Consider the following 57,220-nt stretch of genomic DNA (forward strand, 5'->3'; position numbering starts at 1 on the left):
CCGCCCATGCGCTTCCGGATGAGCCAGTCAGGCTCCCGCAGGCGAATACTCTAGCAGACCGGATGGGCCGGCTCTGCAGAACCAACCGATGACCTGTCATGGGGCAGGATTGCAGGATGCTTCGGCGCTTGCGCGTTCCACGCACCGAAAGCACCCGGCTTTCAGGATGCGCAGCGACCGCCGGCCGATTATGGAAGCCTCCCGTTGTCTTGCCCGTGATGTGTCATATCCGCGGATAGATTGCCGCCCGCGCCACACTGGCTGCGGCGCGGCATCGCCGCACACGAAGGACAAAACATGTTCGATACCCACACAGTCGAAATTGAATGGGCAGGCCGCCCGCTCAAGCTCGAAACCGGCAAGATCGCCCGTCAGGCTGACGGCGCCGTTCTCGCGACCTACGGCGAAACCGTCGTTCTCGCCACCGTCGTTTCGGCCAAGGCTCCGAAGCCGGGCCAGGACTTCTTCCCGCTGACCGTCAACTACCAGGAAAAGACCTACGCCGCCGGCAAGATCCCGGGTGGCTATTTCAAGCGCGAAGGCCGTCCGTCGGAAAAGGAAACGCTGGTTTCCCGCCTGATCGACCGTCCGATCCGCCCGCTGTTCCCGGAAGGCTACAAGAACGACACGCAGGTCGTCGTCACCGTTGTCCAGCATGACCTCGAAAACGATCCGGACATCCTGTCGATGGTTGCCGCTTCGGCTGCGCTGACGATCTCCGGCGTTCCCTTCATGGGCCCGGTCGGTGCAGCGCGCGTCGGCTACATCAACGGCGAATACGTTCTCAACCCGCATCTCGACGAGATGGATGAGTCGGTTCTCGACCTCGTTGTCGCCGGCACCCAGGACGCCGTCCTGATGGTTGAATCGGAAGCCAAGGAACTCAACGAAGAAGTCATGCTCGGCGCCGTCATGTTCGGCCACAAGGGCTTCCAGCCGGTCATCGACGCGATCATCAAGCTCGCTGAAGTGGCTGCAAAGGAGCCGCGCGACTTCCAGCCGGAAGACCACTCGGAACTCGAAGCCGAAATGCTCGGCATCGCCGAAACCGAACTGCGCGCTGCCTACAAGATCACCCAGAAGGCTGACCGCTACGCCGCCGTCGACGCCGTCAAGGCCAAGGTGAAGGCACACTTCTTCCCGGAAGGCGCAGAGCCGAAGCACACTGCCGAAGTCATCGGCGCCGTCTTCAAGCACCTGCAGGCCAAGATCGTCCGCTGGAACATCCTCGACACCAAGAGCCGTATCGACGGCCGCGACCTCGAGACGGTCCGCAAGATCGTATCGGAAGTCGGCATCCTGCCGCGCACCCATGGTTCGGCGCTCTTCACCCGCGGCGAAACGCAGGCGATCGTCGTTGCCACGCTGGGCACCGGCGAAGACGAGCAGTATGTCGACAGCCTGACCGGCATGTACAAGGAACGCTTCCTGCTGCATTACAACTTCCCGCCCTACTCGGTCGGTGAAACCGGTCGTATGGGCTCCCCGGGCCGCCGCGAAATCGGTCATGGCAAGCTCGCCTGGCGCGCCATCCGTCCGATGCTGCCGTCGGCCGAACAGTTCCCCTACACGCTGCGCGTCGTCTCCGAGATCACCGAGTCGAACGGCTCGTCCTCGATGGCCACGGTTTGCGGCACCTCGCTCGCTCTGATGGACGCCGGCGTTCCGCTGGCAAAGCCGGTTGCCGGTATTGCCATGGGCCTGATCCTCGAAGGTGAACGCTTCGCCGTTCTGTCCGACATCCTCGGCGACGAAGACCACCTTGGCGACATGGACTTCAAGGTCGCCGGCACCGCCGACGGCATCACCTCGCTGCAGATGGACATCAAGATCGCCGGTATCACCGAAGAGATCATGAAGGTCGCTCTCAGCCAGGCACAGGGTGGCCGCAAGCACATCCTCGGCGAAATGGCCAATGCCATCACCGAAGGCCGCTCGCAGCTCGGCGAATTTGCTCCGCGCATCGAAGTCATGAACATTCCGGTCGACAAGATCCGTGAAGTCATCGGCTCGGGCGGCAAGGTCATCCGCGAAATCGTTGAAAAGACCGGCGCCAAGATCAACATCGAAGACGATGGCACGATCAAGATCGCGTCGTCCTCCGGCAAGGAAATCGAGGCGGCCCGCAAGTGGATCCACTCGATCGTTGCAGAGCCTGAAGTCGGCCAGATCTACGAAGGCACGGTCGTCAAGACCGCTGACTTCGGCGCTTTCGTCAACTTCTTCGGCCCGCGTGACGGTCTCGTCCACATCTCGCAGCTCGCTTCCGAGCGCGTTGCCAAGACCTCCGATGTCGTCAAGGAAGGCGACAAGGTCTGGGTCAAGCTGATGGGCTTCGATGAGCGCGGCAAGGTTCGCCTCTCCATGAAGGTTGTCGATCAGGCCACCGGCAAGGAACTCGCCAAGGGCGAAGGCGAAGCTGCTGAGTAAGCGCTCGGCCGTTTAACCGACTACGGGCGCGGAGCGGATCGTTCCGCGCCCTTTCTTATTTCCCGCTAGGACCACGACGATGAGCCGCGACACGCTGAAGACCCTGTTCCATCCTTTCGAAACCGGCGTGATCCCGGCTCCGGCCGAAGGCGAGCGCGTGCTGTTCCTTGGCGCCGAGGCTGGCTACAGGCTGCCGGCGGAGTTTCTGGGTTCCATTGCCGCCGTCCAGGCTGCAAGGCCGCTACACAAGGCTCTGGAGGCCGCCAAGGCCCCGGTATCACCCACAGTCGAAGGCGACGACTACGACGCGGCGCTGATCCTTTGCGGCAAGCATAAGGGCGAGAACGAGGACCGGATTGCCGAGGCGCTCAAGCGCGTCAAGATCGGCGGCCTGATCGTTGTCGCCGGTGGCAAGGACGACGGCATCCAGTCGCTGCGCAAGCGCGTCAACCAGCTTGGTTGGGGCGGCGACAGCATGCCGAAATATCACGGCATCGCATTCTGGTTCGGCCGACCGGAAGATGCGTCCGACGTGATCGCCAAATATTCGAAGAAGCCCGTTCGCGTCGAGGGCCGGTTCGACGCGGCACCCGGCATGTTCTCGCATGACCGGATCGATGCCGGTTCTGAACTGCTGGCCTCGCGCCTTCCCGACGATTTCAGCGGCCATGCCGCTGATTTTGGTGCCGGCTGGGGCTATCTGTCGGTGATGCTGGCCGAAAAGTCGCCGCGCCTGAAGGGTATCGATCTGTTCGAGGCAGACTATCACGCGCTTGAGGCCGCTCGTGGCAACCTCAAGGCCAATTGTCCCAATGTCCCGACCCGCTTCTTCTGGCAGGACCTGACATCGGAAGAAACCCGCGACAAATACGACCTGATCATCATGAACCCGCCGTTCCATGAAACGCAGGCTGCCGATCCGGCGCTGGGTGCTGCGATGATCAAGGCGGCGGCGAAGGCGTTGAAGATCGGCGGTCGCTTGATGCTCGTCGCCAATCGCGGCCTGCCCTATGAGCCGGTTATGACCGAGACCTTCAAGGAATGGGGCGAGACCTGCCGCAACGCCCGTTTCAAGGTGCTCTGGGGCAAGCGCTGAGCCGCTGCTTTTGCAATTGCTTTATCGGTGAAACAGGTACACGCTGAGGCTCTCGCAGCTGCGCGCCGTTGGGGGCGCGTCAATGGAGTGTGCCGATGGTTTCAAGCTCTGGACACCGCCCGCCCGTGACCGAGGACGTCGCCGAGGCGATGATCAAGGATATCAAGAGCAGTGAGGGCAAGACGCCGACGTCGGAAGTGCCTCTGGCCTTCCAGACCGGTGCCGGCCGTCCACCCGTCGATCCCGTAGCGATCAACAATACCCGCAAGCAGATGACCCTGTTCGGCACCTTTGCCGTTGGGGTGCTGCTGGTCCTGCTGGTGGTCTGGTGGGCTGCCTAGGGCGTTTCAGGCCGCTTCGATTTCCTTGCGGGCGCAACTGGCAAGAAAGGCGGAACGCGTCAGCCCGCGCTCACGCGCGGCCGTATCGATGGCGTCCAGCATGCCCTTTTCAAAGGTGACATTCGCTCGCACGATCCGGGTATCGTCCTCTATGAAGGGAACCCGCATCATGAAAGCACCATTCGCCAGTTCTTCGCGAACATCCGCGCGTTGCATGACGATGTCATGGGACGAGGGTACCGGCATGGGCCGGTCCTCAGCCCAGAGGCGTATGGCTTCGACCGCATTGGCGGTTAAATCCTCTTCGACATCCGCAGCCGAGAAGACATCGGGAAGATCGGGGAAAGTGACGCCGTAGGCGCTGTCGCTGTCCTTGTGAACGAGAGCGATGAAATGCTTCATGGTCAAATCCATCCTGCCTGCTTTGCAATAGCGCGTGCGGTTCCAGTCGGCAGATCCTTTTTCGGATGAGGCACGATGATTGTCTTTGTGCCCTTGCGCAGCTTGTGGTGAGAGCCACTGATCGAGACAATCTCAAAGCCTTACGTTTTGAGCCGCTTTATGATGGCCTTGCTATCCCGCTCCATAAAATTGCATCCATAACTAGAGCGTCCAGTGCGCAATATAATACGCATTTAGCGTTAGTGCAATCTCAGCGCAGAGACAGGTTTTAAGCGTTCAAAGCCCGCTCGAACAACCGCGACAGCCGGTCGGCAAAGGCGCGGGGATCCTCCGGCTTGTCGCCGTCGAGGACACGGGCCTGGTCGAGCAGGAGTTGGACGGCGTCCGTGCGGAAGGCTTCGTTGCCGCCGGCGGCCAGTGCCGCGATCAGACTATGGCCTGGATTGATCTCCAGCACCGGTTTTGCCACCATATCCAGCCGGCCGGAGCCCTGCAGCAGCTTTTCGAGCTGGCGATCGTAGCCGCGTTCCGGCGCCACCAGGCAGACGGCGCTTTCTGTCAGGCGGTCGGAGGCGCGCACGTCTGAGACGGTGTCGCCAAGCGTCGTCTTGGCAAAGGCAATGAAATCGCTGACGACCTGTGTGGTTTCCGGTGTCGCCGCGGTTTCGCCGTCGGTCTTTGGCACCTGGGCAAGGTCGGCAGCGCCTTGGGTGATCGACTTGAACGGCTTGCCTTCGAAGTCGGACGCGGCCGTCACCCAGAAACTGTCGACGGAATCCGTCAGCAACAGGACTTCAATCCCGCGCGCGCGAAAACCTTCGAGCTGCGGCGAGGCCTTCAGCCGATCGAGGTCGTCGCCGGCGAGATAGTAGATCGCCGCCTGCGCGTCCTTCATGTCCTTGACATAGTCGGCCAGCGTGCGGGTGGCTGTGTCGGATGCGGTCGTGCGGAAGCGCGACAGCGACATCAACTGCGACCGGCGCTCGACATCGTCGTAGATGCCTTCCTTCAGCACTGCGCCAAAGGCGTCCCAGAGCTTGGCGAATGCATCCGCGTCGCTGTCGGCGAGCTTCTCGATGGCAGTCAGGATGCGGTTGGTCAGGCCCTTGCGGATGGCGGCAAGGATCGGGCTTTCCTGGATCATCTCGCGCGAGACGTTGAGCGGCAGGTCGGATGTGTCGACGAGGCCGCGCACGAAGCGCAGGTAGCGCGGCAGAAGCTCGGCGTCATCGGTTATGAAGACGCGCTTCACATAGAGCTTCATACGACCCTTGCCGCTCGGGTCGAACATATCCAGCGGCTTCGATTCCGGCACGAAGGCGAGACCGGTATATTCATGTCGTCCTTCGGCGCGGAAATGCACCGTCACCGCCGGCTCGTCGTAATGACCGGAAACGCCACGGTAGAAATCGGCGTATTCATCCTTGGTGATCTCGTTGCGGGATTTGGTCCAGAGTGCCGTGCCGTCGCCGATGCGCTCAGGCTCCGCGCCGGGCTTCTCGATCAGGTCGATCGGCACGGGAACATGGCCGGACTGATCCTTGACGATGCGCGAGACGTCCCATTTAGACGTATAGTCCTTGGCATCCTCCATCAGGTGCAAGGTGATGCGGGTGCCGCGCGCCGGGGCATCAGTGAGATCGGCTTCCGAGACCGTGTAGCTTCCCTTGCCGTCCGACGACCAGGTCCAGGCCTCCTGGCTGCCGGCGCGACGCGAGACGACATCGACTGTCTCGGCCACCATGAAGGCGGAATAGAAGCCGACGCCGAACTGGCCGATCAACTGGGCGCCTTCGCCCGCCTTTGCCGCCTCGACGCGCTCCATGAAGGCGCGTGTGCCGGAGCGAGCGATCGTGCCGAGTGCCTCGACCATGTCCTCGCGGCTCATGCCCATACCGTTGTCGGCGATGACAAGCCGGTTCGCATCGGAGTCCAGCGTGACCGTGATCAACGGCGTCGGATCGTTGGCCAGAAGCTCAGGCGTCGCGATCGCCTCGTAGCGCAGCTTTTCGCAGGCATCGGCCGCGTTGGAGATCAGTTCGCGGAGAAACACATCCTTATCGGAATAGACCGAGTGCACCATGAGGTGCAGCAGCCGCGCGACATCGGCTTCGAAAACATGATTTTCGACGGGTTTTTCAGCGGCATTGCTCATACGGATCGGGCCTCAACGTGAATCTGGATGGTTTGCGCGCTCTGAACTGGCAAGCACAGATGCAAAATTCAAGAGGCACGAAAGGGCAGGCGGGTCGGAGCTTACTCCGAATCCGCCGAGCGCAGGGTGTCGAGTGCCGGCATCGAGGTGATATTGTAGCCGGAATCGACATAATGGATTTCGCCGGTGACGCCGCGCGACAGGCCGGAGAGCAGATAGAGTGCCGAGCTGCCGACGTCCTCGATTGTCACGGTGCGGCGCATCGGAGAATTCTTCTGCTGCCAGGACAGCATGGCGCGCGCATCGGAAATGCCGGCGCCGGCAAGCGTGCGGATCGGCCCGGCCGAGATCGCGTTGACGCGGATACCGCGCGAACCGTAGTCGGAAGCGAGATAGCGCACAGAAGCCTCGAGCGCTGCCTTGGCAACGCCCATGACATTGTAGTTCGGCATGACGCGCACGGAGCCGCCATAGGTCAGCGTCAGCATCGTGCCGCCGTCTGTCATCAGGTCGGCCGCCCGCTTGGCTATCTCCGTGAAGGAGAAGCAGGAAATGACCATGGTCCGGCTGAAATTGTCACGCGAGGTATCGGCGTAAAGACCCTTCAGCTCATTCTTGTCGGAAAAGCCGATGGCGTGAACGATGAAGTCGAGCTTGCCCCACTTTTCCTTGAGCGTGTCGATGACGGCATCGACGGAGGCGATATCCTCGACATCGCAGGGCAGAAGAATATCGGAGCCGACCTCTGCAGCCAGCGGCTTGACGCGCTTGCCGAGCGCCTCGCCCTGGTAGGTGAAGGCCAGTTCCGCACCCTGTGCCGCGACCGCCTGGGCGATGCCCCATGCGATCGAGTGGCTGTTGGCGACCCCCATGATGAGACCGCGTTTTCCGTTCATGATGCCGGTCATGGTATTATCCGTTGTAGCGCTGGAACACGAGCGTCGCGTTGGTGCCGCCGAAGCCGAACGAGTTGGAAAGCGCGGTATTGATCGTCGCATTGTCGATGCGCTTGCGAACGATCGGCACGCCGTCGAATTCCGGATCGAGTTCGGTGATATGGGCGCTTTCGCCGATGAAACCGGCCTGCATCATCAGGAGCGAGTAGATCGATTCCTGCACGCCGGCTGCCCCCAGCGAGTGACCGGTCAGCGACTTGGTCGACTGGATATGCGGGATCTTGTCGCCGAAGACTTCGCGGATGGCGCCGATTTCCTTCGAATCGCCAACCGGCGTCGATGTGCCGTGGGTGTTGACGTAGTCGACTTCGCCCTTCACCGTCGAGAGTGCCTGGCGCATGCAGCGGATGGCGCCTTCGCCCGAGGGAGCGACCATGTCGTAGCCATCGGAAGTCGCGCCATAGCCGGTGATTTCGGCGTAGATCTTGGCGCCGCGCGCCTTGGCGTGTTCCAGTTCTTCCAGAACCAGAACACCGGCGCCGCCGGCAATAACGAAACCGTCACGCGAAACGTCGTAGGCGCGCGAGGCGGTCGAGGGCGTGTCGTTGTACTTGGAGGACATGGCGCCCATGGCGTCGAACAGGTTCGACATGGTCCAGTCGAGGTCTTCATGGCCGCCGGCGAACATGACGTCCTGCTTGCCCCACTGGATCATTTCCATGGCATTGCCGATGCAGTGCGCCGACGTGGAGCAGGCTGACGAGATCGAATAGTTGACGCCGTGGATCTTGAACCAGGTGGCAAGCGTCGCCGATGCCGTCGAGGACATCGCCTTCGGTACGGCAAACGGGCCGATGCGCTTGGGCGAATTGTTCTTGATAGTGATCTCGGCCGCGTCGATCAGCGTGCGGGTGGACGGGCCGCCCGAACCCATGATGATGCCGGTGCGCTCGTTGCCGCCAACGTCCTTGTCCTCAAGACCGGAGTCGGCAATCGCCTGCTTCATCGCGACGTGGTTCCACATGCCGCCCTGCGACAGGAAGCGTGCGGCGCGGCGATCGACGAGTTCGGTCGTATCGATGTTGGGTGCGCCCCAGACCTGGCACTTGAAGCCGTGTTCGGCGAAATCGTTGGAAAACGAAATGCCGGACTTTGCCTCGCGCAGCGACGCCGTGACTTCCTGTGCGTCATTTCCGATGGAGGAAACGATACCCAGACCCGTGACAACAACCCGTCTCATGTCGATGACCTCTTCTTTTTTACTCTGAATACAGTTTCAAACTGCGGTTCAGGCTGTTTTTTCCTTCGACAAGCCGACGCGCAGGTCAGTTGCCTGGTAAATGGTCTCGCCGTCCGCCTTCAGCCAGCCGTCGGCCGTACCGAGAACGAGGCGTCCGCGCATGACGCGCTTGAAATCGATGCCATATTCGAGAAGCTTGGTTTCGGGGCGAACCATGCCCTTGAACTTCACTTCGCCGGTGGACAGCGCCATGCCGCGGCCCGGCTCGCCGAGCCAACCGAGGAAGAAGCCCGTCAGCTGCCACATGCCGTCGAGACCAAGGCAGCCCGGCATGATCGGGTTACCCTGGAAATGGCAGGGGAAATACCAGTCGTCCGGCTTCACGTCGTATTCGGCGCGGATATAGCCCTTGTCGAAGGCGCCGCCGGTTTCGGAAATGTCGGTGATGCGATGAACCATCAGCATCGGGGGCAGGGGAAGCTGGGCATTGCCCGGGCCAAACAGTTCGCCGCGACCACAGGTCAGGATCTCTTCATAGTTGAAGCTGGATTGTCTGGTCGTCATGGAACTGTCGTTTCCCCGCTACATCTGTTTTCGTTGTCTTGGTTTAGAGCAAGATTGGTGCAATTTGAAGCGCTGGGATGACGTTCCCGGTTCTTCGCACGTGTTGTTGTCTTGCCGTGACCAAGGTTAATTTCCGCCGTCGCATACATGATGGGCGCAGCAACAGCCAGTGATAATTGGTTTTTGCCCCAGGAATCGGACCGTTTTTCATGGCTTGGCCGCCCGAACCGGCTGCTTACTATTGAAAGCATTCCCAGCTAAAGTTATATCGGCACTGGAAAACTGTTCTGCAATAGCTTGAAAGCATGGATCCGTCCGCATGACGACAGCCATCGAGATTCGTTCAGAAGAACGCTTGCGCCGCTCCGGCCTTCGGCCGACGCGGCAGCGTATGGCGCTCGCCGACCTGATCTTCGCCAAGGGCGACCGCCATCTGACCGTGGAAGAACTGCACGAGGAAGCTGTCTCGGCCGGTGTCCCGGTCTCGCTTGCAACGGTCTACAATACGCTGCACCAGTTCACCGAAGCCGGAATGATCCGGGTTCTGGCTGTCGAAAGTGCCAAGACCTACTTCGATACGAACGTTTCCGATCATCATCACTTCTTCGTCGAAGGCCACAACGAAGTCCTCGATATTCCGATCAACAGCATCACGATCGGTAATCTGCCGGAACCACCGGACGGCATGGAAATCTCCCATGTCGATGTGGTAATCCGTCTGCGTCAGAAGCGGGACTGACGCTTCTTTTTCCCATTACATCACATCGTTGGGGTCACGGCCGGGGCGCGGATCGCCCGTCGGCAGCGTCCAGCCATATTTCAGCGCGCCGCCGCGCACGGCAAAGGCCGTCACGACGCCAAGGCTCGAAGCGATGAGCAGGGGGGCGCCGAAAGAGGTTGCTGCCGTGAAAACGCCGGCGCCGGCCAAGGCGGCTGTTACATAGATTTCCGGCCGTAGCAGTACCGATGGTTCGCCGGCGAGGATATCGCGCAGGATTCCGCCGAAGGTTGCTGTCAGCATGCCGGTGACCAGCGCCACGATCGGTGAGCCGGTTGCGGCAAGTCCCTTGGCAGCGCCCATGACGCTGTATGCAGAGAGCCCAACGGCATCCAGCCAGACCAGGAATTTGTAGCGCGATTCCATCAGATGGGCAGAGAAGAAGACGAGAAGGCCGGCGCAGCCGCAGACGACCAGATAGATCGGGTTGACCACCCAGAAGACAGGTGTTGCGCCAAGGATGACATCGCGCAGGGTACCGCCTCCAATGCCGGTGACGGAGGCGAGGAAGATATAACCGATGATGTCGAGCTGCTTACGTGAGGCGGACAAGGCACCGGTGGCCGCGAAGACTGCCACCCCGGCATAATCGAGAATTTCCAGGATCGGCATGTTGTCCCCTCCGCCAGAGACCTGAGAAGGATCATACACGTGCCGCCGCGTCAACGGTGCGGGTGAGGACGGCTATCGCGGAAACAGCGCGTGCGTCCGGCCGCTGATGTAATAGGTAGTCAGCCCGGCCCATTCGCGAAGCGCCGTGGTGGTCAGTTGCGCATTCAGCGACGGCTGGCTGAAATCCAGGCCAAGAGCCAGCTTGCCGCTGGTGCGGTAATCCACCGGCCAAGGGGTCACAGTAATTCCGAGTTTGCGGAACAGACCGACGGATCGCGGCATGTGGAAGGCGGATGTGACGAGAGCACAGTCGGAAAGTCCGTTCGCCTCGAGCAACTGCTTCGTATTGGTGGCGTTTTCGAATGTCGTGCGCGATTGATCCTCGCGGATCAGCCGATCCGGTGCAATGCCGAATGTCGAGAAGAAGACGGCCGAGCTTTGCGCGTCTCCATCATATCGACCGCTGAAAGAGCCATCGCCGCCGGATACGAGGAGGCGGGCCGCCGGATAGGCCTGCGCGAGTTTCAGTCCTTCGACGAACCTGTCGGCCGCCTGGTTGAATTCGATGCCGCCGCGCGATGCGATGACTTCGTTTTCGAAGGCGCCACCGAGGATGATGATGCAGGAGAGATCGGCGGGCAGGCTTGCCGGCCTCGCAATGCGATTTTCCAGACCCTGGAGCATGACCGCGCCGGTACTGGTGAAGAGGGTGAAGAAGAACAGGGTGACAGCGAGCCCGGAGAGGAAGCCATAGACCCGCTGAAAGCCCGAGGCACCGAAGATGAAGCTGACAATCAGAAGGATGAAGATCAGGGAAAGCGGCTGGGCCAATAGCCAGAACAGTTTTGACGCGAGAAACATGTGGTCCTGTTATCGAATCGTCCAGCGGTGACTGCGGGATGGTGCGCGGCGACCGTAACAGTCAAATGTGAAGGTGGCAAAGGGGCACCTGTCCTTCAGGGAACTGGCAGATGAAAGGCGCGCCGAAACCGCGCGCCTCTCTGGCGTCAGGCCGGCCGGCCGAGGTGTGGCTGGGTCTGAACTGCCGGCACCTTGCCGCGTCTGAGGTAGATGATCGCAGCCGCAATCAGGACGCCAATGGCGATGATGGCGATGGCGAGCACCGGCCTGTAGGCGATCCAGGCAATCGCCATTACCAGCGGCCCCAGCAGCAGGGTGAGGATGACGGCGATGACGGTGGTGCCGAAGCCGACGATCGAACCGACGAAGGGGATGACGTCGGCGATGATGCCGAGGATCGAGAGCAGCATCACGAAACCGATGAACATGCCGAACAGCCCGCCGAAGCGGATGAGCCAGGTGATCAACGTGTTTTCACTCTGCGCTGCGTCGAACATTTCCGCCGGGGTTTCACGACCGGCGCCGCTCAGGAGAATTTCGCGGCCGTTCGACGCCTTGTATGCGGTGATTGACGTGCCCTTTTGCGCGCCCACGAAGCTGGCCTCGGAGATATCGGCGCGGGTAAAGCTGATACGCAGGTCGCCGACCGCTGGGCTCTGACGGCTGTTGCCGACATAAAGCGTCGTTCCATCCGCCTTCACCGGCTTTGCGGTGCCGAGCGCCGATGCCACCCGTCCGGCGACATCCGGGGTGAGCTTGACCGGGCTGTCGGCGCCGAGATTGGCGACCGTCTCGCCATCGACCGTGAAAGCGCCGAGTGTTGCGGTTGCCACCGTGAAGCGATCCCCTTCAAGCGGCATGTCGGGGTTCTGGTGCTGGTCCGGCTGCTTGAAATCGGAGGAATCCACGCGACGCGGCCGCCACTCCTTCTTGTAGGTGTAGGTCGTGACAGTTTCTTCGCCGCCGCCGAGCGTCTTCTTGGTCTCGCTGCTCGAATCCTCCACCCACTGATACATCTCGACCTTGCGGCTGAGCCCCGCCGCACCTTCGGCGACAACGCCGAGTGCTGCATCCTCCGGCGTGCCGTCCGGTTTCACGGGTCCGGAAACATGGATGAGCTTGCCTTCATTGGCGGCGTCGATGCTGCCGCTATCGACGGAAACCACCAGGCCGGCGCCTTCGACCAGCGCACGATAGGTCTGCACGGAGCGGCCCTCGTTCCAGGACAGAAGCCAGATCATCCCAAGCACGAGCAGCGGGCCGATCACCAGGCCGACAAGGCCGCTTTTCAGTCGCGAAAACCACGATGTCGTTGTTGTTTCGGTAAAGCTCATGCCCCTCGTCCCTCTGCTGGTGCTTGCCGTCCTTGACGGTTGGTTCCGCACGCTTATTCGCCGATACAGGTGCTATCAGAAAATCAGCAAAATTAAATATACTCCTGCAGAGTTCGAGTGAACACTCTTTGGGGGCTTTTTGCCTTTTCGCTCTTCGACGCGATATGTCCCGTCAACGAAAACGGGGAAGCCGTTGGCTTCCCCGTCTAATATCTCAAATCTAAGCAGGCGGATCAGCGCGACCAGCGGCTCGGGTTGGCGGATGCAACGCTGACGAAGCGATAGCCGGTCTGGTTGCGCTTGACGATGGTCTTGCGCAGGTTGTCGAGGGCAAACTCGCCGGCGGACGTCTTGACGAGCAGGATGGCGTGGCTTTCGCCGCGCGGCGTGCGAACGACGGCAACGCGCAGGGCGCTCGTCGGGATGCCGGCCTTGATGAGGCGGCTGCGCTTGGTCATGACATAATCATCGCAATCGCCATAGAGCGGGTTGAGCGACCATACATCGACGCGCTCGTTCAGCGGACGGATGCTGCGGTTGACCGCGCGGTTGACCGAGGCGAGCAGGTTGCGTGTCTTTGCGGTGTAGGCGACTTCCGACTTGGCGCTCTTGGTGCATTCTTCGACATGATCGAGGCAATAGAGCGAAAATGCGATGGGCGCGACCTTGGTCTGGCCCTGAGCCTTGTAGGCGCCGCGCGCCGAGCCGAGATTGATGGCGTTTGCCGAAGAGATCGTGGTGGCGCCGAGAGCTGCGACGGTCGCAAGTGCGATGATGATTTTGTTAAACATGATCCGTGTCCCTGTTTCTATGGCCTTCTGTCCAAGGCCTTTTTGTTGACCGAATTCATTTCGGATCAGGTTGGGAGCATCATGCTGCGAAGCGGAACACATCCGTTTCATCCACCTGTATCATCACGATACACAGGGCGGTTTTCGAGCCGCTTAAATGGAAAGATACAATTTTACGCAATTCGCTTTTTTCTGCACTATCGCTTGTTGCGCAGTGCTTGCGCGGTTTCCGGGCATAAAAAAAGGAGGCCGGGGCCTCCTTTTCCAAAATCGATTCCCGGTCCGGTCATTCGGTATAGTAGCCGGAATAGCTGTAATTGCCCGACATCTTGGCCCGATCCTGCTGATTGAGCAGCGTGACGATACCGGCATCGGGGTTCTTGTTTTCCTTGAGGGCCGCAACGGCACGCTTGGCGCTGGATTGGGGCGTGCTGGCCCATTTGATGACGAAGACGATCATGTCGGCGTGACGGGCTAGGTAAAGGCCGTCGACGACCGGCTCCACCGGCGGCGTATCGAGAATGACGTAATCGAAATGTTTGCGGGCGCTGGACAGGATGCGGCCCATCTTCTCGCTCATCACCAGTTCGTCGGTGGCGATGTCGCTACGGCGTCCACCCAGCAATACCGTCAGGTTCGACAGCGGGTCCCGCATGATCAGCGATGTCAGCGTTGCCGAACTGCGATCCTGACGGAGATAGTCGATGAAGTCGTGGTTGGGTTCCAGGTTGAGTTGCTTGTTCACGCTTGGCTTGCGCAGGTCGCAGTCGATCAGCAGCGTTCGCTTGCCGGTCAAGGCATAGGCGCGGGCAAGCGACAGCGCCATCGTCGATTTGCCCTCGTTCGGCAGGGCCGAGGAAACCATGATGATGGCACCCTCGTCGGCGTCCTGGGACTTCACGCCGGTATGCTTGCGTTCCTGTTGGTCGAGTGTCAGCCGCAGCCGGCGCACGCTCTCGCTGAACAGGGACAGGGGAGCTGTCACCATGAGGTCGGCGAGACTGGATGTGGGGCTGGCAAGCTTGTGATGTTCGTCACCGGTCGCCTGGCGTGGCGCAATGGCCGATAGAGGAACCTTCAGAACCGCTTCGATCTGGTTTTCACTGACGAAGCCGCCGATGAAGTATTCCCGCAGGATCGCAAGACCGGTGCCGAAGCCAATCGCGAACAGCAGCGACATCCCGAGGATGACCTTGTTGTTGGGGAAGGATGGCGATGTCGGAACCAGTGCGGCGGAAACCACCCGGCTGTCGGGCAGCTGCAGCGAGGCTTGCGACTCCAGCTCGGTCTTGCGCGATAGAAGTGTCTGATATTGCTGGCGTGCGATTTCCGACGACTTCTGCATGCTGAACATCTGGGCCAACACTTCCATGGGCAGATTGCTGTCCAATACAGTGCTGCGGATCTTCTTGCGGACATCGTCGGCTTGCTTCTGATAATTTTCGACAGCTTTCTGCAGATTGTCGACTTCCTGCGTCGCGGCGCTTGAGAGCGAATTATCGACCTTGGCCAGTTCTGCGCGCAGGTTGATCGATTCTGGACTATCGGATGTCGTGGATGCAATGCGTTTGGCGAGGTCTTCGCGCTGGCTCTGCAATTCGGCGAGCGCTTGCGAGCCAAGTTCATTCACCAGGCTCGAAAAATCCTGCGACTGCAGAGAAGCTTGCAATGTCGTGATACGGCGAAGTTCCGATGTGCGATCATCGTTGATCTTGGACAGTTCGGCCTTCAGGTCGGTCAGGCCGACGGCGTTGGATTGTTTTTCGAGGCGCTCGATGTTCTCCGAAATGTAGGAATCGAAGTCGTTCTCGCTGGCGACCATGGCGGCATTGGCCGCTTCGACCTGCTTTTGGATGGTGTCGCGATTTGTCAGCGTCGATGCGACTTTCGCGTTGAGTTGTTCACTGATGTAGATTTCGCCGAGCGAGTTGGCGAGCGTCGCAGCCTTGACCGGATCGGTAGAGACCACGCCCACATTGATGACATAGGTCAGCCCTTCGCGGTTGACTCGAACGGCCGACTTGAACGCATCGAGGACGCGGGCAAGCGCTTCATCGCCAGTCGGTGCCGGCGGTAACGGTATGCGCAGCCAGGACAGGATCTTGTCCTTCAGGGACACCTTGATGCCAAATTCGCTGTCGGTAACCAGATTGTTCTCCCGAACAACGTTCAGAAGGACGCTGTCCGATTTCAATATGGCGACTTCGCTTTCAATTCGAGAATTGTCGGCATTCGGATTCGACATCCCGTTCACGGATGTCAGGAGATTCTTGACGCTCGTATCGACAAAGACGAGTGAATTGGCAGTATATCTTGGTGTCAGAGAGTAGGTGAATACAATAGTTAAAACTAATATTGTGGCTATAGTGGACAGGATCAACCAAAGCTGCCGGCGAATTAATCCAAGAATGCCTCGGAGGTCAATTTCTGCATCCATTAGTTTGTAACCATCATTGCACGACGTGTGTCGTTATTGTAAATATTTTATATAACTGATTGCTGCTGTGCAGCATGATGTCTCAAGTTCTACCAGATTAACGCCACTCGGCAATTGCGAAATTCAAACATCATTAACTGCATTGGATGATCTCTGGAGCATTGCGACCTGAAAGACGCACCGCCGACAGAACTCCGCTCATGAAAGCACCGGTGTCGAGGTTGATACGATCCGCTCCGATTTCGACATTGCTCACCGGCGTGTGTCCGTGAACTATAACGAAATCATTTGTAGCCACACGTTTTTCGTCGGCACCGGGGCGTAGCCACAACAGGTCGGCATCGTCTTGCTCGGCAAGCCGAACGCCGTCGCGTATTCCAGCATGGACAAAACAATATCCGGGGACGCTCACAAGGGAAGGCAATGTCTCCAGGAAGGTCAGATGCTCATCGGGAAAACGCGCCAACAGGGCATTTTTCAGCGCATGCCTGTTGGACGGAATCTTGTGAAGACCATAGGAATAGAGTGTTTCCAGACCTCCGAAATCCAGCCAGCGGTGATCGGCCGATGGATTGTGGAAGAAGTCGAGCATGACATCTTCATGGTTTCCGGCAAGGCAGATGCGCTTGATGTCGGCACGCGGGCGGCTTGTCAGCCGGTCCATTACCGAGGCGGATTTCGGTCCCCGGTCGACATAGTCACCGAGCATGATCAGCCACTTGGCTCCCTGCCGATTGCGGCTGTCTTCGAAAATGAGATCTTCCAGTCGCCCCAGCATGTCGTCACAACCGTGCACGTCGCCGATGGCGTAGATGTGGTCGGGAGCTTCATCGAAAAACAGTTTCCGTCGTTGTGACGCGACGGCAGGCGCGCTTTTCCCGCGCAGGAAATTAAGAAACTCGCCGATCATGCTGCCCCCTTCTCGCCGGCGTTGACGAGTTCGAAACGTCTGGCCCAGGCCGCTCCAGCGATGACGACGAATGCGAAAGTCACAGCCTCGATTTCAAGGCTGAAATCCACGAGGGAATGGACTGCGCCGATCAATATGACACTAATCCCGGATCTGAGCAGCATCTCCTGCCCAGGCGCTTTCACATAGGCCGCGCACAATTGAAACAGGATGATGGCGACCATGAGCATGGGGATCGTCCCGAAGATGACGCCATATTCCGCCCATAAGGCGAGATATGTGGAGTGCGCCCTGTCCCAGACGAGATCGAAGCTCACAGGAGCCTGATGGAACAGCGGATAGGCATATTCGAAACTGTTGCCGCCGAATCCGAGGAGGGGGCGCGTCTCGATCATTCCCAAGACCTGATGATACAGTTGCATCCGGATTTCGGATGCGTCGGCAACTTCTCCGACCCGTTCCACGAAGGCAGCGCCATAGCCGATCATGCCCGTGCCCACGATCACGGGGATGAGCAGGAGAAAGATCCAGATGGCGGCCCTGTTCGTCCCGACTGTTCGTTTGGCCAGCACCAGCAGAATCGACGTGATCATGCCGCAGCAGGCGGCGAACAGGCCCATGCGGGAATTGGTTGCAATGAGCGTGATAACGAGAATGAGCCAGCCAAGACCGATTATGATGACGCCACCCTTGCCGAGATAGCGCCCCAACACGGAATTATCACTCTTGCCAGGCAGGGTTTCAGTCAAGCGCTCGACCATCAGATTGATACCGAGGACGCTGCCGAAGGCGAGAAATGTCGCATAGGAGTTTCGGTTGGTGAAACCGCCTATGGCGGAGCCGAAATACTTCCATTTCGGGATACCGAGGATCGTATCGCCGAACTGCAGCAGAAACAGCAAGCCGACGACGGCATGGATGACGATGATCCAATACACCAGATTGATGAAGATGCGCGCGCGCTGCGGATTGCTGGTCACCTGCAGAACCAGAAAGAACAGCAGGCCATAGTTTGCCCAGCGCACAAGCGCGAGAATGGTGTCATGCGGTGTCAGGCTGATCGTGTTGAGGGTGATAGCGGTGGACGGATCTGCGATCGAGAAAACAGCGGGTGCGAGACCGCCGACCGGCAGGGCCTGAATCGCCATATAGAAGCCAAGGCAGGTGAAAAGCCCGAACAGCACGAGCAGGTTGCGTGGAGCGATCCGGAACCGGGCCCCCGACAAAGCCATGCGGGCAAACAACACAGCCCCGCAGAACGATATCAGCATTGACCACAGCAGCCAGAGCGACGGCTTGGTGCTGCCGAAGGCGAAGGGCGACAGAAAAATCACTGACAGGATTGGCCACATCAACTGATTGTTCAGCCGAAAGCGATCCGAATGGTAGCGTGTGGTTTTTCTCATTGGCTCAAGCCTGCCGTCCTGGCATCGGAGAGAGATAGCTGCGCCATATCGCGGCTGCAAATTCAAGAGCAGGCGCGGCCTTCAGCGTCGAAACTGGTGGGCGAACAGACCGGGTCATCCTTCGGGCAACGATTTCCGGACGGAGTTCAGAAATGCACGCTGCCGATCCTGTGGCATCTTCTCGACAATCGCCGTTATGCGGACACGGAAATCCGGGTCTGAAACATAGCGCTTGGCGATGAGCTGCACGCCTTTCCAGCTGCTGGCTAGAAGTGTCAGATCGGCGTTTTCGGCTCTGACCGATTCCGCGCTAAGTTTTGATAAGTGGGTTTCCGCAAGATTTGTCCGCAGGAGTGCGATCCACATTTCGTTCGGACCGGTCAGTTGCGATTTCTGCAAGGCGGCGTTGAACTCATCCTGCTGTTTCAGTCGAACCGACGCAGCCGCGCGTACCAGCCAGGCGAACGAATCTGTCGGGGTGACAGCAACGATCCGAGCGGCACGCTCGCCACATATCGCGATAACGTTGCGGACCGCGTCATCGACTAGATCAAAATCATGATAGCCGAGAACGATGCGGTAGCAATCCCGCATGACCAGCGTCTTGGAATAGGAGGACAACCCGAACCCGAACTCCTCGTCGGCGAAGTTATCCGCGACCAAGGCCTGTTCATAGGGTTTGGCGGTGAATGGTGCCAGCTCTCGCCACAGGCCATATCCGCTGGCAAGTGCCATGAGCAAGCAGCAGAACATGGCAATCCATTTTCGCTGCTTTACCATGGCGTGTGTGCTCTGACATTTTTTCCACGCCACGCAAACGCCGGTTGCGGTTCATGCAATATATTCAAAGTATTCATACCTGTCTCGGCTTCGGCGTGCGGGGAGAGCGGGGCGTCGTATCCCGAAAATTCGCGCCATCAGTTACCGCTCTGCATTCACGGGAAGCGAGAGTGCTGCTGACGAGGCGGACAGCTGCAAGGTATGAGGACATTTCCGAATCGGCTCCATGCGCTGCTGCGGCATTTCATAAATCGGCTTGGAGAATATCAAGCGYCCGTTAAATCAATCACAACAGCTTGGCCGGCGTGCGGATACGATTTGTCGCATCGAACAACGCAAACAAAAAAGCGCCCCGAAGGGCGCTTTTTCGAGGAAATCGTGAAAATCAGCCGCTGGCCGGTTCGCCGAAGTTCGGGTTGTCGATAGTCGCCGTTGCATCGCCAGGTGCATTTTGCGAGAGAGCAGCAACAACGTCCCGGACAAACGGAACTTGCGCTGCCGCAGCTTCGCTAAGGCCTGCCGCTGCACTTTCGGCAACGCTGGCAAGGGAGACGGAAAGTTCGGGATTGGCGATAGCAACCTTACCGATCGCCTTCACCAGAGCGATGAGCAGCTTGTCCTTCGCAGGGCCAGCCGGCATGGCCGCGATTTCTGCGGCGAGGCTCTGTGCTTGGTTGACGCAGTCGCTCGTGCAGCTTCCAAGAGCGTCAACTGTACGACCTGACGGTGCGGCAAACGAGGGTGTAAAGGAAAGTGATGCCCCGATCGTCAGGGCGGAAATCAACAAAGCCCGCTTAAACATAATATACCCCTTTGAAATTGGAGTGGACCCTGAAACCCTCTCCTCATTAAACTTATAATAACCACGTTAGAATTTAGGAATGGCGAATGTCAAGTCTGAATCCGGATAACAACCGGATTTGGCTGGTGAAACGCCTCTGAAATCCCGTATTTGGTGCATTGCAGCAACAGTTTTCACTGCAATGCACCGAAAGGTGGTATGGCAAGCAAATGCCATGAGTGTGTGACTGCGTCAAATAGAGATACAAGCTATGATTAGCGGATATACTTAAGACGGCTCCGCGAGGCCCTGGTTCAGGAGATCACCATCTCTGCGCGATACCAATCGACAAAACGTTTGACGCCTTCCTCGACGGAAATCGAGGGCTTGAAACCCGTCAAGGCATTCAGGAGATCGGGTGCCGCGAAGGTACGGGGCACGTCGCCCTGCTGCATCGGCAGCATCGTGCGGACCGCCGGCTTGCCGACGGCGGCTTCCACGGTTTCCACGAACTGCATCAGTTCCACCGGCTGGCCGCCGCCGACATTGACGATGCGGAACGGGGCATGGTGGGAGAGGGTGTCGATGTCGGCGACGCGGTTGGCCTCCGTCGGAACCGACACCATCAGTCGGACGATCCCTTCAACGAGGTCGTCGATATAGGTGAAGTCCCGGCTCATCTTGCCTTCGCCGTAAATCTCGATCGGCCGGTCATTGAGGATGCTGTCGACGAACTTGAACAGCGCCATGTCAGGCCGGCCCCACGGACCATAGACCGTGAAGAAGCGGAAGGCGGTGGTCGGAATGCCATAGAGATGGGCATAGCTGTGCGCCATCAGTTCGCCGGACTTCTTGGTGGCTGCATAGAGCGTCATGGGCTCGTCTGCGCGGTCTGTTTCGGCAAAGGGAATCTTCTCGTTGGCGCCGTAGATAGACGAGGTGGAGGCCAAAAGCAGGTGCTTCGGCTGCACGGCCTTTGCCAGTTCAAGAATGTTCCACGAGCCGATCAGGTTGGAATCGACATAGGCCTTGGGGTTTTCGAGGCTATAGCGGACGCCGGCCTGGGCGGCGAGATGGACGACCACGTCGGGTTCGCCGACTTCCGCCGCCTTGTCCAGCGCATTCCGATCCTCAAGCATGCCGACAACTGGCCGAAAACCGTTGGAGCGCGACAGGATGGAGTGGCGTCGCTCCTTCAGGCGGACATCGTAATAAGGCGTCATGCCATCGAAGCCGGTGACGAAATGGCCGTCGTCGAGCAGTCTCTTGGCGAGATGAAACCCGATGAAACCTGCCGTTCCCGTGATCAGATAGCGCATGCCCGCCCCCTCAGTCCGTCTACATTCGAAAGATGTCGTCCGTTATTGCGGTCGCCCGACGCTGGTGTAGCTGAACCCGTGCTTCGTGACCTCGCCGGCCTGATAGATATTGCGGAGATCGACCAGAACCGGCGTGTTCATCAGCGACTTCAGTCGCGGCAGGTTCAGCGCCCGGAACTCGTTCCATTCTGTGACGATCACTAGCACGTCTGCACCTTCGGCCGCTTTGTAGGGGCTGTCGGCATAGGCGATGCCGTCGATGACATGGCGTGCATTATCCATGCCCTCGGGATCATAGCCGGTGACGATGGCGCCGGCATCGGTCAAGGCCTGGATGACCGCGATCGCCGGGCTGTCACGCATGTCGTCGGTGTTGGGCTTGAAGGTGAGGCCGAGCACCGCGACCTTCTTGCCACGCACCTCGCCGCCGGCGGCGGCAATGACCTTGCGGCCCATGGCGCGCTTGCGGTTGTCATTGACGGAGACGACGGTCTCGATCAGCCGCACCGGGCTGTCGTGATCCTGGGCGGTCTTGACCAGTGCCAACGTGTCCTTGGGGAAGCAGGAGCCGCCATAACCCGGACCGGCATGCAGGAATTTTCCGCCGATGCGGCCATCGAGCCCGATACCGCGTGCCACTTCCTGCACGTTGGCGCCGACCTTTTCGCAGAGATCCGCCATTTCGTTGATGAAGGTGATCTTCATAGCAAGGAAGGCATTGCCGGCATATTTGATCAGTTCGGAGGTGCGCCGCGTGGTAAACAGGAGCGGCGACTGGTTGAGATAGAGCGGGCGGTAGACCTCGGTCATGACGGCGCGGGCGCGCTCGTCATCCAAGCCGATGACGATGCGGTCGGGCCGCTTGAAATCGTCGATCGCGGCACCTTCGCGCAAAAATTCAGGGTTCGAGACGACGGCGATATCCGCGTCCGGATTAGTCTCGCGCATGATCCGCTCGACCTCGTCACCGGTGCCGACCGGCACGGTCGACTTGGTGACGATGACAGTGAAGCCCGTTACGTGGGCGGCGATCTCGCGGGCGGCATCATAGACATAGGAGAGGTCGGCATGACCGTCGCCGCGCCGCGAGGGTGTTCCAACGGCGATGAAGATCACGTCGCTCTGGGAGACGCTTGATGCGAGGTCGGTCGAGAAGTTGAGACGGCCATCCTTGACATTGTCTGCCACCAGTTGCTCAAGTCCCGGTTCGAAGATCGGGATGCGGCCCGCCAGAAGCGCGTCGATCTTGGCCGCGTCCTTGTCCAGGCAGGTGACCTCGTGACCGAAATCGGCAAAGCAGACGCCGGAAACAAGCCCGACATACCCGGCACCGATCATCGTGATTTTCATGACAAACTCCAGAATAACATCGCGGACGCGCAGTCGGCCGGAAGGGGGCGTTGGCCACGCGTGGCGGCAATCCATAGTCAAACAGACGCGCCTTGCCAATGGCGCATGTGAACGCGCGCCTCGGGTAGGGGCTTGCCACCAGGCAAGCCGTGGCTAGATTCGCGGTTCGTTGAAGACCGAAAGGGTGAGGAGTTTCGCGTGGACAAGGCTTTTCGCTGGCACAACGAGCCCTCCCGGTGGAGCGATGAGGCGGCGTCGCTGACGCTGAAGACGGATGCCAAAACCGACTTCTGGCGCTCAACCTTTTACGGCTTCATCCGCGATAGTGGCCATGCCTATCTGCGCCCGGTCTCGGGCGATTTCACCGCCTCAGCGACGATTCTCGGACAATACGAGACCCTCTACGATCAGGCCGGGCTGATGCTGCGGCTGGATGAGAGCAACTGGATCAAGTGTGGCATCGAATATACCGATGGCCTGATGCATTTCAGCGTGGTGGTGACGCGCGAGGTTTCCGATTGGTCGGTCATTCCGCTGCACGGGATCGCTCCATCCGCTCCGCTGTTCGTCCGGTTGACCCGCCACGGTGATGCCGTGCGGGTGCAGTTCCGGTTCGATGCTGATGCCCCATGGCAGATGGCGCGGCTCTGCCCGTTCTCATCCGCCGATGCCGAGATCGGCGTCACGGCCTGTTCGCCGGAACGGGAAGGTTTTGAAGCGACATTCCGTGATATTACCGTCGGCGAACCGATCAGGAGGTCCCTTCACGACGGGGATTAGGCGGTTAGTCCGAGACTTTGAGTGAAAAATCCGCGCCGCCGCGCAGCGTGTTGCTGACCGTGCAGATTTCTTCTTCGGCAGCCTTGGCAATCGCATGGCGTGATTCATCATCAATGTCGCCGCGGATTGTCAGCATGATATTGAAGCGCTTGACGCGGGACAGGCCTTCGCTCGCCTTTTCGCCGGTCACGTCCGCGCGAATATCCGTCAACCTGTCGAGCAGCCCCATCTGGTTGGCGGCGATGCGGGCGCTCATGGCCATGCAGGCTGACAGCGAGGCATAGAGCAAGTCGATCGGATTAAAACCGGGCTGCGAAGCGCCGGTGACGATCTGGATTTCACCGCCGGTTGCCGAGGTCACAAGCGGAAACCCATGTCGGCGGAGAACCGCGCTGGCGCCGGTTGGCCTTACCTTCGTCGTCTGCTCCGCCATTTCGATCCCCATATCTGGCTTGAAAGCCAAGAGATGGAGCGTTTGGTCGCCGGATGCAACCTCACGCTAGCGCGGTTCCACGGTCTGGCTGAGATAGGTGGGGTCGAACTGTGCCAGTTCCTGCAAACGTCCCCAGTCGAGAATGGTGATCATCTGGCCGATCCAGGTCAGAAGCTCTGCCTTGCGCAGTATCTGCAGGGTCTTGTTGAGATGGACCAGCGAAATGCCGAGCACATCGGCCAGCTCCACCTGGGTCAGCGGAAAATGAAAGCTGTAGCCGGTCGTGCGACCGACGACCTGCAACCGCATGAACAGTTCGCAAACGAGGTGGGCAAGATGGGCCTTCTTCGACCGTCTTCCCATCGCCACGATCCACTCGCGATGAATGGCGCCGTCCACCAGTGTGTCCAGCCAGAACAGTCGGCTGAGATGCGGTTGGGTTTCGGAGATTGTCTTGAGATCGCTGTGCTCCACGAAGGCAACGTGGCAGGGCGACATCGCGACGATGCCGTGATCCATGGTTTTCAAAAGAAAGGCGTGTAGGTCGACGAAGTCTCCGGCGATATGCAGCGCGGTGATCTGCCTTGTACCATCCGCGAGAAACTTGTAGCGGGCGGCAAAACCATCGATCAGCAAGGTGCTGTAGCCCGGCCGTGACCCTTCGACCACGATTTCCTCGTCCACCTTGAAGCGCCGGTCGCGCCAGATCAAGCTTCTGAGCAGCGACACCTCGTGCGGCGTCACCACGTCATGGCTTTGGAGGTTGAGGAGCAGGGAATCGATCAATTTGCGGCATGCCATCAGTGGGTTGGACATTCCAACTATCCCACAAACGGCCGGGGCTCATTTAACATTGACACATAAGTGACGAATCTGTCGGCTTTCAGGAACTATTTTAGATGCGGCGAATTCCTGTTCGTTCAGAAGGACATAGCAGATGAGCCGATATTTTTTCGATTTGCAGAACGGCGACGGCCCGGTTCGCGACGATAGCGGGCTGGAGCTTGATTCGCGGGCGGAGATCACACGCGAGGTTGGTCGGATCCTCCTGGATATTGCACGTGACGAGATTCCCGAGCAGCCACGTGGCACGGCCTCGATCGTTGTTCGCGATGACAATGGCAGGGCTGTCTCGGTAGCGAATCTGACGTTCAGCAATCTCTGGCTGGACGATGTCGCGCCGAGATAGATAGCTCGTCCGGTGCCAGGATGAATGAGCCGTCGGTTAGAGCATCGATCGGCTGAGACCGCCGTCGATGGGCAGCGCGATGCCGGTGATATAGCCGGCCTGACGGCTCGCTAGGAAAGCCGCCGCCGCGCCAAATTCCGCCGCTGTGCCATAGCGCTTCAGCGGAATGTCCGACTGGCTGCGGGCCGCCACCGTCTCGAGGCTCAAGCCTTCCGCCTCCGCGTCCATGCGGTCGAAGCTCAGCGTCCTGTCCGTTGCCAGCCGGCCGGGCAGCAGCATGTTGACGGTCACGCCTTCCGCCGCCACTTCGCCAGCCAGCGTCTTCATCCATCCGGCAACGGCGCTGCGCAGCGCATTGGAGGCGGTGAGGCCGGGGATCGGTTCGCGAATGCTGGTCGAGGCAACCGCCATGATTCGTCCCCAGCCACGCTGCCGCATCGATGGCAGCAGCCTGTCTGTCATCCGCATGCCGGCCAGCACCATCGTGTCGAACTGCTTGCGCCAGAAGGCCGGATCGATCGTGGCCGCATCGCTCGGCGGCGGTCCGCCACCGTTCAGCACAAGGATATCGATTGACCCGAAATCGTCGGCGAGCCGGTCGAGAAACGGATCGATCGTATCCGGGTCGGAAAGGTCGAGCCCGAACCCACGCGCCGATTCGCCGATCTCCGCCGCCACGCTTGCAGCCTTGTCCTCATCGCGCCCCGTCAGCGCAACCGCAACCCCTTCACCAGCCAGCGCCTCGGCAATTCCTCGCCCAAGCCCCTTGCTGCCGCCGAGCACGAGCGCGCGTTTGTCCTTGATGCCGAAATCCATGGTTGGCGTCCTTCCTGCTTCGTTCGGCAATGGTTGAAGCGTGGGAGGATGGCCCAGTCAATGGGAGAGATCTGGCTTGCAAAGCATAAAGATGACTAGAGCGTTTCCGCGTTTTTCTGAATCGGCTTAGATTCCCAAATCAGCTCTATTCTGATTCACCGATGCTGGCTGGACGGAGGCCAGCATCCCATGACCGCACCGATATCGAATGATCTTCGTGAGCGCGTTGTTGCCGCAGTGTTGAGCGGCGAGAGTGTCCGAGCCGTTGCTGCACGGTTCGAAGTTGCCGCATCTTCGGTGGTGAAGTGGTCGCAGCGCCATCGTGCGACGGGATCGGTTCGTCCCGGCAAGATGGGTGGTTATCGCAAGCGTATTCTGGAGCCATATCGGGATTTCATTGCCGAGCGGTTGGCTCAAAATCCACATCTGACACTGCATGGCCTGAAGGCCGAACTCGCCTCGCGAGGCCTCGCCGTCTCACATAACACGATCTGGGAGTTCATCCGTAAGGAGGGGCTGCGCTTCAAAAAAAACGCTGTTCGCCCTTGAACAGGCTCGTGCCGATATCGCCCGCAGACGAGAGCGGTGGAAAGCCTTGCAACATCATCTCGATCCCGAGCGATTGGTCTTCATCGATGAGACCTGGATCAAGACCAATATGACGCCGATCAGAGGCTGGGGACCAAAAGGCAAGCGTCTGCGGGCGTTTGCACCACACGGTCATTGGCGCGCGCTGACATTCCTCGGGGCTTTGAGGGCCGACCGGCTAACAGCGCCCTGTGTCTTCGACGGACCGATCAATGGCGAGTGCTTTCGCGCCTATGTCGAGCAGCAGTTGGTGCCAGTGCTCAAACCAGGCGACATTGTCGTCATGGATAATCTCGGCAGCCACAAGGCGGTGACAATCCGACAGCTGATCAAGGCCGCAGGTGCCCGGCTTTGGTTCCTGCCACCCTATTCGCCAGACCTCAATCCGATCGAGCAGGCCTTCTCGAAGATAAAGCACTGGATGCGCAACGCACAGCAGCGGACCACCGAAGATACATGGCGGCATATTGGCAGGCTCGTTGAAACGATCAAACCCGACGAATGCGCCAACTATCTCAGAAATGCAGGCTATGGTTCCGTCAAAAGATGAAACGCTCTAGCGGCGTAATTCTTCATCGTGAAGAACTCGGAATTCTATCTGTCTGGGAAAATTTGGTGGAGCTAAGCGGGATCGAACCGCTGACCTCTTGCATGCCATGCAAGCGCTCTCCCAGCTGAGCTATAGCCCCATATTGGGTCCGGCGATGCCGGTTCCGGGAACCCCGTCGAACCATTCGTTCGGTGGGGTGGCGGCTTCATACTTCTGCTTTTTGAAGATGGCAAGCCGAAAAAGACAAAGTTCCGAGATTTTCTGAAATGAACTCCGAAACCTCGGCGTCCGCGTTTGGGTCTGATCGCACGCGGACGCATTTCTCAGAAATATGAGAGGTTTAGACCTCGTCGTCGTCGTCGGAGACGCCGATCAGGTCGGAGAGGCCGTCTTCGTCTTCGTCGTCGGCTTCCAGGAAGGTGTCGTCGTCATCGCCTTCGATTTCGACATCGTCGTCGCCCAGATCCGGAAGATCGTCGCCGCCGGCTGCTTCGCCATCGGCATCCTCGAGCGAGACCAGTTCGACTTCCGTGTTCTCGGCGTCGACTTCCTGGATTTCGTCCTCCTCGGCAGCCTTTTCCATCACCTTGGCGACCGATGTCTCTTCGAAGAAGGACAAGGGGTAGGATTTGCCGGTGTAAGGGGAAACGATCGGATCCTTGTTCAGGTCGTAGAACTTACGGCCTGTCTCCGGATCGATGCGCTTTGTTCCAAGTTCCGCTTTTGCCACTGTCAAAGCCTCTTGAGTGACCGGACGAACCGGCTTTTGCCGGAAAACCGGCGTTGAAGGTGAATGAATTAGCCGGTCCCCATACTGGTCTTGGCCTGTTCTGTCAAAGCCTAACTTTTGTGGGTGTTGGGCATACTTTTCCATCCGCAGCTTGGTTCGCGTTCGCAATGATCGCCATATCGTCTTCTCGCATCTCGCAAAAAGGCTTGCCGTCACGAATGATAGTGTGAGATTTCAGGGCTGTCGGGCGGCCCGTCACGACGATCACATTCATTTTCAGGTATCTCAATGACTTTCACTATCGCCATCGACGGACCGGCCGCTGCCGGCAAGGGTACCCTCTCGCGCCGGATCGCCGAGGTCTATGGCTTCCACCATCTCGATACCGGCCTGACATATCGCGCCACCGCCAAGGCGCTTGTCGATGGTGGCCTGCCGCTGGATGACGAGACGCTGGCGGAAGGCGTTGCGCGCAATGTTGAGCTTGCCGGGCTCGATCGTTCGGTCCTGTCGGCCCATGCGATCGGCGAGGCGGCTTCCAAAATCGCCGTGATGCCGCTGGTGCGCCAGGCGCTGGTCGAGGCGCAGCGCGCCTTTTCCGTCCGCGAGCCCGGAACCGTGCTTGACGGACGCGATATCGGTACTGTCGTCTGCCCGAATGCGCCGGTGAAGCTGTATGTGACGGCCTCGGCCGAAGTTCGGGCGCACCGCCGGTTCGACGAGATCGTCGGCAATGGCGTCCCCGCCGATTTCCTAGAGATTCTCGCAGATATCACCAAGCGTGACGAGCGTGACATGGGCCGGGCTGATAGCCCGCTGCGGCCGGCTGCGGATGCGCACTTGCTAGATACGTCCGAAATGAGTATAGAGGCCGCTTTCCAGGCGGCGAAGAGCATCATCGACGCTGCCCTGAACAAATAGTCCGAGCAACCATCCCGCGCCGGATTTGCTCTCCCTGAGAGAGCGGATGGTTTTCGGACGTGTCAACGCTAACCCCCGGCGCCTGTGCCCCATCCGTGGCACATCAGGAGTATTCATGTCTCAAGCTAACCCCACCCGCGACGATTTTGCCGCGCTGTTGCAGGAATCCTTTGCCTCGCAGGATCTTGCCGAAGGCTACGTCACCAAGGGTATTGTTACGGCCATCGAGAAGGACGTCGCCATCGTTGACGTCGGCCTCAAGGTCGAAGGCCGCATCGCTCTGAAGGAATTCGGCGCGAAGGCCAAGGACGGCACGCTGAAGGTCGGCGATGAAGTCGAAGTTTACGTCGAGCGCATCGAAAATGCGATGGGCGAAGCTGTTCTGTCGCGCGAAAAGGCTCGCCGCGAAGAGAGCTGGGTCCGCCTCGAAGTCAAGTTCGAAGCCGGCGAACGCGTCGAAGGCGTCATCTTCAACCAGGTCAAGGGTGGTTTCACCGTCGATCTGGATGGTGCCGTTGCCTTCCTTCCGCGCTCCCAGGTCGACATCCGTCCGATCCGCGACGTTACCCCGCTGATGCACAACCCGCAGCCCTTCGAAATCCTCAAGATGGACAAGCGTCGCGGCAATATCGTCGTTTCGCGTCGTACGGTTCTTGAAGAGTCGCGTGCTGAACAGCGTTCGGAAATCGTCCAGAACCTCGAAGAAGGCCAGGTTGTTGACGGCGTCGTCAAGAACATCACCGATTACGGTGCGTTCGTTGACCTCGGCGGCATCGACGGCCTGCTGCACGTCACCGACATGGCATGGCGCCGCGTTAACCATCCGTCGGAAATCCTGAACATCGGCCAGCAGGTCAAGGTTCAGATCATCCGCATCAACCAGGAAACCCACCGCATCTCGCTCGGCATGAAGCAGCTCGAGTCGGATCCGTGGGATGGCATCGGTGCCAAGTACCCGGTCGGCAAGAAGATCTCCGGTACCGTCACCAACATCACAGACTACGGTGCATTCGTAGAGCTGGAACCGGGCATCGAAGGCCTGATCCACATCTCCGAAATGTCCTGGACCAAGAAGAACGTACATCCCGGCAAGATCCTGTCCACGACGCAGGAAGTCGACGTTGTCGTTCTCGAAGTCGATCCGACCAAGCGCCGCATCTCGCTCGGCCTCAAGCAGACGCTCGAGAACCCGTGGCAGGCCTTCGCGCACAGCCATCCGGCTGGCACCGAAGTTGAGGGCGAAGTCAAGAACAAGACCGAATTCGGCCTGTTCATCGGCCTCGACGGCGATGTCGACGGCATGGTGCACCTGTCGGATCTCGACTGGAACCGCCCGGGCGAGCAGGTCATCGAGGAATACAACAAGGGCGACGTCGTCAAGGCTGTCGTTCTCGATGTAGACGTCGAAAAGGAACGCATCTCGCTCGGCATCAAGCAGCTCGGCAAGGACTCGGTTGGCGATGCCGCCGCTTCCGGCGACCTGCGCAAGAACGCCGTCGTTTCGGCTGAAGTCATCGCGATCAACGACGGCGGCATCGAAGTGAAGCTCGTCAACCACGAAGACCTCACCTCGTTCATCCGCCGTGCCGATCTGTCGCGTGACCGCGACGAACAGCGTCCGGAGCGTTTCTCCGTTGGTCAGGTTGTCGACGCCCGCGTCACCAACTTCTCCAAGAAGGACCGCAAGGTCATGCTGTCGATCAAGGCACTGGAAATCGCTGAAGAGAAGGAAGCCGTCGCACAGTTCGGTTCGTCCGACTCCGGCGCTTCGCTCGGCGACATCCTGGGCGCAGCCCTGAAGAACCGCGGCGGCGAATAAGCCTCTGCTTCTTGAATGAAAGAGCCCGCGGAAAGCGATTTCCGCGGGCTTTTTTTGTTTGTCTTCAAATTTGATGGCTTGCTTATCCAAGCCCGCCCATGCGGCGATAGAGGTCATAGGCATCACCGGCCTCATTCTCGTCACCACCCGATTCCATTGATGTCTCCGAGCCCGATTCGCGCTCCTGCTCATCGCGCGCGTCATGATTCTCGCCCTGTTCATGCTCATCATGGCCAGCAAAGGATGGCTGTTCGTCATCCTCTTCCTTCACGGATTTCATGCCTTCGGTCTTGGCGGGCAGATAGGGGATCATGGCGAAGGGGATCGCATCCCTTGCAACAACGGTTTCCGGCGCCCTCTGGGGCTGGGCGTCGCGTGGGGACTCGTCCGTGATCGCGGCGTGGCTGAGTGGCGCGCGGTTGGTGGCGCCATCGTCGGGCGTTTCCAGCAAAGTGCTCAACGTGTCGGCTTCGAAAAGGGAGTTTTCGCCGCTGCCGATATCTCCGGTCAACAGAGTGGCGTCCGGCAGGATGACAGTGTCACCGGTGGCCTCAAGCTCGGCGAACAGGAGCCCGGCGTCCATATCGGCCGTTTCTCCGGCAAGGGCTGAAAACAGGGTGTCCGACGCATTCCATTCGGCCGTCCCCTCGGGCAGGGGGATGCTCGCCTCAACCAATGCCTTCAAGGCTTGGGAGAATACCTTTTCATCCGCACTGTCTTCCGGCTCGAATTGAGCCGGCGGGGAATCCTCACTCGACGCCAGAAGCTGTGCCGGCGATTCGATGTCCAGTTCCCATTCGCCGAGATCATGGCCACGGAAGCCCGCGACTTCCTCATGGTTTTTGGCAAAGGCAGGCTGTTGCAGCGGCGTCGCATTCTGCGGGAACGCTTCCGATTTCGCGACGACTTGATTTGCCGCCGGTTGCGGATCGAGACGCGGCGTTGGCAGCTCCTGACGGAGCGTATCTCTGAATGAGGTTGTGGTCGTCTGCCTTTCCTTGACGGGCTCGGACGACTGCTCGAACCGAGTCTCAGCCTCGGCTTGAACCGGTGGCTTCAGGAATGCTTCCTGTTTGGTGGCAACGCGCGTGGTCGCCGGTTGCGGATCGAGATGCTGCGTCGACAATTCCTGCCGCAGCGCAGACTGAAATTGGCCTGTGGCTGTCTGTCTATCCCTGACGGGCTGGAGGAGTGGCCGCTCAAACCTGGTTTCAGCCTCGGCGCGGATAGATGGCTTCTGTGCAGGCTCTTCGAAATGCTGCGCTGGCTGTTCGGCTTGCGGCTGTGGGGCGCGCTCCTGTTCGGCCGGCTCGGTCTGCACCGCCGGTTCAGAAAGTGCCGTTTGCGGTGCCAGATTCGGCTGTTCCCAGGCCTTTTGTGGCTCTGGCTGTCCAGGCTGCGTGGTCTGATCCGCCAAATCCATTGTTTCGGGAAGAGGCAGGTTCAGCTCCTCCTGAAGATCGGTCATTACCTGGCTATCGATCTCGCCACTGGCGATCGCGCTGACTTGCGACAGGGCTTCCGGATCGGCTGCGAGGAAGGCTGCAGCGGCGCGAAGGAGCGGGATCGTTTCGTCGTTCGCCTTGACGGGCATTCTGGCTGAGGCCCCCGCTGCCGCGCTATCAGCGCTGCGGGGTGTTTGTGCTTTCGCGCCATCGTTCCGTCGGTCGACGCTGGGCATGGCTTCAAGATCGTCTTCATGCTCCTCCAGGACGATCACCGGAATCGCAGCCGGTTCTTCGTCGTCGCCAAAGGCCTTCTTCAAGGCTGCCTGCAGGATGCCGGGGTCCGGCACAAAGGCGGCGCTGGCAAGTATCGGATTCGAACCGGCATGGGGCAGGGGCTGCGCCGGCGGCATAGACTGCTGCTGGACCGGCTGTTGCCGCGCCGAAGATTGCTGTACCGGCAGCGTCTGTGCATGGCGGTCCGGCTGAGCGAGAAGAGCGCGAGCGGGTGTCAGCGGCGTGAAGGCTTGACCGGGCTGCCGTGGCGTGTCGAGGAGTGATGGCATCTTCAGCGCTTCCGTGAGGATGCGGATCGAGACCGCCAGATTGCGCTGGCCCAACTGTTTTTCGACAGCCTGGCGCACTGCTGGTGGTAGAGTTTCAAGAAAGACGGCCAGCCGCTTGCTGAAATCGCGCAGGCTTTCCTGCGGCAGAGGTGGGAATTTCAAGACCTTCGCCAGCGTGTCGAGCAACCGGACCAGCGCTTCCCGGGGGAGGGGTTCGCTGCCGACCAGATGACGGTTCAGCGTCTCCAGGATCTTCAGCATGGCTTCCGATTGCCGGCCGGAAATCCGAATGGGAGGCAGGGTAGGGGCCCGGTCCTTCGGAGTCGTGGTCTCGACCACGGCTGCCGCGTGCGCCGTCGGGGCAGTGACCGCCTTGACTGTGAGAATGGGCATCAGCATCGCAATTCTCCGTCATAAAGGGTTGAGACTGGAAACACGGTTCAGTTCGCGGCCCTCCATTCAGGGAGCAGGCCAGATCAAGCAGATGTCTCGAATGAATGAGGCGCTTCATGCGCATGCCCGACGGCTCGTTCACGGCCAAACCAGACTGCGAAGGCTGCTGCGGAAACACAAATAGCCGAGCCTTGATATCCCGATATTAGGTGGGAAAGATTGACAGAATATTAACCATACTTTCGATGCCGCGAATGACTCCAAATCCGCATGTCTTTGCGCTTGCTGCTTTTTTGCCGGTCGCGTACATCTTGGCTGCTGTGCCGTCGCTATTTACAGAGGCGGGTTGCTTTCGGGGGAATGCGATGAATCCGGCCAATCTGATCCTCAATACCGATAGCTACAAGTTCAGCCATTTCCTCCAGTATCCGCCGGGAACGCGGGCAATCTCGGCCTATATCGAGACGCGCGGCCATCAGGACCAGCCGGACGTGGTGTTCTTCGGCCTGCAGATGTTTCTGAAGGAATATCTTGGCAAGCCGGTGACATCAGCCGATGTCGATGAGGCCGAGGCGATCGTGATTGCCCATGGCCTGCCGTTCAATCGCGCCGGCTGGATGCGTGTGGTCGAACATTTCGGCGGCTATCTTCCACTCGAAATCCAGGCACTGCCGGAGGGCACGCTGCTCCGGCGCGGCGTGCCGATGGTGCAGGTGGTCAATACCGATCCGCATTGCTTCTGGCTGACCTCCTATATCGAGACCGCGCTGCTGCGTGCCGTATGGTATCCGTCCTCTGTCGCCAGCAATGCCCGCAAGATCCGCGAGATCATCCGGCCGGTGCTGGAAAAGACCTGCGACGATCCGGCAGCGGTCCTGCCTTTCCGCCTGCACGATTTTGGCGCCCGCGGTGTCGGCGCGCTTGAGCAGGCCGGTATCGGCGGTGCTGCTCATCTCGTTCATTTCATGGGAACGGATACGGTGACCGGCATCCTCCATGCCCGGCGCTATTACGGTGCCGACATGGCCGGTTTCTCGATCCCCGCGTCGGAACATTCGACCATGACCGCCTGGGGCGTCGAGCGGGAGGCGGAGGCCTATACCAACATGATTGATCGTTTCGCCGGCGGCGGCATGTTTGCCGTCGTGTCCGACAGCTACGATATCAACTATGCCGTCTCCGAAATCTGGGGCAAGCAGTTGCGCGAAAAGGTCAAGGCCAGCGGTGGCACGGTGGTCATCCGGCCGGACAGCGGCGATCCGATCGAGACGCCGGTCCACGTAGTCAAGCAACTCGATTATCACTTCGGCTCGACGCTGAACGGCAAGGGTTACAAGGTGCTCGACAAGTCCGTCCGCGTCATCCAGGGCGACGGCCTGTCCAATGCCGATATCAGCCAGATCCTCGGTCGGCTGGAGGCCTTCGGTTTCTCCGCTGAAAACATCGCCTTCGGCGTTGGCGGCGGCCTGTTGCAGAAGGTCAACCGCGATACCTATTCCTTCGCCATGAAGACCAATGCCCGTCAGGACGATAGCGGTCGCTGGCACGATGTCTTCAAGCGTCCCGCGACCATGAACGTGAAAGCGTCGAAGGCTGGACGACAGGCAGTCGTCAACGGCCTCGGTGGTCTTGAAGCGGCGCGCCTCGACGAGTTGAAGGATCGCCACAATCACCTGGAGATGATCTGGAAGAACGGCGATCTTCTGCGGGACTGGAGCTTCGAGGAAATTCGCGCCCGCGCCAAATAGTATGTTGTTCCGACGCGCAGACTATCCCATCTTGAATGCGATTGTCGTTGGAGCCAGAACATGACGGTCCGTCCGCCCCAAGCCCTCGCCCCGTCCTTCACAAAGGATACAGGCCTCAACCTGCTCGAATACGAACTGATGTCGGAGCGGGCCGATTCGCTCGGCCGCCACGGGTTGAAGGTGGAAAAGGCGATCGCGGCCCTGTCGGTGCTGCAGGATCCCGCCACGCCGCCCGAGCGGCGCGAACAACTGCTCGACGATGCCGCCGATGCAGTCTGGGCCTTCTTCATCCAGCGGGAAATCTGCGGCCTGCGGTCAAACCGCGATGCCGTCCAGCGTTATGGTATCCCGAAGGAAGTCATGGCGCGGTTGGGCATTGTTCGGCGCAAGGCCTGATCAGGCCGCTTCCTTCTTCGCCAGCAGATCGTAGATGCCGTTCTCGTCGACTGCGACCGAGAAGATGTCCTTCTGGGCATCTTCGAGACGTTGCGCTTCGTCAGCCTGTCCGGCGCGGGCCAGCATGACGGCCTGTTCCTCGTCGCTCGGAGGCTCGACTTCGCCCGTGTCTTCGCCTTCTGCCGACGATGACGTCTCATCCTTCCCCGTCGGGGCTTCGGCCTGTGCCTGCACGATCTCGGCGCCGGCTGCAAAAACCTGGATCGCTTCGATCGCGATAGCCTGCGCTTTCTCACCCGTCACGGGATCCTTGGCGTCGCCGTTTTTCGCGGTGGCCTCGTTTCCTTTCCGCACGGCTTCGTGCAGGTCCTGCACGTCCTCCAGTTTTTCGCCGGCCTCCAGCGCGTCGATCGTTTCCTCGCGCTCCTTGCGGGTTTCCGCATCCTCGACCTTGGTCGGGTCCTTCTCCAGCCGCTCGGCCTTCAGTTCCTCGATGGTCTTAGGATCGGCGATATCTTCCAGCCGCTGCAGCACCTTGCTGACATCGGCGGTCAAGGTCTTTTCCTCGGTCGCCTTGTCGTCGAGGATCGTCTCGATCGCTTCCGCCTGTGTGCCATAGGGCCGACGAATGGCCTCGATCATCTGCTCGGCGGTGATGCCGAGTTCGGCCAGGCCGCTCTTCTTCTCCAACGCCGGAATGCTCTCCGCGAGCGTCTTTCGATACGCACTGAGCGATTCGCCGATCCGGTTGCTGAAATCATCGTCCGATTCGTCGCCGGCCTGTTCCAGCCCTTTTTCCCTAGCGAAACGCGCCAGCGTCAGCGCCATGTCGCTCGGGTTTTCGGCCGTACCCGCATTGATCTCGGCGATCTCCGCGGCGGACACGCCGAAGCGCGCCAAGGATACTGACTCTGCCGTCTTGCCCGAGACCGCGTCCTTGCTGATCATCTGGACGAAAACAAGCGAATCCGTGAGTCGGGTGGCGAAGTCGTCGTTGCTCTCCCCGGCTTCCTGCGCGATGCCGACCGCACTGGTAAATCGGGCAATCAGTGTCGCCAGCGGGTTCTCGTCGCGTTTCAGCGCGCCGAAGAAGTGCTCGTTGATCTTGGCATTGGCCGCCTTTGAGACATCGTCGGAGCGCATCTGCGCCTTGGCGACCTTGTCTTCCTTCTTGCCTTTGGCCTTTTCTTCTTCCTCGATCCGGCGCTTTTCGATGTCGTCGACGATCGATTGCACCATCGAGGTGACAAGCGTGGCGGAGGCCTGTTGGGCGGGAGGCAGCATCATCGGTCTGGTCCATGATCGTCGGGGCTGTAGCCCAACGATAGGCCGCAACCGTTAACTCGACCTTAACCGTGTGCCATTTTCAGCCGGACCAGCCGCTTAGCTATGGGCGAAAATGTCGGTCTCTTCCCAGCCCATCAGGTCCAGTTTGGAGCGGGTTGGCAGAAAGGCGAAGCAGGCATCGGCGTGATCGGCGCGGCCGTCACGAATGAGGCGCTCGGTCAGCCGGTCGCGCAGTGCATGCAGGTGCAGCACATCGGAGGCCGCATATTCGAGCTGTGCCTGCGACAGCTTTTCCGCTGCCCAGTCCGACGATTGCTGCTGCTTGGAAATATCCACCTCCAGCAGCTCCTTCAGATTGTCCTTCAGGCCGTGGCGGTCGGTATAGGTCCGGGTCAGGCGCGAGGCGATCTTGGTACAGAACACGGGTGTCGTCGTGACGCCGAAGGTGTGAAACAGCACGGCGATGTCGAAGCGGCCATAATGAAAGATCTTCTGGCGTGCCGGGTCTTCGAGCATGGCGACGAGATTCGGCGCTTGCGTCTGGCCCCGGGCGATGCGGATGACGTCGGCTGTGCCGTCGCCCGGCGAAAGCTGGACGACGCAGAGCCGGTCGCGGCGGGGAATGAGGCCCAGCGTCTCGGTATCGACAGCGATTGCACCCCGGTAGCGGGCCGCGTCTTCACGCGCGATATCACCTTCGTGAACCCGTATTGTATTTGCCATGGAAGTCCCCACATCAACCGGGCAGGCGCCGCGCGTTGTTCATTGGTCTGGGCTATAGCGCATGTTTGCCGGAAGCGATACCGTCTCCCGACCCTGCGGTGCGCGACGATCTGGCAAAGGGGTCAAGGATGGACATGATATGCTGGCACGACAAACCCTGCTTTTGACCCTTGCCCTGGCTTCGCCGTTGGTCGTCACACCGGCAGCATGGGCGCAGCAAGCGCAACCGTCGCAACCCTATTTCGATCTGCCGGGCGTGAAGACGCCTGAAGAGGCCGAACAGGCCAAGGTTGTCGTCTGCGAACAGACCGTCATTCACCACGAAAACCACCCGACCTTCGGGGATGAGTATGAGACGGTCAACAATTGCCACAAGGGCGATGGTCCGACCTTCCAGTCGCGTAATACGCCGCGCTCGATCGAGCGGCAGTTGCGTGGTTTCAATTACTGATCGCGTCCTTGCAAATTGACGGATCATCAATACAACTTCGCCCCATGAGGAAGCGGGCCGCCAAGGCCCGGCATGGGAGTGAGCATCATGTCTGTTTCTGAAAGACCACTGGTCATCAGCGCGCCGGAACCGCGTACGCTGAACCTGATTTTCACCCCGAGGGCGCTTGAGACGCTGCATGCGAAATATCGCATCGTCGAAGCCGATCCGGACGATATTGCCGGGCTTGGCGACGATATCCTCGGTGAGGCGCGCTATATTATCGGCCAGCCGCCGCTCAGCGCCGAGACGCTGGCGCGCATGCCGCAATTGCGCTGCATCCTCAATGTCGAGAGCAATCTGCTCAACAACATGCCCTATGAGATCCTGTTTGCGCGCGGCATCCATGTGGTGACGACGGGACAGGTCTTTGCCGAGCCGGTCGCCGAACTCGGTCTCGCCATGGCGCTCAACATCGCGCGCGGCATCGTCGATGCGGATCTCGATTTCCGCGAGGGTAGGGAGTTGTGGGGTGGCGAGGGCAATGCGAAGGCCCGGCTTCTTTCGGGCGCCGATGTCGGCATCATCGGCTTCGGTGATCTCGGCAAGGCGCTGAACCGCGTGCTCACCGGCTTTCGTACCAATACCCGCGTCTACGACCCCTGGATGCCGGCCTCGATCCTCATCGACAACGGCGTCAAACCCGCCAGTCTCGATGATGTCCTCACGCAAAGCGATTTTATCTTCGTCGTCGCGGCCGTCACGAGCGAGAACCAGCATTTCCTTGGCGCGGATGCCTTTGCGAAGATGCGGCCGGGCGCCGCCTTCATCCTGCTCAGTCGCGCCAATGTCGTCGATTTTGATGCATTGATGGCGGCGGTGGCGAGCGGTCATATCGTGGCCGCCAGTGATGTCTATCCCGATGAACCTCTTGCGCTCGATCATCCGGTCCGAGGGCTCAAGGGCTTCCTGCGTTCCGCCCACCGGGCCGGCGCGCTCGACAGCGCCTTCAGGAAGATGGGCGACATGGTGCTGGAAGACATGGACCTGATGGACCGCAGCCTGCCGCCGATGCGTTGCAAGCGGGCGGAGCGCGAAACGGTGTCCCGCATGCGCTCCAAGCCTGTCAGCGTTAACTGACCCGTCCTAATTAGCTGGGGCCGCCTTCATCGTCTTTGAGCCGCCCGAAAGCACCAGCGGCGCTGCCATCAGGCAGAGGATGCCGGCGATCGTCAATGCCGGCAGGTAGCTGGCATAGTTGTCGCGGATGAAGCCGCCGCCGAAGGCTGCGGTGGCAGCGCCGATCTGGTGGCCGAAGAACACCCAGCCGAACACCATGTTGGCCTTCTCCCGGCCGAAATGCTGTGCCGTCAGCTTCACGGTCGGCGGCACGGTTGCGATCCAGTCGAGACCGTAGAAGACGGCGAAGATCGACAGGCCGAGAAAATCGAAGCCGGTGAAGGGCAGCCAAAGCAGCGCCAGGCCGCGCAGGCCATAATACCAGAACAGCAGCCAGCGATTGTCGTAGCGGTCGGAAAGCCAGCCCGAGCCGACGGTGCCGATGAAATCGAAGATGCCGATGATGGCAAGGATGCCGGTCGCAGTCACGGCCGTCATGTCATAGTCGGCGCAGAGCGAGACGAAATGCGTCTGGATCAGCCCGTTGGTCGAGGCCCCACAGACGAAAAAGGACAAGAACAGGATCCAGAAGATGCGGGTTCTGGAAGCCGAAATCAGCGTATCGATCGGCGAATTGCCCGAGATCGATGCCGGGACCGGTGGGTCTTCGCCGACATGGCCATAGGCCTTGAGGCCGAGATCGGACGGGCGATCGCGCATGAAAAGGATCATCGTCACCATGCAGACGGCAAGCATCGAAATGATGAAGACGATGGCGGTGCGCCAGCCATAGGCTTCCGTCAGTGCCGCGATCACCGGCATGAAGACCAGTTGGCCTGTGGCGGAACTGGCGGTCAGCAGGCCGACGACAAAGCCGCGCCGGGCGGTAAACCAGCGCGTGGCGATCGTTGCGCCCATCACCATCGCGGTCAGTCCGGTGCCGATGCCGACGACGAAACCCCAGAGCGCGATCAGATGCCAGATTTCCCGCATGAAAAGGGAGAACGTCATGCCGGTGAGGATGACGCTGAGCGCCGTCAGCGCCATGCCCCGCAGCCCGAACCGGTTCATCAGCGCGGCGGCGAAGGGGGCCATCAGCCCGAACAGGAAGAAACGCATGGCAAGGCCTGCAGAGATTTCCGATGCCTCCCAGCCGAATTCCTTTTGCAGCGGAAGCAGCAGGACGGAGGGAGCGCCGATCGTGCCGGCCGTGACCAGCATGGTGAGAAATGCCGTGGCGGCCACGACCCACCCATAGTGGATGTCGCGCTGCTCAAGCCGTCGGGAAAGTGTCGTTGAAAGCATGATCTGTCTTCTCGATGAGAGCGGCGTCCATGGGGAGGTCGCGTCAGTGACTATCAATATGATAGTCACTAGATCAAAAGCTTTCATTATGCAAGTCAGTCGACGGGATGATGGTTTCAGGCGAATTGGGTTTGCTTGATCGGGTTGTTTGCGGTTAAGGCGCGAACCCGGAATGTAGGGTGTTGAGTGGGGAAGAGCGTGCGGCAAACTCCCTCTTCTCCCCGCCGGGGAGAAGTGCCGAGTAAAACGAGGCGATGAGGGGGCGGCGGCGAAGCCGGCGCGAGCGACAAACTTTGAAAGTGGCCTGCGACCCCCCTCATTCGCCCTTCGGGCACCTTCTCCCCGCTGGGGAGAAGAGGGGCGTCACAAGCCGCCACCGAAGCAAAACGCAGGCGGAAAGAATCAGCGCTGCTTGATCGATCGCAGCGAAAACGTATCCGCGTCGATCGGCTTGCCGGTGAGACTGTCGACATAGACGGGCAGGGCGGCGACGCCGGTGTCGAGATCGGTGATCCGCATGGTCACGCCACGATCGGCGAAATGGCGATTGCCGAACATAGAAAGTGCAATCAGCAATGGTTGCAGGTCGCGGCCCATCTCAGTCAGCAAATATTCATGGCGGACGGGCCTGTCCTGATAGGCTCGCTTTTCGAGCAAGCCCGCTTCCACCAGCGACTTCAACCTTCGTGTCAGGATGTTCGGCGCGATGCCTGTGCTTCGCTGGAATTCATCGAATTTCGTCCGCCCGAAGAAGGCGTCGCGCAGGATGAGAATGCTCCACCATTCGCCAACCCGGTCGAGGGTGCGAGCGATGGGGCAGTTCATCTCGTCAAAATTCTTGCGCTGCATATCCTAGAATTAGGACTCGAACTTGCACTATGCAAGTCACCTGCGAAGCGAACATGCGTGCCGGGCGCTTGTTCAGTTGCCGTTAACCCGGCGCATCGCTTCGAGAATGGATACTTTAGTGTCGTGGCCAGTCTTGTAGAGACCCAGCATCACGGTGGCGGCATCGCGGCCGTCCGGGCTGTCGAGCGTCGTGCTGGTTTCGGCGCACCAGGCTTCCAGCGCGCCGCACACGACTTCGATTTCGCCCTGCTGAAGGGCCATGTCCGATATGAACGACACTATTTCACCCCATTTACGAGAAGGCATCTGATGATTTGAGACGACAGTCTAAGGTCGCCCAATACGGGTGCAATTCCCAGATCTAGGGGTGCGATCATGACCAGCCGCCCACACAGCTGTCACATCGCGGTCTCTCGCCTCAATCGACCCGAACGGCAGAGGCCTCGACCAGTGACGCGGCAATCGCCATGGCAAGCTGTTTGCCCTTGGCGCGTACCATTCCACTGTCGAATTCACGTGCCGAAAGCGCGAGATCCATCCCCTCACGCATCAGAATTTGTTGTGCCCTGTTGACTGCCCAGTTTTCAACGTCGTCGCGCTTCCGCATTGCGCTATCCCCCAGCTAAATCATTTAGCGTCGTGCTCTCTATTCGGCCTGAACTTCGGCACATGGGGCGAATCACCTGAGCACGACATCAGAATGCGACAATTCCAATATTTGGGAACCACAACTTTTCCACGGTGATTTCTAGGGGTGGTATCGCTCAGGCGTTGCGCAACTTGCCTTCAAGCAGATCCAGCACGGCGCGGCCCGCTTCCATGACATTGGTGCCCGGTCCGAACACCGCCGCGACGCCATGATCGAGCAGGAACTGGTAATCCTGCCGCGGCACGACGCCGCCACAGACGACAACGACATCGCCGCCCCCCTTCTTCTTCAGCGACTGCACGAGCTGCGGTAGCAGCGTCTTGTGGCCGGCGGCCAGGGAAGAGACGCCGACTACATGGACATTGGCTTCCATAGCCGTGTCGGCCGCCTCGTCAGGGGTCTGGAACAACGGTCCTGCAAGCACGTCAAAACCCATGTCGCCGAAGGCCGATGCGATAATCTTGGCACCGCGGTCGTGGCCGTCCTGTCCCAGTTTCGCAACCATGATCTTCGGCTTGCGGCCGATCGTCTTCGCGACGTCCTTCAGACGGACTGCAAGCGTTTCCAGTTCCGGCTCGTCCCTGTAGGCGTCGCCGTAGATGTCGCTTACCACTTCCGGCACGGCACTATGATCGCCGAACACCGCGCGCAGGGCATCGGAAATCTCGCCGACAGTGGCGCGGGCGCGGGCGGCGGTGACGGCAGCCTCGAGAATATTGCCCCGGCCGCTTCGGGCGACTTCGGTGAGCGCGGCAAGTGCTGCTGTCACATCGTTTGCGCTGCGGCGGCGCCTTGTCTCCTCGATGCGCTTGATCTGGGCGATGCGGACGGCGGCATTGTCGATATCGAGAATGTCGAGCGCGTCCTCGCTCTCCAGCCGGTATTTGTTCACGCCGACGATGACCTCCTCACCCTTGTCCACCGCAGCCTGACGCCGTGTCGCCGCTTCCTCGATCAGCCGCTTGGGCAGGCCATCGGCGACGGCCTTGGTCATGCCGCCAAGCGCTTCGACCTCTTCGATCAGCGCCCAGGCCTTTTCGGCGAGTTCCGACGTCAGCGATTCGACATAATATGAGCCGGCTAAGGGATCGACGACCTTGGTCACGCCGGTTTCGTGTTGCAGGATCAACTGGGTGTTGCGGGCAATGCGTGCGGAAAACTCGGTCGGCAGCGCAATTGCCTCGTCGAAGGAGTTCGTGTGCAGCGATTGAGTGCCGCCCAGCACGGCCGACATGGCCTCGAAAGCGGTGCGGACGATGTTGTTGTAAGGGTCCTGTTCAGCCAACGAGACGCCCGATGTCTGGCTATGGGTGCGCAGCATCAGCGACGATTGCTTCTTCGGCTGGAACTCCTGCATGATCCGCGTCCAGAGCAGGCGGGCGGCGCGCAGCTTGGCGGCTTCCATGAAGAAATTCATGCCGATGGCGAAGAAGAAGGACAGGCGGCCGGCGAAGTCATCGACATTCAGGCCCTTGGCGAGGGCGGCGCGGACATATTCGCGGCCGTCCGCCAGCGTGAAGGCCAGTTCCTGCACCAGCGTCGCGCCGGCTTCCTGCATGTGATAACCGGAAATCGAGATCGAATTGAACTTCGGCATCTCGCGGGCGGTGTAATCGATAATATCAGCCACGATCCGCATCGAAGGTTCCGGCGGATAGATATAGGTATTGCGGACCATGAACTCCTTGAGGATGTCGTTCTGGATCGTACCCGACAACTGAGCGCGGGGAACGCCCTGTTCCTCGCCGGCGACAATGAAACTGGCGAGGATCGGGATCACCGCCCCGTTCATGGTCATTGATACCGAGATTTTTTCGAGCGGAATGCCATCGAACAGGATCTTCATGTCCTCGACCGAATCGATCGCCACGCCGGCCTTGCCGACATCGCCCTCGACGCGCGGATGGTCGCTGTCATAGCCGCGATGGGTGGCGAGATCGAAAGCGACCGAAACGCCCTGCTGGCCGCCGGCCAAGGCCTTGCGATAAAACGCGTTCGAGGCTTCCGCCGTCGAGAAGCCCGCATATTGCCGGATCGTCCAGGGGCGGCCGGCATACATGGTGGCGCGCGGTCCGCGCGTGAACGGCGCAAGGCCGGGCAGCGAGCCGAGATGATTCGCCTTTTCAAGGTCGGCTTCCGTGTACAGCGGCTTGACGGCAATGCCTTCAGGCGTCTGCCAGGTCAGCGTTTCCGGCGAAGCTTTCAGCTCCTTTTCGGCGAGCGCTTCCCAATCGGCTATGGTCTTGTCGGACATCACTCGAACTCCATGATCAGTTCGTCCACCGCCAGGCTCGCGCCGGCGGCGACGGCCACCCGCTTGACCACGCCACGGCGTTCCGCGCGCAGGATGTTTTCCATCTTCATCGCCTCGACGGTCGCCAGCGCCTGACCGGCCTCCACCGTCTCCCCGGCTGTGACCGCAAGGGTGGTAATGACACCCGGCATCGGGCAGAGCAGCATCTTCGATGTATCCGGCGGCAGTTTGACGGGCATCAGACGGGCAAGTTCGGCGACGCGCGGACTGCGAACATGGGCCTTCACGTCCATGCCTCGCCAGCGCAGGCGGATGGCAGCGCCGATCATGTCGATTTTCACACCCATGGCGGTGCCGTCGATATTGAATGCCGCGTGGCTGCGACCCGGAGTCCAGTCGCCGGCGACAGCAATCGGCTTGCCGCTATCGAGGCGGACATAACCGCCATCGGCCGAGGCATCGAGCGTCGCGGCAAAGGTGCGGCCGCCGAAGGTGACGACCCAGTCCTTGCCGATGACGCGGCGATGATTGCCGATCGTGCCGGAAATCTGTGTGGCCCGGTTCTGCAGCGTCTGATGAATGAGCGCCGCGACAGCGGCCAGCTTGGCCGCCGAGGTCTCATCCGGCTCAACGCCATGGAAGCCTTCGGGAAATTCCTCGGCAATGAAAGCCGTGGTCAGCCTTCCGGCGCGAAACCGCTCGTGCTGCATGACGGCCGATAGGAAGGGCAGGTTGTGGCCGATGCCTTCAACCTCGAAATCGTCAAGTGCCGCGGACATGGCGTCGATGGCCTTCAGGCGATCCGGCGCCCAGCTGCAGAGCTTGGCGACCATCGGATCGTAATACATCGAAATTTCACCACCCTCGAACACGCCGGTATCGTTGCGCACGATGGTGCCGTTGGTCTTTGTGCCCTCGACCGGTGGCCGGTAGCGCGTCAGGCGGCCGATCGACGGCAGGAAGTTGCGATAGGGGTCTTCTGCATAGAGCCGGCTTTCAATCGCCCAGCCGTTGAGCTTGATGTCCTCCTGACCGAAGGATAGTTTTTCGCCCGCCGCGACCCGGATCATCTGTTCGACAAGGTCGATGCCGGTGATCAGTTCCGTCACAGGATGTTCGACCTGCAGGCGGGTGTTCATCTCAAGGAAGTAGAAATTTCTGTCGCCATCGACGATGAATTCGACGGTGCCGGCGGAGTGATAGCCGACAGCCTTCGAGAGCGCGACAGCCTGTTCGCCCATGGCGCGGCGGGTCTTCTCGTCCAGAAAGGGCGAGGGCGCTTCCTCGATGACCTTCTGGTTGCGCCGCTGGATCGAGCATTCGCGTTCGCCGAGGTACAGCACTGTGCCATGCTTGTCGCCCAGCACCTGGATTTCGATATGGCGCGGCTGGGTGACGAATTTCTCGATGAAGATGCGGTCGTCGCCGAAGGAGGATTTCGCCTCATTCTTCGACGACTGGAAGCCCTCGCGCGCTTCCTGATCATTCCAGGCAATGCGCATGCCCTTGCCGCCGCCGCCGGCAGAGGCCTTGATCATCACGGGGTAGCCGATGGAAGAGGAAATCTTCACCGCCTCATCGGCATCGGCGATCAGGCCCATATGTCCGGGTACGGTGGAGACACCAGCCTCTGCCGCGAGCTTCTTCGAGGTGATCTTGTCGCCCATGGCCTGGATCGCGCCGACCGGCGGGCCGATGAAGACGACGCCTTCCTTCTCCAGCGCCTCGGCAAAAGCAGCGTTTTCCGACAGGAAACCGTAGCCCGGATGCACTGCATCCGCGCCGGTCTTGCGGATCGCATCGAGGATTTTCTCGATGACGATATAGGACTGCGACGACGGCGCCGGCCCGATATGCACCGCCTCATCCGCCAGCGTCACATGCAACGCATCTGCATCGGCATCCGAATAGACGGCGACGGTCGCAATGCCCATCTTCTTCGCTGTACGGATGACCCGGCAGGCGATTTCACCGCGATTGGCAATGAGGATTTTCTTGATCATGCTATCCGTACCCACTCCGCCCATTTTAATCCGTCATCCTCGGGCTTGACCCGAGGATCCATGCCCGAAACTCGTACGGCGCTTGTGTCTGTGGATCCTCGGGTCAAGCCCGAGGATGACGAAGTGTTGGGCGACAGCGGATCGCATTTGCTTGCCGGTCACAGGTCACACCTCAAACACATCATCGAATGATTCCGGAAAATTCTTGCGCGCCACGGTCTCGTCGATGACCAGCATGGCCTCATAGGACAGCGGATCGAACTCCTTTTCGGCGGCGATGACCTCGCGGCCGAAAAGGAGGTTGAGGCGGGCGGCGTCGAGATTGCCGCGTTCGAACGGCTCCGGTCCGAAATGGTGCCAGAGCGCATGCAGGAAGGCCGCGTCGATGCGGTGTTCGGCCGTGCCCGGCCGGCCGCGCCGGGGAATGGCCTTGATCGGCGTCACGCCGCGCGGATTGGCGCGGCGGATGGTGAACTGGATGCCGGTGCCCGGCATGCCGCCGGGAAATCCGCGGTGTTTGGTCATGTCGGGCAGGTTGGCCATCGCTGTCTCCTTACGCCTTGGCCGTATCGGCCGAGGCGATCTTGTCCTGCGTCTTCGTGTCGAAGTCGGAGGCGTCGTGGCGCTCATGCAGCTGTTCGGACAGGTCTCCGCTCATTCTGTTGACCATGCGGCCGCGTTTGACGGCCGGACGGGTGGCAATCTCGGCCGTCCAGCGCTGAAGGTTCGTGTAGGTCTGGACATCCAGGAAGTTGCCGGCATCGCCATAGGACTGGTTGAGCGCCAGATTGCCGTACCAAGGCCAGATGGCCATGTCGGCGATCGTGTATTCGGATCCCGCCAGGAATTGATGATCGGCGAGATGGCGGTCGAGCACGTCGAGCTGGCGCTTCACTTCCATGGCATAACGGTCGATCGCATATTTGATCTTCACCGGGGCATAGGCATAGAAATGCCCGAAACCGCCGCCGAGGAAGGGAGCAGAACCCATCTGCCAGAACAGCCAGTTCAATGTCTCTGTCCGGGCGCGCAGTTCGGCCGGCAGGAAGGCGCCGAATTTCTCGGCGAGATAGACGAGGATCGAGGCGGATTCGAACACGCGCACCGGCTCGCCGCCATCCTTCGGCGCATGGTCGGAAAGCGCCGGAATTTTCGAATTCGGATTGACGTCGACAAAGCCGGAACCGAACTGGTCGCCATCGCCGATTTTGATCAGCCAGGCATCGTATTCCGCGCCCATGTGTCCGGCGGCCAGAAGCTCCTCCAGCATGATCGTCACCTTCACGCCATTCGGTGTTCCCAGCGAATAGAGCTGCAGCGGATGCTTACCGATAGGCAGTTCCTTGTCATGGGTCGGACCGGCGATCGGCCGGTTGATATTGGCGAAGGCGCCACCATTGCCCTTGTCCCAGGTCCAGACCTTGGGAGGTTCGTAACCGGCGGGAAAATTGTCGGCGGGGGATTTTTCGGTCATGAGCGGGTCCTTGAATGTGGCGGGTTTGGAAATGCAACGAAGGGCATATAGGGAGGGGTCGTTGGCATTTCCTGTCAGTCGGTGGCTGTTTTCAACATTTACGGATCGAAGGCGATGTAGGTCGAGGGCACCGTGTCGGTAAGCCAGACGCCATTGTCCGCACGGAAGAACCGGATGCCATCCTTGAACATGCGCCCGGTATCGATCGTCAGGATCGCCGGCTTGCCGTGGCGTTCGCCGACCTTGCGGGCCGTGTCGGTGTCGGACGACAGGTGCACCTGTTGGCGATTGCCGGCAAGCAGGCCTTTCTCGCGGATACTGTCGATAAAGCGTGTCGCCGTGCCATGATAGAGGACGGGCGGCGGCTCGATGGCCGCGTGGCCGAGATCCACGGTCAGCGAATGGCCCTGTGCCGCGCGGATGCGCTTGCCGTCCTCGGAAATCGTGAAGCGCTTTTTGTCGCTTTCGGCAACGACGGCCTGAAGAGCGGCGAGATCGAGCGTCTGGCCGGAGGCATTGGCCTTGTCGATCAGTTCGTCAATCTCAGCCCAGCCCTGCACGTCCAGTGTCAGGCCAATGGTCTCAGGCTTATGGCGCAAAACGTAGCTCAGGAATTTGCTTGTCTGTACCGACATCAGTTGTCTCCTGTCGATGCAATCACAACGGGATCGTATCGTGCTTGCGCCACAGCTGTTCCTTGCGCTTGTTGCGGAGCGAGGCAAAGGCGCGGGCGATGCGACGGCGGGAGGAATGCGGCATGATCACCTCATCAATGAAGCCGCGCTCGGCGGCGACGAAGGGATTGGCAAAACGTTCCTCATATTCCTTCGTCCGGGCAGCGATCTTTTCCGGGTCTCCGAGTTCCGAGCGATAGAGGATTTCGGTGGCGCCCTTGGCGCCCATCACGGCGATCTCGGCCGTCGGCCAGGCATAGTTGATGTCGGCGCCGATATGTTTCGAGGCCATGACGTCATAAGCGCCGCCATAGGCCTTGCGGGTGATGAGCGTCACCATCGACACGGTCGCCTGGCTATAGGCAAACAGAAGCTTGGCGCCGTGCTTGATGACGCCGCCATATTCCTGCGCGACGCCCGGCAGGAAGCCCGGAACATCGACCAGCGTCAGGATCGGGATCGAGAAGGCATCGCAGAAGCGCACGAAGCGAGCCGCCTTGCGGGACGAGTCGATATCAAGGCAGCCGGCCAGCACCATCGGCTGGTTGGCGACGACGCCGACTGTCTGGCCCTCGAGCCGGATGAAACCGGTGATGATGTTCCTGGCGAAGGCTTCCTGAAGCTCGAAGAAGTCACCCTCGTCGGCGATGGCGAGGATCAGTTCTTTCATGTCGTAGGGTTTGGTGGAACTGTCAGGGATCAGCGTGTCCAGCCGGTTTTCGATGCGGGCGGGATCATCGTGGAACGGGCGGACCGGCGGTTTCTCGCGGTTGTTCAAGGGCAGGAAATCGAACAGCAGCCGAACCTGCTCCAGCGTCTCGATGTCATTCTCGTAAGCCGCGTCGGCGACCGAGGATTTGCGCGTATGGGTACCAGCGCCGCCAAGCTCTTCCGCCGTGACGATCTCGTTGGTCACGGTCTTCACCACATCGGGGCCGGTGACGAACATGTAAGAGGAATCGCGCACCATGAAGATGAAGTCGGTCATGGCAGGCGAATAGACCGCACCGCCGGCGCAGGGGCCCATGATGACGGAAATCTGCGGGATGACGCCGGACGCCTCTGCATTGCGGCGGAAAACTTCGGCATAACCAGCAAGCGAAGCCACGCCCTCCTGGATGCGGGCGCCGCCGGAATCGTTGAGCCCGATCAGCGGAGCGCCGTTGCGCACGGCCATGTCCATAATCTTGCAGATTTTCTGCGCATGGGTTTCCGACAATGAGCCGCCGAGAACGGTAAAATCCTGGGAGAACACATAGACCTGCCGGCCGTTGATCGTACCCCAACCGGTGACAACGCCATCGCCCGCCACCTTCTGTTCCGCCATGCCGAAATCGACGGCGCGGTGGGTGACATACATGTCGTATTCTTCGAAGGAGCCTTCATCGAGCAGAACGTCGATGCGCTCGCGCGCCGTCAGCTTGCCCTTGGCGTGCTGGGCATCGATGCGCTTCTGCCCGCCGCCAAGCCGGGCTTCGGCGCGCCGGGCTTCCACGGTCTCGATGATGTTGTGCATGCTGCCTCCCGTCGTCTTTGCATCTTGCTTAGCCGGAAACGGGAATGAAGGAAATCGCCGATCGCGCGCGCAAGCGTGATCGGCGAAAACTTTGGTATGAAATGACGACAATGACAGTGTCGTGCCGCCGGGTTGACCCGGCGCCGACGTCTACTGGAACTTTTCTTGGATCGAGTCCCGAAGTGTTGCTTCGCCGATCAAGGCATTGTTCATCGGGCGCTTGGGCTCCGTGAATTCGTAGAGCCATTGGCTGAACGGAAGGTGGACCAGCACCTCTCTCGACAGTTTACGGATGGCCACTTGCTCACAATCCACCGCGGGACGGTATGTTCGGCCGCACATGGCCTGTGGGCTGTCGATCATGCGGTAAGTATGGCTATCGGCGACAACCGTGGTTGCCGCATGCATCAGGATTGAAGCCGGAGGAACGACCACCAGTCGCAATCCGCCGAGCCAGACCGTGATGATGCAAAGGAATATCAGGACGGTAAAAATCTGAAATGCGATTTTCATAAATTAGATACTCGTAAAACGGGATGTTGCCATCGATACGCGTATCAATACACGTGCATCCGACGATCAAGAAGATGTCCGAAGTGTTTATTCTGGGTTGTGGTTTCCGTAATGTTAAAGCCCGAAACGGTGCTCGTTTCAGGAGTCGCCTCCGTCGAAGCGAGTCAATAATCTCATTTTAAATCAATATTTTGTAGGAAATTTCTCGGCGCTTCTGATATTGAGTTGGCTATTCCTGTCTTTAGGTATCACAACCTGATGTTTTGTCATTTACCCAACGATGCCTTGGCTGCCGGAGCAAAGAGGGGAGGCTCCAGCTCTCTTGCTCTGACACGATTAGGCTGGGTCCGCGCCCATGACGAGGCCTTCGATATCGTGCTTCTGGACGATCGGCTCGAGTTTCTCCACCACGCGGCAGACGAGGTGCTTGCGCGCCTTTTCCGGCAGTGCGTCGTAATAGTCCTGCGTCACCATCATGTCGTGCATGGCGGCGTGGCCGGCACCCGGCGCATCGACGCCGAGAACCATGACCGGTCGGGCGATCGGTGACAGATGTTCGGTGCCGCGATGCATCGTCAGCGCCGAACGGCAGGAGATGTCGCCTCGCTGCGGATACTTGCGCACAGCCCGCTCCTGGTAGCGGCCCCAGAGGGCCTTGTCGGGAAACATTTCGTGTTTCCACTCGCGTCCGTCATCCCACTGCGTGCCCGGCGCGACCTCGAACGGCCCCATGTCGGGCGTGACATCGACGCCGGTCAGGTTAAAGGCGAGCGAGGTGATGCGTCGATCCTGATAAGTATCCGGCGGTGAGGGGAAGTCGCGATGCCACGGCTGGTAGCGGGCGCCTTCGAAGGGTACGTCGAGGCCGATTTCGACGATCTGGTAATCCGGTCCCAGTGCGTTCTCGCACATGGCAATCACCCAAGGATGCATGATCAGGTCGACAAAGCCGCGGAAATCCTGCGGATGGATTTCGACATACCACCGACGTGGCCCACGCCCGACAGCGCTGCCTGGACGCTGAATGGCCGACCAGAAGGCGGTCATCATGTCCTCCTTCATTGCGTCCGCCCATTCGGTCTTGAAGGCGCCCTTCAGGGCCGTGATTCCGTCTGTCTGCAGGGTCTTCAGATTGGCTTCGATATCGAATGGTGCTGGTGCGGCGATGTTCATGTTGATCCTCCCTTTGTAGCCAGAAGGTAGTTCAATTAATAATTATTAGTCAATATGCTTATGAGAATTAACCAGCTAAGTTGAGCCTGAACCCGGGAGCAGGCTTTGACCAAGACGAAGCATGAAAAACCACCACGCCGCGTAACGATGACCGACGTCGCACGGCTTGCAGGATGCTCGCAGGCGACCGTCTCTTTTGTCCTCAACAACGTGACCGGCGTGAAGATTTCGGCCGAGACCCGCGGCAAGGTGATCGAGGCTGCCCGCAGCCTCGGCTATGGTGCCGCATCGCTCATCCATCGGCCGCTCCTGAAGAATATCCGCAGCGGCGCCATCGGTTTCCTGTGCGATCAGCTTGCCACCAGCCCCGAGACGGTCAACGCGATTGAAGGCGCACGGCAGGCCTGCTGGGAGGAGGGGGTAACCATCTTGGTGGCCCAGACCATGGGCAATCCGGAGATGGAGAAAAAGGCTGTCGAGAAGATGCTGCGCAGTGGTATTGACGGGCTGATCTACATGACCATCTTCACCCGCCAGGTCACCCCGCCGGACTTTCTCTACGACCTGCCGGTGCCGATCGCCCTGCTCAACTGCTTCTCGCAGGACCACGCCTTTCCCTCCGTCATCCCGGATGAAACCGCCGGCGGGTTCGATGCGACCAGCGCCCTGATCCGCCTCGGTCATCGCCGGATCGCCACGATCATCGGCGAACCCTTCATGTCGGCGGCGCAGGATCGGTTGAAGGGATACAAAAAGGCGCTCGCCAAGGCCAACATCGCCTATGATGCCGATCTGGTGGCGGAAGGAAACTGGTCGCCGACCTCTGGCTTCGAGGCGACGCAGCGGTTTCTGGCGCTGAAGGAGCGGCCGACAGCCTTTTTCTGCCAGAACGACAAGATGGCGTCCGGTTGTTACAACGCGCTGCGCGATGCCGGGCTACGGATTCCTGAGGATGTCTCGGTGATCGGTTATGACGATGACGAGCTTTGCAGGCATGTGCGTCCGCAGCTCTCAACCCTGATTCTGCCGCATCGGGCGATGGGAGCGTGGGCGATCGGTCAGCTGGAAACTATGATGCCGCGCACGGCGCAGACCTACCCGTTGACCAAGATGGATTGCAATCTCATCGAACGGGGTTCGTTGGCCCGAACCGGGGAAACGGCTCCGACCAGATGAAAAGCGTTATCGGCCGAGGATGGTCTTCAGCGCGAAGTGACCGTTGCCTCGTCGGCCTCGGTAAGCTGTGCGAATATCCGAGCATTCTCGGTAACACACTATAAACGCCATCTTCGGGTATCGCTTTACAGCTCCGCCATCTGCTGCTGAAGTCAAAGCGTCGATAACCACGAGGACAGCAATGAGCGCTGCACCAAACTACACCATGATCGGTATGTACGTGGTTTCCGCCATGATCTGCGGAAGCTATTTCCTGTCGTCTTTCCTTCACTGAGAAACGGCGCCGGGTAACCCCAGGTGGAGCCCCGTCAGCATTGACGGGGCCACATTTTTTGGCCGATGATTGTCGCGCCTCCACCGGCATATGCCGCGGATACCGCCTACAAGGATCGACGTTCCTGTCCCATCGCGCCGGATGATCGTATTCCCCGTTTTGCGCAGCGCCGGGCAGTGCGAATAATCGCGGCTCGCGCATTGCTCTGACGTGCATTATCGGTGTGCGATGCAGAATCAATCGTGCTGCATCACAAAAACGTGCACTGGCCCGCCTTGCACTTTCATTCCATCGCTCCTATTTGATCATCAGATGTTACCGGTCACACCCTGTCCCTGTGTGTGACGATTCGGTGACATTGTTGCGATGGATAAACGGGCCGCAACCCTGCATCTTCGGTCGTTGCGTTTCGGCAACAGTAAAAATCCCAACCTCAAAAAATCGGCAGCGAGAACTGTAATTTTGATTGTTACAGTTCTGTACACATGTAATTTCAGCATGCGGTTTCGACCGCTGCCATTGGGGCTTGAATCGACATTTTGGGCTTGGAACGCTGACAAATCAGCCACGCGGACCTGTGCCCAGTCGAAACTTGATTGGATCCGAAATGACTATCAGAGCTATTCTTTTTGCATCTGCCGCGGCCTTGAGCTCGGCAAGCAGCGTGTTTGCTGCCGATGCCATCGTCGCCGCCGAGCCGGAGCCGATGGAATACGTTCGCGTCTGCGACGCGTTCGGTACTGGCTACTTCTACATCCCGGGCACGGAAACCTGCCTGAACATCGGCGGTTACATCCGTACGGAATACCGCTTCGGCCGCGATCTGTCTGGCACGTCCGACTGGAACTTCCACACCCGTGCACAACTCGAGTTCGAAGCCAAGAACGACACCGAATTCGGCACGCTGGGCAGCAAGATCACGCTGCGGACCAACACCAACGACTCCGACTCGTCGAGCAACAACACCTTCCTTGACGAAGGCTACATCGACATCGCCGGCTTCCGTGTCGGCATGCAGTACAGCTGGTGGGATGACGACCTGAGCGGCGAGACCGACGCGATCGCCAGCAACGAGACGCGCCACAACGCGATTCGCTACCAGTACGAAGCGGACACCTTCAAGGCCGGTATCGCGATCGAAGAGCTGGAAGATTCCTACGACACAAAGCCGGGCGAAAATGCCAACAATGTCGGCATTACCGGTCAGATCTCCGGCACTGCCGGTATCTTCTCCGCATACCTGCTCGGCGGCTATGACGTCGATACGGAAGAAGGCGCTGTTCGCGCCATCATCTATGCCGATCTCGGCCCGGGTCAGCTCGGCGTCTACGGTGCGTATGCTACGGGCGCCAACTACTATTACGAAGAGTCCGAGTGGACTGTCGGTGCCCAGTACGAACTGAAGATCAACGACAAGTGGGCGATCACCCCCGGCGCCCAGTATTTCGACAAGATCGCACTCAGCCGCAACGGTGAAGGCTTCACCGGAGGCGACGCCTGGACCGGCGGCGTGACCGTGGACTACGCCATCACGGAAGGCCTGCGTAGCAAGCTGAGCGTCCAGTATCATGACGAAGATGGTGCTGACGACGAAGTCTTCGGCTTCCTCCGCCTGCAGCGCGATTTCTAAGAAGCGCATCGGAACAAGGCCTGCCGCGTCCATTCGCGGCCGGCCACCGGTTCGTCACGGATTTGATTGACCTCCGATCAGTGACGGGGGCGGCCGTTTCCCACCGGCCGTCCCACACGTCCGGAGCCTGGCCTGAGACGTATCAGGAGGCCAGTGTCCTTGCCTGCGGGCATTTTTCGGCGTCGATGGTCGCGAGTTCCGAAATTGCATCCTCCACGGACTTTTCACCCAGCAGGACGAGCAGCGCCTGTTCGGCCTCCTTGCTCAGCTTTGTCGACCATTCGTTGATATTGCTGGAAATGAAGCACTCCGCCGGAATGTCTTCGCGCGTCGCCCATATTTTCTTGCCCGGTGTCACGGCAAGATAGATTTCGCTCAGGTAGATCTTCTCTGCGGGGCGTCCCAGGCGGTATCCCCCCTGATAGCCTTCCGATGACGTCAGGATATTCTGCTGCATGAGTGGGGCCACGAGCTTGCGCACGAGGCTAGGCTTGGCATCGAGCTTCGCTGCCAGCGTATCGCTCGTCGAGCGAGCCTTGTTCCTTTCGTTGACGGCCACTGTCATAATGATCTGCAGGGCCGACGAGAAGCGCGTGTCCATCATGGATGAACATACTAATCAAGACTTTTGAAAATGCCAGACGGTCCATGCGGACATAGTGAAACTCTCCGGCAATTTTTTGCCAGAGATGACAATCATCGGTAGAACAGGGCCGTCGAGCCCTGCCACTTGGGTTTCAGCGCAAAACCTGCAAGATGAAACTCGACTTTGATATGGAGTTTTCCTTGGTCGGTTTCAATGGGGATAATCCTCATATTGAGGGACCGTTTGTAATTTTATGTTTCTCGCGCGGGAAGAAGAGCAATTGCTTCGCCAGAGCGGAAGCGGGCCGCAAAGGAGGCCAGACGCTCAGAGTGGGAAGGGCTCGTTTCGAGGAGCTGTGCGGAGTTTGCAAGAGCCATCGCCAGAAACGAAAAAGCTCTGCATCCTTTTGGGATTGCAGAGCTTTTTGGGAATTTGGTGCCAGAAGAGGACTCGAATATTTTCATTAATTATCTGAATTTATTAGGATATATCTGGAGCAATTCGCTTTCGTACCAACAAAAATACCAACAAACCGAAATCCGTGTTTCGAATGGCAGTCTTGCCGAAAGCAATTCTAGGCTGTCCACAACAAAGTCAGGCGCCTTTGCGAACAGCCGCATCAATCCGGCTGAATTCCTTGCCCTCAATCATCTGGAACAGGCAGGAACCGCCGGACCTATCCGCCCATAACTCGCCGACAAGCCGCTTTTCTTTGGCATCGTCAGCTGTCGCGATATGCGAACCTTTGTATTCTAACACGAGATAGCGCCCATCGTTAAGCAGCGCCACGAAATCGGGATAGAACTTGTCCGTTGCCGTTTGCAGCCAAAACGAGTTGGGCTGCTGTGATGTATTCCGCACCCAAGCCTTAACCTCTGGCATCCGCTCCAGATAGACCGCGCATTCGTGTTCCTCGCCGGAAGGCTCCAGATCGCCGATCACCCGGAACAAATGGTTCTTGAAGTCGGTCCGACCCTTGTAAGGCTGCCGGTAGGCATACCGATTTTCCTCGAAGACAAGCTCTAGGTCGCCGCTCGTTCTGAAGTCCAAGCCGCTTTGCGGAATGAGGGCATGCTGAAAGGCCTGTGTCTCCCTTCCGTCGCGATGCTTGGCGATCACCTTCACAATGGCCTCCACAAGCCGGAACTTCGCCCGCGCCAAGGCTTCGAGCGACATGCCGGTTCGCGTAGCAATCACGTCGAGCGCTTTTGAAATGAAAAGCGTCGAAGAGACGCGGGTAATGTCGCGCCGTGCCGAGTACGGAAGCCGGCGGTCAAGCCAATTCACTAGCGCGTTTCTCGTCCAGCCGCGTTCCTGAAGATTGAACATAAGCTGCTCGTGCAGCTCGGTGACAAACGCCACATTCACATGGCCGGACTGATCCACGTCCACGTGGGCTTCGTCGCGCGCCTCTTTAGGCGGCACGAAATACTCCATGATTTGCACCGGATCGTCGTTCTCCAGCTTCCAAGGTATATCGAGGAAGTGTCCACGGTCGAAAAGCTGCAAGCCGTGCGCGGTGTTTACGGCAAGGCGCGGAACAGCGAAGCGGGTAACTTCCCGTTCTTCGCCGATCGATTTCAGCCGTGCGCCTCGCGATTTATGGACAAGCGCTTCCACCATGCCGGCGGCGGCATCGGGTAGGGCCAGTAGCAAGGCCGTCTTGTCGTAGTCGGTGAGTGCGCCGCGTGCGCGGATCACCTGCTTTGCGGCGTCGAATTCGACTCGCCCGCCGGTCAGTGCCAGAACATTTTTCTCGAAGGCTTGGAAGTTCAACGCAAAGGGTACGGCCTCTTCGTGAATATACGCGGCCCCGCCATCTTCCATTCCATGCAGCGGCTCCGCTACCGCCCGCACCAGCGCTCGCGCTTCTACGCGCTCGAAGCCGTTGTTCACCAATCCGTCGCGCAAGGTGTTCGCGGCATTCTGAAAGCTCGTCGTCGTGGCGAAGGCATAGGCGCGGTTCAGATCCTCGTTAAGCTTTCGCTTGGCGTATGGGAGGCGAAGAACGCGACCCAATATCTGTTCCACGGCGCGCGCCGACTTCTGTTCGGCGACCGAACACAGCACATAGGCGAAGGAGCAATCCCAGCCCTCTTTCAGCGCCTGCTGTGTGATAATGAAGCGTACTTTGCAGTCGCGGTTGAACAGATCGACGCCATCAAGCCCTTTGCTGTCGCCGGTTGCGATCACGATATGCTCTTCCGGCACGCGGAAGTCTTCGATGAGCAGCTTCTTCACCTCGTCAGCATGCAGCGTCGGCCTGTCCTTGGAACGCGGTTCGGCCTGCAGCAGCATCACTGGGCGGACAAATTCGCCCGTCACCGCCTCTTCCGACCGTGCCGTCGCTGAAAGCTCGTCAAGCCATGCCATCGCATCGCCGATCGTATCGCGCGGATCGGAACGCCCGCGAAGGATCACTGGAAGCTTGATCATCTCTTCGGCTTTGAGTTCTGCCGCAGAAACATGATGCAGCACATTCGAGGCGTAGATGCCCCCTTCAGAATTGTGCTCTTCCGGCGTGACGGGGGTCGCCGTGAATTCCACAATCAACGAGGGAGAAAGCCGCCCCAGCGTATCGAATGAAAGATCTGTTCGGGCGTTATGCGCTTCGTCGACGATTACCATCGGCCGGCGCATGCGCAGCACATTGGCGAGCGACGGCAGAGGATCACCGGAAGGGCCGGCTTCAAGAATGGCCCGCTGTTCATTGGCGATGCCGCTAAAA

The 57,220-nt window shown here is 59.7% G+C and carries 53 protein-coding genes, 1 tRNA gene and 1 pseudogene (1 of these 55 only partly in view); 15 read left to right on the forward strand and 40 right to left on the reverse strand.

The window, feature by feature from the left end; translation table 11 throughout:
* The first annotated feature begins 297 nt into the window (after positions 1–297).
* The 3 genes from pnp (at position 298) to ASG68_RS16205 (ending at position 3,867) form a co-directional block, all read left to right on the forward strand.
* The gene (gene pnp, locus ASG68_RS16195) at positions 298–2,430 is read left to right on the forward strand and encodes a polyribonucleotide nucleotidyltransferase (RefSeq protein WP_062582125.1); all 2,133 of its coding nucleotides are present in this window, start codon (positions 298–300) and stop codon (positions 2,428–2,430) included.
* A gap of 79 nt (positions 2,431–2,509) precedes the next feature.
* Positions 2,510–3,526, forward strand: coding sequence for a class I SAM-dependent methyltransferase (locus ASG68_RS16200; RefSeq protein WP_062582127.1), 1,017 nt, complete (start codon positions 2,510–2,512; stop codon positions 3,524–3,526).
* 95 nt (positions 3,527–3,621) lie between these two features.
* Positions 3,622–3,867 (forward strand): hypothetical protein, encoded by a 246-nt coding sequence (locus ASG68_RS16205; RefSeq protein WP_062582129.1) that lies wholly within the window; start codon positions 3,622–3,624, stop codon positions 3,865–3,867.
* 6 nt (positions 3,868–3,873) lie between these two features.
* On the opposite strand, the gene ASG68_RS16210 is transcribed toward ASG68_RS16205, so the two are convergent.
* The 6 genes and pseudogenes from ASG68_RS16210 to fabA all read right to left on the reverse strand — a co-directional run bounded on the left by ASG68_RS16210 (position 3,874) and on the right by fabA (position 9,124).
* A complete protein-coding gene (locus tag ASG68_RS16210) occupies positions 3,874–4,269 on the reverse strand; it encodes a type II toxin-antitoxin system HicB family antitoxin (RefSeq protein WP_062582419.1) in 396 nt (131 codons plus the stop codon).
* A gap of 2 nt (positions 4,270–4,271) precedes the next feature.
* Positions 4,272–4,454 (reverse strand): annotated as a pseudogene (locus ASG68_RS30690) (type II toxin-antitoxin system HicA family toxin).
* Positions 4,455–4,537: 83 nt separating this feature from the next.
* On the reverse strand, positions 4,538–6,424 hold the full coding sequence (gene htpG, locus ASG68_RS16215) for a molecular chaperone HtpG (RefSeq protein ID WP_062582131.1): 1,887 nt from the start codon (positions 6,422–6,424) through the stop codon (positions 4,538–4,540).
* Between the two features lie 101 nt (positions 6,425–6,525).
* Positions 6,526–7,332 (reverse strand): enoyl-ACP reductase FabI, encoded by an 807-nt coding sequence (fabI, locus tag ASG68_RS16220; RefSeq protein WP_062582133.1) that lies wholly within the window; start codon positions 7,330–7,332, stop codon positions 6,526–6,528.
* A 4-nt stretch (positions 7,333–7,336) separates the two neighbouring features.
* The gene (gene fabB, locus ASG68_RS16225) at positions 7,337–8,560 is read right to left on the reverse strand and encodes a beta-ketoacyl-ACP synthase I (protein ID WP_062582135.1); all 1,224 of its coding nucleotides are present in this window, start codon (positions 8,558–8,560) and stop codon (positions 7,337–7,339) included.
* Positions 8,561–8,608: 48 nt separating this feature from the next.
* The gene (gene fabA, locus ASG68_RS16230) at positions 8,609–9,124 is read right to left on the reverse strand and encodes a 3-hydroxyacyl-[acyl-carrier-protein] dehydratase FabA (RefSeq protein WP_062582137.1); all 516 of its coding nucleotides are present in this window, start codon (positions 9,122–9,124) and stop codon (positions 8,609–8,611) included.
* Between the two features lie 319 nt (positions 9,125–9,443).
* On the opposite strand from fabA, the gene irrA reads away from it, so the two are divergent.
* Positions 9,444–9,863, forward strand: coding sequence for an iron response transcriptional regulator IrrA (irrA, locus tag ASG68_RS16235; protein ID WP_062582138.1), 420 nt, complete (start codon positions 9,444–9,446; stop codon positions 9,861–9,863).
* Positions 9,864–9,878: 15 nt separating this feature from the next.
* Here irrA and ASG68_RS16240 read toward each other — a convergent pair whose 3' ends face one another.
* From ASG68_RS16240 to ASG68_RS16290, 12 genes are all read right to left on the reverse strand, one after another.
* On the reverse strand, positions 9,879–10,514 hold the full coding sequence (locus ASG68_RS16240; RefSeq protein WP_062603576.1) for a trimeric intracellular cation channel family protein: 636 nt from the start codon (positions 10,512–10,514) through the stop codon (positions 9,879–9,881).
* Between the two features lie 72 nt (positions 10,515–10,586).
* Entirely contained in the window at positions 10,587–11,375 is a 789-nt protein-coding gene (locus ASG68_RS16245) for a YdcF family protein (RefSeq protein WP_062582143.1), read from the reverse strand.
* Positions 11,376–11,521: 146 nt separating this feature from the next.
* Positions 11,522–12,709: a TMEM43 family protein gene (locus tag ASG68_RS16250; protein WP_062582144.1), complete on the reverse strand. Its 1,188-nt coding sequence runs from the start codon at positions 12,707–12,709 to the stop codon at positions 11,522–11,524.
* Between the two features lie 233 nt (positions 12,710–12,942).
* Positions 12,943–13,500 (reverse strand): transglutaminase-like cysteine peptidase, encoded by a 558-nt coding sequence (locus ASG68_RS16255; protein WP_162243600.1) that lies wholly within the window; start codon positions 13,498–13,500, stop codon positions 12,943–12,945.
* A 79-nt stretch (positions 13,501–13,579) separates the two neighbouring features.
* Positions 13,580–13,768 (reverse strand): hypothetical protein, encoded by a 189-nt coding sequence (locus ASG68_RS31745; RefSeq protein ID WP_162243599.1) that lies wholly within the window; start codon positions 13,766–13,768, stop codon positions 13,580–13,582.
* Between the two features lie 18 nt (positions 13,769–13,786).
* A complete protein-coding gene (locus tag ASG68_RS16260) occupies positions 13,787–15,937 on the reverse strand; it encodes a GumC family protein (protein WP_082478492.1) in 2,151 nt (716 codons plus the stop codon).
* 133 nt (positions 15,938–16,070) lie between these two features.
* A complete protein-coding gene (locus ASG68_RS16265; protein WP_062582149.1) occupies positions 16,071–16,847 on the reverse strand; it encodes a metallophosphoesterase in 777 nt (258 codons plus the stop codon).
* Complete coding sequence (locus tag ASG68_RS16270) at positions 16,844–18,253, reverse strand: O-antigen ligase family protein (protein WP_062603574.1); 1,410 nt, start codon at positions 18,251–18,253, stop codon at positions 16,844–16,846. The genes ASG68_RS16265 and ASG68_RS16270 overlap by 4 nt, the downstream gene beginning before the upstream one ends.
* A 114-nt stretch (positions 18,254–18,367) precedes the next feature.
* Positions 18,368–19,033: a hypothetical protein gene (locus ASG68_RS16275; protein ID WP_062582152.1), complete on the reverse strand. Its 666-nt coding sequence runs from the start codon at positions 19,031–19,033 to the stop codon at positions 18,368–18,370.
* A gap of 385 nt (positions 19,034–19,418) precedes the next feature.
* The gene (locus ASG68_RS16280; RefSeq protein ID WP_062582154.1) at positions 19,419–19,673 is read right to left on the reverse strand and encodes a hypothetical protein; all 255 of its coding nucleotides are present in this window, start codon (positions 19,671–19,673) and stop codon (positions 19,419–19,421) included.
* A 455-nt stretch (positions 19,674–20,128) separates the two neighbouring features.
* Positions 20,129–21,133 carry an NAD-dependent epimerase gene (locus ASG68_RS16285; RefSeq protein WP_062582156.1) on the reverse strand — a complete coding sequence of 335 codons (1,005 nt, stop codon included), beginning with the start codon at positions 21,131–21,133 and terminating at the stop codon, positions 20,129–20,131.
* 42 nt (positions 21,134–21,175) lie between these two features.
* Positions 21,176–22,483 carry a UDP-glucose dehydrogenase family protein gene (locus ASG68_RS16290; RefSeq protein ID WP_062582158.1) on the reverse strand — a complete coding sequence of 436 codons (1,308 nt, stop codon included), beginning with the start codon at positions 22,481–22,483 and terminating at the stop codon, positions 21,176–21,178.
* Positions 22,484–22,681: 198 nt separating this feature from the next.
* Here ASG68_RS16290 and ASG68_RS16295 point away from each other — a divergent pair, with 198 nt between their 5' ends.
* Entirely contained in the window at positions 22,682–23,263 is a 582-nt protein-coding gene (locus ASG68_RS16295) for a DUF1349 domain-containing protein (protein ID WP_062582160.1), read from the forward strand.
* A 4-nt stretch (positions 23,264–23,267) separates the two neighbouring features.
* Here ASG68_RS16295 and ASG68_RS16300 read toward each other — a convergent pair whose 3' ends face one another.
* The gene (locus tag ASG68_RS16300) at positions 23,268–23,696 is read right to left on the reverse strand and encodes an OsmC family protein (protein ID WP_062582421.1); all 429 of its coding nucleotides are present in this window, start codon (positions 23,694–23,696) and stop codon (positions 23,268–23,270) included.
* Positions 23,697–23,762: 66 nt separating this feature from the next.
* Positions 23,763–24,482 (reverse strand): Crp/Fnr family transcriptional regulator, encoded by a 720-nt coding sequence (locus tag ASG68_RS16305; RefSeq protein ID WP_062582423.1) that lies wholly within the window; start codon positions 24,480–24,482, stop codon positions 23,763–23,765.
* Between the two features lie 151 nt (positions 24,483–24,633).
* On the opposite strand from ASG68_RS16305, the gene ASG68_RS16310 reads away from it, so the two are divergent.
* Entirely contained in the window at positions 24,634–24,885 is a 252-nt protein-coding gene (locus tag ASG68_RS16310) for a DUF6894 family protein (protein ID WP_062582161.1), read from the forward strand.
* A gap of 36 nt (positions 24,886–24,921) precedes the next feature.
* Here ASG68_RS16310 and ASG68_RS16315 read toward each other — a convergent pair whose 3' ends face one another.
* Positions 24,922–25,701, reverse strand: coding sequence for an SDR family oxidoreductase (locus ASG68_RS16315; RefSeq protein WP_062582164.1), 780 nt, complete (start codon positions 25,699–25,701; stop codon positions 24,922–24,924).
* 189 nt (positions 25,702–25,890) lie between these two features.
* Between ASG68_RS16315 and ASG68_RS30695 the strand changes: the two genes are divergently transcribed.
* A protein-coding gene (locus ASG68_RS30695; protein WP_156384878.1) for an IS630 family transposase occupies positions 25,891–26,839 on the forward strand; the annotation gives its coding sequence in 2 pieces (ribosomal slippage) (positions 25,891–26,226 and positions 26,228–26,839; 948 coding nt in all).
* A gap of 63 nt (positions 26,840–26,902) precedes the next feature.
* On the opposite strand, the gene ASG68_RS16330 is transcribed toward ASG68_RS30695, so the two are convergent.
* Both ASG68_RS16330 and ASG68_RS16335 read right to left on the reverse strand, forming a co-directional pair.
* Positions 26,903–26,978, reverse strand: a tRNA-Ala gene (locus ASG68_RS16330).
* Between the two features lie 201 nt (positions 26,979–27,179).
* Positions 27,180–27,569, reverse strand: coding sequence for a TIGR02300 family protein (locus ASG68_RS16335; RefSeq protein WP_062582170.1), 390 nt, complete (start codon positions 27,567–27,569; stop codon positions 27,180–27,182).
* Between the two features lie 288 nt (positions 27,570–27,857).
* Between ASG68_RS16335 and cmk the strand changes: the two genes are divergently transcribed.
* Together cmk and rpsA are read left to right on the forward strand one after the other, a co-directional pair.
* Complete coding sequence (gene cmk / locus ASG68_RS16340) at positions 27,858–28,490, forward strand: (d)CMP kinase (RefSeq protein ID WP_062582174.1); 633 nt, start codon at positions 27,858–27,860, stop codon at positions 28,488–28,490.
* 115 nt (positions 28,491–28,605) lie between these two features.
* Positions 28,606–30,309, forward strand: coding sequence for a 30S ribosomal protein S1 (rpsA, locus tag ASG68_RS16345; RefSeq protein ID WP_062582175.1), 1,704 nt, complete (start codon positions 28,606–28,608; stop codon positions 30,307–30,309).
* Between the two features lie 82 nt (positions 30,310–30,391).
* Here rpsA and ASG68_RS16350 read toward each other — a convergent pair whose 3' ends face one another.
* Positions 30,392–32,719 carry a hypothetical protein gene (locus ASG68_RS16350; protein ID WP_062582177.1) on the reverse strand — a complete coding sequence of 776 codons (2,328 nt, stop codon included), beginning with the start codon at positions 32,717–32,719 and terminating at the stop codon, positions 30,392–30,394.
* A gap of 359 nt (positions 32,720–33,078) precedes the next feature.
* Between ASG68_RS16350 and ASG68_RS16355 the strand changes: the two genes are divergently transcribed.
* Positions 33,079–34,461: a nicotinate phosphoribosyltransferase gene (locus tag ASG68_RS16355; protein ID WP_062582179.1), complete on the forward strand. Its 1,383-nt coding sequence runs from the start codon at positions 33,079–33,081 to the stop codon at positions 34,459–34,461.
* A gap of 60 nt (positions 34,462–34,521) precedes the next feature.
* Positions 34,522–34,857, forward strand: coding sequence for a DUF6665 family protein (locus tag ASG68_RS16360; RefSeq protein WP_062582181.1), 336 nt, complete (start codon positions 34,522–34,524; stop codon positions 34,855–34,857).
* Here ASG68_RS16360 and ASG68_RS16365 read toward each other — a convergent pair whose 3' ends face one another.
* Together ASG68_RS16365 and ASG68_RS16370 are read right to left on the reverse strand one after the other, a co-directional pair.
* Positions 34,858–36,144, reverse strand: coding sequence for a hypothetical protein (locus ASG68_RS16365; RefSeq protein ID WP_062582183.1), 1,287 nt, complete (start codon positions 36,142–36,144; stop codon positions 34,858–34,860). It lies immediately after the preceding gene.
* A gap of 96 nt (positions 36,145–36,240) precedes the next feature.
* A complete protein-coding gene (locus ASG68_RS16370; protein ID WP_062582184.1) occupies positions 36,241–36,867 on the reverse strand; it encodes a ribonuclease D in 627 nt (208 codons plus the stop codon).
* A 139-nt stretch (positions 36,868–37,006) separates the two neighbouring features.
* Here ASG68_RS16370 and ASG68_RS16375 point away from each other — a divergent pair, with 139 nt between their 5' ends.
* Positions 37,007–37,318, forward strand: coding sequence for a hypothetical protein (locus ASG68_RS16375; RefSeq protein ID WP_062582186.1), 312 nt, complete (start codon positions 37,007–37,009; stop codon positions 37,316–37,318).
* 87 nt (positions 37,319–37,405) lie between these two features.
* Complete coding sequence (locus ASG68_RS16380; protein WP_062582425.1) at positions 37,406–38,437, forward strand: hydroxyacid dehydrogenase; 1,032 nt, start codon at positions 37,406–37,408, stop codon at positions 38,435–38,437.
* A 6-nt stretch (positions 38,438–38,443) separates the two neighbouring features.
* Here the strand turns inward: ASG68_RS16380 and ASG68_RS16385 are convergent, their stop codons facing one another.
* The 12 genes from ASG68_RS16385 to ASG68_RS16440 form a co-directional block, all read right to left on the reverse strand.
* Positions 38,444–39,721 (reverse strand): MFS transporter, encoded by a 1,278-nt coding sequence (locus tag ASG68_RS16385; RefSeq protein ID WP_062582188.1) that lies wholly within the window; start codon positions 39,719–39,721, stop codon positions 38,444–38,446.
* Between the two features lie 402 nt (positions 39,722–40,123).
* The gene (locus ASG68_RS16390) at positions 40,124–40,546 is read right to left on the reverse strand and encodes a winged helix-turn-helix transcriptional regulator (protein WP_244484251.1); all 423 of its coding nucleotides are present in this window, start codon (positions 40,544–40,546) and stop codon (positions 40,124–40,126) included.
* 96 nt (positions 40,547–40,642) lie between these two features.
* Positions 40,643–40,849 (reverse strand): hypothetical protein, encoded by a 207-nt coding sequence (locus tag ASG68_RS16395; protein WP_156373906.1) that lies wholly within the window; start codon positions 40,847–40,849, stop codon positions 40,643–40,645.
* A gap of 139 nt (positions 40,850–40,988) precedes the next feature.
* The gene (locus ASG68_RS16400) at positions 40,989–41,177 is read right to left on the reverse strand and encodes a hypothetical protein (protein ID WP_062582193.1); all 189 of its coding nucleotides are present in this window, start codon (positions 41,175–41,177) and stop codon (positions 40,989–40,991) included.
* Positions 41,178–41,334: 157 nt separating this feature from the next.
* Positions 41,335–43,473, reverse strand: a complete 2,139-nt coding sequence (gene scpA, locus ASG68_RS16405; RefSeq protein WP_062582195.1) for a methylmalonyl-CoA mutase — start codon at positions 43,471–43,473, stop codon at positions 41,335–41,337.
* Positions 43,473–45,476: an acetyl/propionyl/methylcrotonyl-CoA carboxylase subunit alpha gene (locus tag ASG68_RS16410; protein WP_062582196.1), complete on the reverse strand. Its 2,004-nt coding sequence runs from the start codon at positions 45,474–45,476 to the stop codon at positions 43,473–43,475. Before ASG68_RS16410 ends, scpA begins: the two co-directional genes overlap by 1 nt.
* 165 nt (positions 45,477–45,641) lie before the next feature.
* Positions 45,642–46,019 carry a hypothetical protein gene (locus ASG68_RS16415; protein ID WP_062582198.1) on the reverse strand — a complete coding sequence of 126 codons (378 nt, stop codon included), beginning with the start codon at positions 46,017–46,019 and terminating at the stop codon, positions 45,642–45,644.
* A gap of 10 nt (positions 46,020–46,029) precedes the next feature.
* Positions 46,030–46,950, reverse strand: a complete 921-nt coding sequence (gene yghU / locus ASG68_RS16420) for a glutathione-dependent disulfide-bond oxidoreductase (protein ID WP_062582200.1) — start codon at positions 46,948–46,950, stop codon at positions 46,030–46,032.
* A 98-nt stretch (positions 46,951–47,048) separates the two neighbouring features.
* Positions 47,049–47,585: an RNA 2'-phosphotransferase gene (locus ASG68_RS16425; RefSeq protein ID WP_062582203.1), complete on the reverse strand. Its 537-nt coding sequence runs from the start codon at positions 47,583–47,585 to the stop codon at positions 47,049–47,051.
* Between the two features lie 22 nt (positions 47,586–47,607).
* The gene (locus ASG68_RS16430; RefSeq protein ID WP_062582204.1) at positions 47,608–49,140 is read right to left on the reverse strand and encodes an acyl-CoA carboxylase subunit beta; all 1,533 of its coding nucleotides are present in this window, start codon (positions 49,138–49,140) and stop codon (positions 47,608–47,610) included.
* Positions 49,141–49,290: 150 nt separating this feature from the next.
* Positions 49,291–49,653, reverse strand: a complete 363-nt coding sequence (locus ASG68_RS16435) for a hypothetical protein (protein WP_062582206.1) — start codon at positions 49,651–49,653, stop codon at positions 49,291–49,293.
* Between the two features lie 336 nt (positions 49,654–49,989).
* Positions 49,990–50,826, reverse strand: coding sequence for a phytanoyl-CoA dioxygenase family protein (locus ASG68_RS16440; protein WP_062582207.1), 837 nt, complete (start codon positions 50,824–50,826; stop codon positions 49,990–49,992).
* A 105-nt stretch (positions 50,827–50,931) separates the two neighbouring features.
* Here ASG68_RS16440 and ASG68_RS16445 point away from each other — a divergent pair, with 105 nt between their 5' ends.
* Together ASG68_RS16445 and ASG68_RS16450 are read left to right on the forward strand one after the other, a co-directional pair.
* On the forward strand, positions 50,932–52,002 hold the full coding sequence (locus ASG68_RS16445; RefSeq protein WP_320416519.1) for a LacI family DNA-binding transcriptional regulator: 1,071 nt from the start codon (positions 50,932–50,934) through the stop codon (positions 52,000–52,002).
* Between the two features lie 881 nt (positions 52,003–52,883).
* Positions 52,884–53,906, forward strand: coding sequence for a porin (locus ASG68_RS16450; protein ID WP_062582211.1), 1,023 nt, complete (start codon positions 52,884–52,886; stop codon positions 53,904–53,906).
* Between the two features lie 142 nt (positions 53,907–54,048).
* On the opposite strand, the gene ASG68_RS16455 is transcribed toward ASG68_RS16450, so the two are convergent.
* Together ASG68_RS16455 and ASG68_RS16460 are read right to left on the reverse strand one after the other, a co-directional pair.
* Positions 54,049–54,510: an RrF2 family transcriptional regulator gene (locus tag ASG68_RS16455; protein ID WP_062582213.1), complete on the reverse strand. Its 462-nt coding sequence runs from the start codon at positions 54,508–54,510 to the stop codon at positions 54,049–54,051.
* Positions 54,511–55,086: 576 nt separating this feature from the next.
* Positions 55,087–57,220, reverse strand: partial view of a DEAD/DEAH box helicase gene (locus ASG68_RS16460; protein WP_062609900.1) — the 3' portion only. Its footprint extends 524 nt past the window's final position; the window shows 2,134 of its 2,658 coding nt (coding positions 525–2,658); its start codon lies off the right edge, out of view; the stop codon is at positions 55,087–55,089.

Source organism: Rhizobium sp. Leaf453, from assembly GCF_001425605.1.
Taxonomy (GTDB): Bacteria; Pseudomonadota; Alphaproteobacteria; order Rhizobiales; family Rhizobiaceae; genus Pararhizobium.

Bases quoted from the DNA above. Each gene is read 5' to 3' on its own strand.
- ASG68_RS16455 (WP_062582213.1), bottom strand. From the start codon at position 54,510: ATGATGGACACGCGCTTCTCGTCGGCCCTGCAGATCATTATGACAGTG.
- ASG68_RS16275 (WP_062582152.1), bottom strand. From the start codon at position 19,033: ATGGTAAAGCAGCGAAAATGGATTGCCATGTTCTGCTGCTTGCTCATG.
- ASG68_RS16380 (WP_062582425.1), top strand. From the start codon at position 37,406: ATGTCTGTTTCTGAAAGACCACTGGTCATCAGCGCGCCGGAACCGCGT.
- ASG68_RS16205 (WP_062582129.1), top strand. From the start codon at position 3,622: ATGGTTTCAAGCTCTGGACACCGCCCGCCCGTGACCGAGGACGTCGCC.
- ASG68_RS16290 (WP_062582158.1), bottom strand. From the start codon at position 22,483: ATGAAAATCACGATGATCGGTGCCGGGTATGTCGGGCTTGTTTCCGGC.
- htpG (WP_062582131.1), bottom strand. From the start codon at position 6,424: ATGAGCAATGCCGCTGAAAAACCCGTCGAAAATCATGTTTTCGAAGCC.
- ASG68_RS16430 (WP_062582204.1), bottom strand. From the start codon at position 49,140: ATGCACAACATCATCGAGACCGTGGAAGCCCGGCGCGCCGAAGCCCGG.
- pnp (WP_062582125.1), top strand. From the start codon at position 298: ATGTTCGATACCCACACAGTCGAAATTGAATGGGCAGGCCGCCCGCTC.
- ASG68_RS16315 (WP_062582164.1), bottom strand. From the start codon at position 25,701: ATGGATTTCGGCATCAAGGACAAACGCGCGCTCGTGCTCGGCGGCAGC.
- ASG68_RS16435 (WP_062582206.1), bottom strand. From the start codon at position 49,653: ATGAAAATCGCATTTCAGATTTTTACCGTCCTGATATTCCTTTGCATC.
- ASG68_RS16270 (WP_062603574.1), bottom strand. From the start codon at position 18,253: ATGAGAAAAACCACACGCTACCATTCGGATCGCTTTCGGCTGAACAAT.
- ASG68_RS16280 (WP_062582154.1), bottom strand. From the start codon at position 19,673: ATGCCGGCTGGCCCTGCGAAGGACAAGCTGCTCATCGCTCTGGTGAAG.
- ASG68_RS16250 (WP_062582144.1), bottom strand. From the start codon at position 12,709: ATGAGCTTTACCGAAACAACAACGACATCGTGGTTTTCGCGACTGAAA.
- ASG68_RS16210 (WP_062582419.1), bottom strand. From the start codon at position 4,269: ATGAAGCATTTCATCGCTCTCGTTCACAAGGACAGCGACAGCGCCTAC.
- fabB (WP_062582135.1), bottom strand. From the start codon at position 8,560: ATGAGACGGGTTGTTGTCACGGGTCTGGGTATCGTTTCCTCCATCGGA.
- rpsA (WP_062582175.1), top strand. From the start codon at position 28,606: ATGTCTCAAGCTAACCCCACCCGCGACGATTTTGCCGCGCTGTTGCAG.
- ASG68_RS16265 (WP_062582149.1), bottom strand. From the start codon at position 16,847: ATGATCGGCGAGTTTCTTAATTTCCTGCGCGGGAAAAGCGCGCCTGCC.
- ASG68_RS16285 (WP_062582156.1), bottom strand. From the start codon at position 21,133: ATGCGCTATCTGATCACGGGAACGGCAGGTTTCATCGGGTTTCATCTC.
- ASG68_RS16355 (WP_062582179.1), top strand. From the start codon at position 33,079: ATGAATCCGGCCAATCTGATCCTCAATACCGATAGCTACAAGTTCAGC.
- ASG68_RS16450 (WP_062582211.1), top strand. From the start codon at position 52,884: ATGACTATCAGAGCTATTCTTTTTGCATCTGCCGCGGCCTTGAGCTCG.
- cmk (WP_062582174.1), top strand. From the start codon at position 27,858: ATGACTTTCACTATCGCCATCGACGGACCGGCCGCTGCCGGCAAGGGT.
- ASG68_RS16415 (WP_062582198.1), bottom strand. From the start codon at position 46,019: ATGGCCAACCTGCCCGACATGACCAAACACCGCGGATTTCCCGGCGGC.
- ASG68_RS16200 (WP_062582127.1), top strand. From the start codon at position 2,510: ATGAGCCGCGACACGCTGAAGACCCTGTTCCATCCTTTCGAAACCGGC.
- ASG68_RS16350 (WP_062582177.1), bottom strand. From the start codon at position 32,719: ATGCTGATGCCCATTCTCACAGTCAAGGCGGTCACTGCCCCGACGGCG.
- scpA (WP_062582195.1), bottom strand. From the start codon at position 43,473: ATGTCCGACAAGACCATAGCCGATTGGGAAGCGCTCGCCGAAAAGGAG.
- ASG68_RS16245 (WP_062582143.1), bottom strand. From the start codon at position 11,375: ATGTTTCTCGCGTCAAAACTGTTCTGGCTATTGGCCCAGCCGCTTTCC.
- ASG68_RS16425 (WP_062582203.1), bottom strand. From the start codon at position 47,585: ATGTCGGTACAGACAAGCAAATTCCTGAGCTACGTTTTGCGCCATAAG.
- ASG68_RS16385 (WP_062582188.1), bottom strand. From the start codon at position 39,721: ATGCTTTCAACGACACTTTCCCGACGGCTTGAGCAGCGCGACATCCAC.
- ASG68_RS16240 (WP_062603576.1), bottom strand. From the start codon at position 10,514: ATGCCGATCCTGGAAATTCTCGATTATGCCGGGGTGGCAGTCTTCGCG.
- ASG68_RS16400 (WP_062582193.1), bottom strand. From the start codon at position 41,177: ATGCGGAAGCGCGACGACGTTGAAAACTGGGCAGTCAACAGGGCACAA.
- ASG68_RS16255 (WP_162243600.1), bottom strand. From the start codon at position 13,500: ATGTTTAACAAAATCATCATCGCACTTGCGACCGTCGCAGCTCTCGGC.
- ASG68_RS16360 (WP_062582181.1), top strand. From the start codon at position 34,522: ATGACGGTCCGTCCGCCCCAAGCCCTCGCCCCGTCCTTCACAAAGGAT.
- ASG68_RS16440 (WP_062582207.1), bottom strand. From the start codon at position 50,826: ATGAACATCGCCGCACCAGCACCATTCGATATCGAAGCCAATCTGAAG.
- ASG68_RS16365 (WP_062582183.1), bottom strand. From the start codon at position 36,144: ATGATGCTGCCTCCCGCCCAACAGGCCTCCGCCACGCTTGTCACCTCG.
- ASG68_RS16390 (WP_244484251.1), bottom strand. From the start codon at position 40,546: ATGAACTGCCCCATCGCTCGCACCCTCGACCGGGTTGGCGAATGGTGG.
- ASG68_RS16260 (WP_082478492.1), bottom strand. From the start codon at position 15,937: ATGGATGCAGAAATTGACCTCCGAGGCATTCTTGGATTAATTCGCCGG.
- ASG68_RS16310 (WP_062582161.1), top strand. From the start codon at position 24,634: ATGAGCCGATATTTTTTCGATTTGCAGAACGGCGACGGCCCGGTTCGC.
- fabI (WP_062582133.1), bottom strand. From the start codon at position 7,332: ATGACCGGCATCATGAACGGAAAACGCGGTCTCATCATGGGGGTCGCC.
- ASG68_RS16375 (WP_062582186.1), top strand. From the start codon at position 37,007: ATGCTGGCACGACAAACCCTGCTTTTGACCCTTGCCCTGGCTTCGCCG.
- yghU (WP_062582200.1), bottom strand. From the start codon at position 46,950: ATGACCGAAAAATCCCCCGCCGACAATTTTCCCGCCGGTTACGAACCT.
- ASG68_RS16410 (WP_062582196.1), bottom strand. From the start codon at position 45,476: ATGATCAAGAAAATCCTCATTGCCAATCGCGGTGAAATCGCCTGCCGG.
- irrA (WP_062582138.1), top strand. From the start codon at position 9,444: ATGACGACAGCCATCGAGATTCGTTCAGAAGAACGCTTGCGCCGCTCC.
- fabA (WP_062582137.1), bottom strand. From the start codon at position 9,124: ATGACGACCAGACAATCCAGCTTCAACTATGAAGAGATCCTGACCTGT.
- ASG68_RS16370 (WP_062582184.1), bottom strand. From the start codon at position 36,867: ATGGCAAATACAATACGGGTTCACGAAGGTGATATCGCGCGTGAAGAC.
- ASG68_RS16300 (WP_062582421.1), bottom strand. From the start codon at position 23,696: ATGGCGGAGCAGACGACGAAGGTAAGGCCAACCGGCGCCAGCGCGGTT.